Here is a 55,383-nt window from a genome sequence, read left to right on the forward strand (position 1 = left end):
CGGTGCGGATGGGGTGCCGGGGATTCACGTGTCCGATGTCGCGCCGCAGCAGGGCGAGCTCGACACGGCCGAGCCGGCGGCCAAGCACATCGACGGTGCCGGATGTCGGGAACGTCTGCGCGCCGCAGAAGCCGAGGATCGTGCTCTTGCCCGCGCCGTTGGGTCCGAGGAGAGCCCAGTGCTCCCCCGCGCGGACGGTGAGGTCGATGCCGTGCAGGATGGTTCGCCCATCGCGCCGGAACACGATGTCGCGCAGCTCGAGGACGGGTGCGGCGGAATCGGGGACGGTCATGGCAGAACTCCTTCACGGCGGGTGTGGGGTGGACGCTGCGACACCGCGACCCGCGCAGAGGCGTCGCTCACGAGAGGAAGTCCTTCAGCGCGGTGAGGTGGGTGCGGCTGGTGGCGGCTGAGCGCGGCGCGTCACGTTCGATGATGGCCTCCGCCAGCGCGATGTGATCATCGTGATCGGCGTCGGCTCCCCCCGTCGGACGCCGACGGACCATGTCCTGCATCGATTCGCGCAGGCGCGGGGTGAAGCCGTCGAAGAGCTCCAGCAGGATCGGGTTGTGCGCCGCAGCCACCACGGCGCGGTGGAAGGCGAGATCCGCTGCGACGTACTCGTCACGACCGAGACTCTCGTCCGCGCGTGCGGCCAGCGCTTCACGGAGCACACGGATATCCGTGCGGGTGCGGCGTCCTGCGGCGAGTGACGCAGCTTCCGTCTCGATGGCGATGCGGGCCTCGATCACGGCGGCGAGGTCGGAACGCCGCACGACGTCGTCCCATTCCTCGACCACATCCAGCGCCGTGACGAACACGCCCGCCCCCTGGCGGGCGGCGAGCACTCCCCGACCGGCGAGGAGGCGGATCGCCTCGCGGACGGTCGAGCGCCCGACACCCAGCTGCGGGGCGAGCGTGGTCTCCCCCGGCAGTTTCTCGCCGAGCGCCCACTCCTGTGAGCGCACGCGTTCCAAGAGCAGGCGCGCGGCCTGATCGGCCAGCGGCTCTCGTCGCACCTGAGTCATGTCACGCCTCCGCTCTCGTGTCCTCCAGTATCCGGCACCAGGGCGTCCGCGATGCACAGCATGTCTACTTGTCTGAGGAGTAGTGTACAGTCTACGACATGACGCGGCTTCTCCTCCTTCTCCGCCACGACGGGCTCTGACCGACCGGTACCCGTCGTGGCTTGTGTGCACCGGTCGATCACACTCAGAAGCAGAGGAAAGTCATGACCACCACCGCCAGCGCCGCCACCGCTCCGTTCTGGAATCGCCAGCAGCCGTCCCCGATGCCGTCGCACCGGTACGCCGACGTGTTCTCCCGCGTCGAGGTGCCGCTCACCGAGCGCACCTGGCCGGACGCCCGCATTACCCGGGCGCCGCTCTGGGTGCCCGTCGACCTCCGCGACGGCAACCAGGCGCTCGCAGAGCCGATGGACCCCGCCCGAAAGCGCCGTTTCTTCGAGATGATGGTGCGGATCGGCTACACCGAGATCGAGGTCGGCTATCCGTCCGCATCGCAGACCGACTACGACTTCGTGCGACTGATCGCCACTTCGGACATCGCGCCGGAGAGCGTGACGATCGTGGTGTTCACACCGGCCCGGCGCGACCTGATCGAACGCACGGTGCAGTCCATTCGCGGTATCCGCAACCCCGTCGTCATCCACATGTACACCGCGACGGCGCCGATGTGGCGGGACGTGGTCCTGGGCCGGGACCGCTCGGAGCTGCTCGATCTGATCCTGCAGGGCGGGCGGGACGTTCTGGAGTTCGCCGGAGACCTGCCCAACGTACGCTTCGAGTTCTCCCCCGAGGTTTTCAATCTCACCGAACCGGAGTTCGCCCTGGAGGTCTGCGACGCCATGACCGATCTGTGGGAGGCGTCGGAGGATCGGCCGGTGATCCTGAACCTGCCGGCCACCGTGGAGATCGCGACGCCCAACGTGTACGCGGACCAGATCGAGTTCATGCACCGCAATCTGGCACGTCGCGACTCGGTGATCCTGTCCGTGCACCCGCACAACGACCGTGGCACGGGCATCGCATGCGCGGAGCTGGCCGTGCTCGCCGGCGCGCAGCGCGTCGAGGGCTGCATCTTCGGCAACGGCGAACGCACCGGCAACGTCGATCTGGCCACGCTCGCCCTGAACCTGCACGCACAGGGGGTCAACCCCATGGTCGACTTCTCCGACATCGACGAAGTGCGTCGCGTCGTCGAGCACAGCAATCGCATCGAGGTGCACCCGCGGCACCCCTACGTCGGCGATCTCGTGCACACCGCGTTCAGCGGCACCCATCAGGACGCCATCCGCAAGGGCTTCGCCGAGCACCGCGAGCGCGCCGCGGCCGAGGGGGTCGACGAACGCGAGGCAGCGTGGCGCGTACCCTACCTGTCGGTGGACCCCGCGGATCTGGGGCGTTCGTATGACGCCGTGATCCGGGTCAACTCGCAGTCCGGGAAGGGCGGCATCGCCTACCTGCTGGAGACCGAGTACGGCGTCGAGCTGCCCCGTCGCGCACAGGTGGACTTCTCCCGTCATGTGCAGCGCCACACCGACGCGACCGGCGACGAGGTGTCAGCTGCCGAACTGTGGGAGGTGTTCACGCGGGCGTACCTGCGTCCGGCCCGCTACGCGGTGCGCGAGATCGACACCGACGAGCACGGCACGACGGCGCGGATCGTCGGCGGCGATGGAACCGAGGTCCGCGCGAGCGTCGAAGGCGGCCCGGTGGAGGCTGTGCTGGCGGCACTGGGATCCGCGGCTGCCGGGATCGAGGTGCTGAGCCTGCATCAGACCTCCATCGGCCGTGGTGCCGACGCGGACGCCCTGACGCTGCTCGAGTACCGCTCGCCAGCGGGGATCGGCTGGGCCGCCGGGCGTCATCGTTCCACGGTCACGGCCACCGCCCTGGCCGTCCTCACCGCCGCTTCCTGAGCCGGCGCGGCGCCCGCAACGCTGCCGAGCAGGCTGCTCCTGCGCTGCGGGCGCCCCCGGTGCGTGAGCGAGCCTCCCGAGTTGCCGCCACGGCGCGGGAGCTTCAGAGTGGACCCATGAACAACGCGCTCGATCGCGCCCAGGCTGCGCTCACCGGCCTTGCCCTCGGCGACGCGCTGGGCATGCCGACGCAAGACCTGTCACGGGACGTGATCCTCGCGGACTACGGCGAGATCCGCGAGCTGCGCGACGCCGGGCCGCATCAGCTCATCGCGGCCGGTCTGCCTGCCGGAACGATCACCGACGACACCGAACAGGCGATCCTGCTGGCCGACCTCCTGATCGACGCGGCCGGCACGATCGACCCGCACCGCTTCGCTGAGGAGCTTCTCGCCTGGGAGCAGCGGATGATCGCGGCCGGGTCGCTCGATCTGCTCGGCCCGTCCACGAAGCGCGCACTGTCACGGCTGCAGGCGGGCGAAGATCCCGCTGTCACGGGTACGCGCGGTGCGACCAACGGCGCTGCGATGCGCGTCGCGCCCGTCGGCATCGCCTTCTCCGCCGGCCGGCGTGGACGCCTGATCGACGCCGTGCGGGATTCTGCGCTCGTCACGCACAACACCTCGATCGGTCTGGCTTCCGCCGCCGCGGTCGCCGCAGCAGTGAGCGCCGGAATCGACGGCACCGGGGTGCGCGATGCCGTGCTCATCGGCGCGGAGGCCGCCGAGGAGGCGGAACGGCTCGCGCCATGGATCGACGGGGCCCGGGTGGCACCACGCATCCGCTGGGCCGTCGATCTGCTGCAGGGAGCCTCCCCCGGCGAGGCCACGCGGTTGTGCATCGATCTCATCGGCACCTCGGTCGCCGCCCAGGAGTCGGTGGTGGCCGCTCTCGCCCTCGCCGCCAGCGGACTGGAGCCGTGGGCCGCTCTCGGAGTCGCGGCAAGCGTCGGCGGCGATACGGACACGATCGGGGCGATCGCGGGAGCGGTCCTCGGTGCCGGCGGGGGCATGTGCGCTTGGCCGGCGGAGGCGGCTTCCCAGGTCACCCGGGTGAACGATCTGGATCTCGCGTCGCGCGCAACCGGATTGCTCGCTCTGCGCCATGCCGAGCCCGAGCGGTGAGCCTCTTCCGCGCACGCGGTACCCCCGCTCTCGCACCCGATCACATCCGACGGAGGAACCCATGACCGAGACGGCGCAACAGGGTCGGCTGGTGTATGCCGGCAGCGTCATCGTCGACATCGGCGTGGCGGTGCCCGCGCTTCCCCGCGCCGGCACCGAGGTCCTCGCCACGCACTCCGAGATCACCGCCGGCGGCGGCGCCAACACGCTGATCGCAGCCTCCCGCGACGGTGCCGCGATCGCGTATGCGGGACGATACGGCAGCGGTCCGTTCGGGACGATCATCGCCGGCATGCTGCACGACATCGGATGTGAGACGCCGGTCACGCCCGCGGCGGAGCAGGACAGCGGCTACTGCATCGTGATGGTGGACGACACTGCGGAGCGCACCTTCATCACCGTCGATGGCGCGGAGGCGGACGTGTCCGCGAGCGACCTCGCCACCGTCATCGTGGGCGACCGGGATCTGATCGCGGTGACCGGCTATGTGCTGACACCCGGAACCGGTGCCGACACCGTGCCCGACTGGCTCGACTCCATCGCGTCCGCCCGTGTGCTGCTGGATCCTTCTCCGGTGTTCGGTGCGGTGTCGGCTGAGGTGCGCAGGCGCGTGCTCGCCCGCGCCGACGTCCTCACCGCGAACGCCGGTGAGGCCCGCGCACTCGCCAGCGCTGCACCCGATGCCCCGCTCATCGACGTCGCGACGCGCCTGCGCTCCCTGCTCCGACCGGATGCCATCGTGCTCGTCCGCGACGGTGGGGCGGGGTGCTGGATCGCCGACGGCGCCGGCACCCGCAGTGTGGCGGGCTTTCCCCAGCACGCCATCGACACCACAGGGGCCGGAGACACGCACCTCGGCGTTTTGTGCGCGGCGCTCCTGCGCGGCGACGCGATCGATGCCGCGGTACGTCGTGCCAACGCCGCCGCATCGATCTCGGTGACCCGGCGCGGACCGGCGACGTCGCCCGTGGCGCGCGAGACGGACGCTCTTCTCGCGGCGACAACGCGCTCTCGCCCCGGGACACGGCCGGATCCGAACGCACGAAACGACGAACGCCCCGGCGCGGACGGAGCATGATGACGAGGTACCCCGACAGCATCGCGGCGGCCGTGGAGCATGAGATCGTCATCAAGAAGTCGCGATTCATCGCGCATGCGATCCCGGCGCGTTCCGTGCCGGATGCCGACGCTGCAATCGCCGGCATCCGCACGCAGTACTGGGATGCACGCCACAACTGCACCGCGATGATCACGGGAGTACGGGGCAACCAGGCTCGCTCGTCGGACGACGGCGAACCCAGTGGCACCGCGGGTATGCCCATGCTGGAGGTGCTCCGGCGGCGCGGGCTCACCGATCTCGTGGTGGTCGTGACGCGCTACTTCGGCGGCGTCAAGCTCGGGGCGGGCGGGCTCGTCCGTGCGTATTCGTCCGCGGTCTCGGAGGCTCTCGATCGCGCTGCGATCATCCATCGCCGTGAGCTAGTCGCGGTGTCGGTGGAGGTGCCGCATACGGACGCCGGGCGGTATGAGAACCTGATGCGGGACTGGGCCACCCGTCATGACGCGGTGATGGATGAGACAGGCTACGGCGCGAGGGGCGCCCTGCTCGGGGTGCGGGTGAGCCCTGAGCTGCTTGACAGGTTCGATGCCGACCTCGCCGCGGCCTCGGCCGGGCTCGTCGCCGCCCGCCGCGGCGAGGTGTCCGTGATCGATGTCCCGGCCGGCTGAGCGAGCCAATGCGCGCCGACGCCGTCCGTAGACTGGAGGCAGCCGCGAGCGCGGCACGAGACGCAGACGGGGAGGCGCGATGTCGGACGACGTGGCGAGCGTGATGGCGGAACTCGCCGCACTCGAGGATCCCCGCATGCGGGCGGTGAACGAGCGCCACGGCGACGATCACGGAGTCAACCTGACGAAGCTACGCGGGGTGGCCAAGCGCATCGGCGCCCAGCAGCCGCTGGCCGACGACCTGTGGGCGACGGGCGACACCGCCGCACGCCTGCTCGCGCTGCTGCTCACGAAGCCGAAGGATCACACCGCGGACGAGCTGGACACCATGCTCCGGCAGGCGCGGGCGCCGAAGGTGCTGGACTGGCTGGTCAACTACATCGTGAAGAAGTCCCCGCACGCAGAAGTCCTGCGCGAGCGCTGGTTCGTCGACCCGGATCCCCTCGTGCAGGCAGCAGGGTGGGCGCTCACCTCGGAGCGCATCGTGAAGAAGCCGGCGGGACTGGACCTGTCACAGCTGCTGGATCTCATCGATCCGGCGATGCGCGACGCGCCCGATCGCCTGCAGTGGGCGATGAACGACGCGCTCGCACAGATCGGCATCCACCATCCGGAGTACCGCTCACGCGCGCTGGAGATCGGCGAACGGCTCGAGGTGCTGAAGGACTATCCCACCCCGCCGAACTGCACGTCTCCGTTCGCCCCGCTGTGGATCGCGGAGATCGTGCGCCGACGGGAAGGCGCGTGAGCGCGCGTTTCACCGACGTCTGGTTCGACTTCTTCGGCACGCTCGTCGAGTACGAGCCCAGCGTGCGTACCGGAGACGGCACGTCCCTCACCGCCGCACAGGCCTTCGCCCTGCGACACGGATCGGCCGCCGATGCCACCGGCGCCTGGGATCGGGCGTGGGCGGAGCACGAGTCGAAGGCGAGGACGACCGGGCGCGAGTACTCCATGTCCCAGGTAGCGGCGCGGTTCGCGGCCCTCATCGGGGTCGACGCCTCCGCTGACGCTCGCCAGGAGCTCGTCGACGAGTATCTGGAGGCGTGGACGGCGCCGATCCGGCCCCGCGACGGCGCCGCGCAGACCCTCGCCGCGCTCGCGAAGGACCACCGCGTGATCGTCGTGAGCAACACGCACGACGAACGTCTCGTGCCTGATCTGCTCGCACGGTTCGCTCTCGGCGGGCATGTGACCGCGACCGTGCTGTCGGTGTCGGAGGGATGGCGCAAGCCTCATCCGAACCTCTTCGCATCGGCCCTGGCGCGCTACCCCGCCGACCCGGCGCGCGTCGCGTTCGTCGGTGACACCTGGGACGCCGACATCGAGGGACCGCGCCGCGCCGGAATGTCGGCGTTCTACGTGGGGCCACCGGCACCGGCCCGATCGCCACTCACCCTGCATGATCTGCCCGCGCTCCTGCGCGACTGAACCCGAGAAGGACCTATGAACACCTCGTCAGCCCCGGCACAGCACAGCGTCATCCTCGACGTGGACACCGGCATCGATGACGCGATGGCGGTGCTGTACGCGCTGCACCACCCCGGCATCGACGTTCGTGCGATCACGTGCGTGGCCGGCAACGTCGACCTGCCGCAGGTACTGGACAACACGCTGGCGCTGCTGGAGCTGGCAGGGGCGCCGCAGATCCCCGTGGCGGGCGGCGCCGAACAGCCGCTGATCGGCGAAGCGCGCTCCGCTGCCTGGATCCACGGGTCCGACGGTGTCGGCGGCATCGACCTGCCGCGCGGCGTTCGTTCCCCGGAGCCGGTGCGCGCGGTCGAGCTGCTGCGACGCACGCTGATGGAAGCGGAGCAGCCGCTCACCATCATCACCCTCGCCCCGATGACCAACATCGCGCTGCTGCTGCGCGCACACCCCGAGGTGGTGCCGCAGATCGCTCGCATCGTGACGATGGGCGGTTCGGCTTCGGTCGGCAATGCCAGTGCCACGGCGGAGTTCAACGTGTGGCACGACCCTGAGGCCGCGCACATCGTGTTCACCAGCGGAATCCCTCTCACGATGTACGGACTGGACGTCTTCGATCGCATCCGCGCCGACGACGAGCAGGTGGCCGCTCTCCGTGAGGACGACGCCGTCCAGCGGGCCCTCGCCGGTCTCCTCTCCTTCACGGTGACCGTCCCCGGTGGCGACACCATCGTGGACAACCGTCGCATCGGCGATGCCGGTGCCGTGATCGCCCTCACCAACCCGGAGCTGTTCACGTTCGAGTCCTACCCCGTGCACGTCGAGCTCGCGCCGGGAGCCAGTCGCGGGGCCACGATCGTAGACCGCCGCCCGCATGCCGCCGAGGACGCCGTCCACGGTGGACAGGGGGCGTGGCCGGTGCTGGACATCGCGCTCCGGGCAGACATCGACGCCGTCCTCGCCACGTTCTTCGGCGTCTTCCCCCGCTGACACGTCCCTCCGGCACGTAGTGGGCGCCTCACGCCGCGCGCCCGCGGCGTGAGGCTTGTCACGAAACGAGGAGATTCCGCCCGAAGAAGAGCCATAACGCCGATCTGGTCCTCGTTTCGCGACAATGTCCTCGTTTCGCGACAATCTCCCCGTTTCGCGACAATCTCCCCGTTTCGCGACAATCTCCCCGTTTCGCGACAATGTCCTCATTTCACGACAGCGGCGAACCCGGATCGGCCTCGCGGCACACGAGCCCGATCCGGGTCAGGATTCGTCGAGGGCGGCGGCGTGGCGGTCGAGGAACTCGTAGACCGCCACGGTGTCGATGCCGGTGGTGCTGCCGTCCGGCATCGCCGCGAGCAGCGACGAGTTCAGCCGGGCGCTCGGAAACGCCTGACCGCGCCAGTGCTCGGCCGCCTCAGAGCGAGGTTCCCGGCAGCAGGCCGGGTCGGGACACGTTGACGTCATCCGCCGCCGGGTGTCGCGCCCGCGGAACCAGCGGGAGTCGGCGAAGCGTGTACCCACGCTGAGGGAGAACTCCCCGTTGCTGGCGCTCACGATGGCCGACGTGCACCAGTATGTTCCCACCGGCTTGTCGGTGAGCTGGTGGTACGGCGTGAGCCGGTCCTCGACCTCGAACACCTGGCGGGCACTCCACCACCGGCACACCCGTTGCCCCTCGACGGATCCCAGCGCGTCCGTCGGGAACTGCACGTCATCGTTCTCGTAGGCCTTCGAGATCACCCCGCTGGAGTGCACCTTGGTGAAGTGCACCGGGATGCCGAGGTGCCGGGTGGCGAGGTTGGTGAACCGGTGGGCCGCGGTCTCGTAGCTGACGGCGAAGTGGTCACGCAGATCCTCCACCGACAGTTCGCGCGCCGCCTTCGCCTCGGTGAGATACGGCACCGCACTGGACTGCGGCACCATCAGGGCGCCGGCGAGGTAGTTGGTCTCCACACGCTGACGCAGGAGATCGCCGTAATCCTGCGGCTCCGGCTGACCCAGCACGTGTGCGGCGAGCGCCTGGAGCAGCGCAGAGCGCAGGTCGGTGCCGCGCTGGTGGAGCGGGAGGTAGATCCGGCCGTGCCGTCGATCCGTGATGCTGCGGGTGCTGCCGGGGAGATCGCCGACGTAGTGGAGGGAGAAGCCGAGATGGGCGGCCAGTTCCCCGGTCTCGCGCTGCGACAGCGGGCCACCGCGATGACCGATGGCGCCGAGCAGTTCGGCCGCCGATGTCTCCAGCTCTTCGTAATAGTTGTCGCGCCGACGCTGCTGGGCCCGCAGCTCGGTGTTCGCGCGTCGCGCCTGTTCCGGTGTGGCCGCGCGCTGCTCGTGGAGACGCCCCAGTTCATCGTGCAGGCGCAGAATCGTCTCGATCGCCTCGTCGCTGAGCGAGCGGCGGATCGGCAGGGCTTCCAGTCCAAGGGAGCGATACAACGGTCCGCGCTGGGCTCGCTCCAGCGCGATCTCCAACTCGTCACGACGGGAGAGCGGCGCGGGTTCGAGCAGCGCATCCAGCGTGGTGCCGAGGGCCTTGGCCAGCCGCTGCAACTCGGCCAGGCGCAGTTCCCGCTTCCCGTTCTCGATCACCGACACCTGGGAGGCGGCACGATCGATCGCGCGTCCCAGGTCTTCCACCGTCATCGCACGTTCCAGCCGGAGAGCGCGGATGCGCCGGCCGATGGTCAGGGAGTCGAGCATGTCTTCATCGTCGCCGCGGGTGCGTCGTTGCATCGCCATGACGACAGCATGACACGAGCAATCGTTCCGAACCTCAGAAATCTGGCCGTATTTCTCCTCGGAAACCACCGCAGAAGACCGAAAGTGCGGCGCAAGCTCGTCTCAGAACCACTCGCCGCACTCAGCGAAGGAGCCGACATGACCGAGTACGCAGCCCTCCCCGGCCAGCAGAACCAGACCGCCACCGACCTCGAGGCGGAGTGGATCACCGATGCCCGCTGGGCAGACGTTCGTCGCGACTACACCGCGGAGGACGTCGTCCGCCTTCGCGGCCCGGTCCGTGAGGAGGCGACCCTCGCCCGACGCGGTGCCCAGAAGCTGTGGGAGCTGATCCAGCGCAACAACGACGATCCCGGATCCTGGGTCTACGCGCTGGGTGCGCTCACCGGCAATCAGGCCGTACAGCAGGTACGAGCCGGGCTCGAGGCGATCTACCTCTCCGGCTGGCAGGTGGCCGCCGATGCCAACCTCTCCGGGCAGACCTACCCCGATCAGAGCCTCTACCCGGCCAACTCGGTGCCCGCCGTCGTGCGGCGGATCAACAACGCACTGCTGCGTGCCGGCCAGATCGAATTCGCGGAGACCGGGACCACCACCCGCGACTGGCAGGCGCCCATCGTCGCCGACGCGGAGGCCGGCTTCGGCGGACCGCTGAATGCCTACGAGCTCATGCAGGGCATGATCGCCGCCGGGGCTGCGGGCGTGCACTGGGAGGACCAGCTGGCCAGCGAGAAGAAGTGCGGTCACATGGGCGGCAAGGTGCTCGTGCCCACCTCCCAGCACATCCGTACTCTCAATGCGGCACGCCTCGCGGCCGACGTCGCCGCAGTGCCCAGCGTGATCATCGCTCGTACCGACGCACTCGCGGCGACACTGCTCACCAGCGACATCGACGAGCGCGACCGCCCGTTCCTCACCGGGACTCGCACCGCGGAGGGCTTCTACGAGGTCACCGGCGGCATCGAACCGGTCATCGCCCGGGGACTGGCCTACGCTCCCTACGCGGACCTGCTCTGGGTGGAATCCAGCGAGCCCGATCTGGAGCTCGCGCGCCGGTTCGCGGAGGCGATCCACGCCGAGTTCCCGGATCAGAAGCTCGCGTACAACTGCTCCCCCTCCTTCAACTGGCGCCGACACCTGGACGACGACACCATCGCGCGGTTCCAGCGCGAGCTGTCGGCGATGGGGTACGCGTTCCAGTTCATCACGCTCGCCGGGTTCCACTCCCTGAACCACGGCATGTTCGAACTCGCCCTCGACTACAAGCAGCGCCAGATGTCCGCGTACGTCCAGCTGCAGGAGGCGGAGTTCGCCGCAGAGGCTCGCGGCTACACCGCGACCAAGCACCAGGCGGAGGTGGGCACCGGCTACTTCGACCGGATCGCCACCGCGCTGAACCCCGAGAGCGCGACACTCGCCCTCGTCGGCTCGACCGAATCCGCCCAGTTCCACTGATCCGCACGGATGCAGAAAGGCCACGATCATGACCACCAACCCCCGTTTCGAAGTGCTGGGCGAGCTGGAGCCCCGCTTCGATGAGATCCTCACCCCCGAGGCCCTCGCGTTCCTCACGGCGTTGCACGACCAGTTCGCCGCGCGCCGGCAGGACCGGTTGCGCGAGCGCTATGAGCGCCAGAAGGCGATCAACGCCGGGTACACACCGACCTTCCGCGACTCCACGGCGCCCGTACGGGAGGAGCCGAGCTGGCGCGTGGCCGGCCCGGGCCCCGGCCTGCACGATCGGCGGGTCGAGATCACCGGACCCACCGATCGCAAGATGACCGTCAACGCGCTGAACTCGGGTGCGCAGGTCTGGCTCGCCGATCACGAGGATGCGACGAGCCCCACCTGGCACAACATCATCGGCGGTCAGGTCAACCTCTACGACGCCATCCGCCGCCAGATCGATTTCACGAGTGACGAGGGCAAGGAGTACCGCCTCGGCGAGGAGACTCCCACCATCGTCTTCCGCCCGCGCGGGTGGTTCCTCGGCGAGAAGCACTTCCGGTACACCACCACGGCAGGCCAGCAGGGCTCGGTCTCCGGTGCGCTGGTGGATTTCGGCCTCTACTACTTCCACAACGCGAAGGAGCTGATCGCCCGCGGCCGCGGCCCGTACTTCTACCTGCCGAAGCTGGAGAGCCTGGAGGGAGCGCGTCTCTGGGACGACGTCTTCACCTTCAGCGAGAACTGGCTCAACCTGGCACACGGCACCATCCGTGCCACGGTGCTCATCGAGACCATCACGGCTGCGTTCGAGATGGAGGAGATCCTGTATGAACTGCGCGACCACTGCGCGGGTCTCAACGCGGGCCGCTGGGACTACCTCTTCAGCATCATCAAGAACTTCCACTCCCGTGGCCGTTCGTTCCTGCTGCCGGATCGGTCACAGATCACGATGACCGTGCCCTTCATGCGCGCCTACACGGAGCTCCTCGTCCGCACCTGCCACAAGCGCGGCGCATATGCCATCGGCGGAATGAGCGCCTTCATCCCGAACCGGCGCGATCCACTGGTCACCGCGGAGGCCTTCGAGAAGGTCGCCGCCGACAAGCGGCGCGAGGCGGTGGACGGCTTCGATGGCACATGGGTGGCGCACCCGGACCTCATCCCCGTGGCGCGCGCCGAGTTCGACGCCGCGATGGCCGGACGCACCGATCAGACCCACCGCCTCCGTGAGGACGTCTCGGTGCGACCTGAGCAGCTGCTCGATCTGCGCATCGAGGGCGGGCGGGTGACGCGGGAGGGGATCCGCCAGAACGTCTCGGTGGCACTGCGCTACCTGGACTCCTGGCTGCGCGGCACCGGTGCCGCCGCGATCGACAACCTGATGGAGGACGCCGCCACCGCGGAGATCAGCCGCGGCCAGCTGTGGCAGTGGATCCATCAGGGGGCACTCACCGAGGACGGCCTTCCGGTGGTCCGTGAGCGCGTGGAGTACACCATCGATCGCGTTCTCGCCGAGCTCGATCGCTATCCGGACGACCGGCTCGACGACGCCGCCGAGATCCTCCGGGAGCTGGTGCTCGGTGACGAGTTCCCGCTGTTCCTCACGGTCCACGCTTACGACCGTTTCCTCACCGACGCCCCCGAGCGCGAACCCGCCCTCGCCGTCTGACCCCCAGAGGCCCTTCGTCCCGCTCCGGAACATGGAGCGAGACGAAGGGCCTCGTCGCGCACGCACCGCCTAGGCTGGAGGGGATGTCGAACACGACCCCGGGCGGACTGCTGCACCTCGCGGCCGCCGCCGGTGCGCACCTGGAGAACCGCCGGACAGGTCGGTTCCGGCCGAAGCCCACGGCCCGTCCCGCCGCCGTGCTCATCCTGTTCGGTCCGGCTCGCGATGAGGACACGCGGGGGCTGGAAGAGCTGACCGCCGACGACCTCGACGTCGTGCTGGAGGTCCGATCGGGCGCACTGCGCGCACACGCGGGCGAGGTCGCCTTCCCCGGCGGAGGCGCGGAGCCGGAGGACGCCGACATCGTCGCCACGGCGCTGCGCGAGGCGAACGAGGAGATCGGGGTCGACGCCGCCGACGTCGACATCCTGGCACAGCTGCCTGAGGTGGGCACGGTAAGCGACTTCCGCGTCACCCCGGTGATCGGCTGGCGAAAGGCCCCGCAGCACTACGTGAGCGTGGACGAAGGCGAGACCGCCGACGTGCTGCGCGTGAGCGTCGCCTGGCTGCTGGATCCCACGAACCGATTCACCTCGGTCTATCGCCATCCGCTCGGCGCCTTCCACGGCCCGGCGTGGGATCTGAACGGAGTCGTCCTCTGGGGCTTCACGGCCTTCCTGCTGAACGACCTGTTCGACGCGGCCGGGTGGAGCATCCCGTGGGACGAGTCGCGCACGCGCGACCTGTAGGCGTCAGAAGATCAGCAGCTGGAGCGCTCCGACGACGGTGAGCACCAGCACGATCGTGTCGAACGCCTGCTGCTTGATCCGGCCGGTGATCCACCGCCCGAGGAACGCGCCGACGATCACCGCAGGGGCCAGCACGAGATCGGTGAGGGCGACCTGGGGCGTCAACAGGCCGAGACCGAGCATGAACGGCACCTTCACCAGGTTCACGATCGCAAAGAACCACGCCGCGGTGCCGAGGAAGGCCTGCACGGAGAAGCGCGCCGCCAGGAAGTACAGCGACATCACCGGTCCGCCCGCGTTCGCCACCATCGTGGTGAACCCGCCCAGCAGACCGTAGGCCGAGGCGACCGTGCGTCCGGTTCCCGCCTCCGCCGAGGTCGCGCGCCGCCGGAGCAGCGTGATGAGCACGAGCAGGAGGAGAATGGCGCCGATCGCCTTGCGCACCCATCCGTCCGAGGCCCACCACAAAAACAGCGCGCCGACCAGGATCCCGGCGACGACTGCGGGGGCGAGCTTCAGGATGGTGCGCCAGTCCGCGTGTCTGCGGTACATCGCGAGCGCCATCATGTCGCCGACGATGAGCAGGAGCAGGAGCGCCGCGGTGGACGTGCGGGCCGGGAGGACCGTGGCGAACACGGCCACCATGAGGGTGCTGAGCCCCGGGATGCCGGTCTTGGAGACACCGACGATGAGCGCGCCCAGCACGAGCAGTGCCCATGATCCGGCTTCGAGTTCCAGCACTCCCCCATCCTTCCCGATCCGCGGACCCGCCCGCGCACGGCGCCGTCATGAAACAAGGAAGATGACGTCCGTTCGGGCCGAATCACCGGGATTCGTCCTCATCCCGACGAAATCTCCTCGTTTCGAGACACCGCACGACGACGACGACCACGACGACGACGACGACGACCCAACTGTCCGCCGCCACCGCCGCCGCTGCCGTCGTGCCGGCTCAGCCTCGTCCCGCGACGCCCCGACCCGCCACCCCGGTGAAGGCGAAGCGGAACCGGAGCGGAGAATCGGTGGGGATCATGAATTCCGGATGCGTGCGGGCGCCCCAGGAGTCGTCGCCGGCGACGCCACGCCGCATCAGCGCCGGGCGCAGCACGGTGTGGCGGGTGGGTGGCAGCTCGTGGTGGTGATCGGCGTTCTCGATCTCGAACGGCGTCCAGGGCAGCGCCGAGAATTCCATGCCGTATTCACTGTCCACGCGAACACCCCAGCCTCGCCGATCCGTCACCTCAGCCCATCGGACACCGGTGTGGCTTCCCGCTTCCTGCGGACGCAGGTAGGGCGTGAGCTGGGTGGCGACATCCGCGTCGAACACGTCGCGGCGCGCACCGAGCCGACGATCCACGGCGCTCTCCTCCGGGCCATCGCCGTACCACCGGAGGTGGTCGTGCTCCGGTGAGATGAGCAGCATCATCCCGAATTCGGGCAGGTCCGGCAGCTCCTCCGCCACCGTCATCGACAGCGTCACCTCGATGCAGCCGTCGCCCGTGACGCGATAGTCGACATCGCAGGATGAGGCCGGTCGCGTCGGCAGATCGTAGGTGTACGACACGGTGACCGACTCGTCGTCGGTCGTCACGCGCGCCGTGTGCAGCGGGCGGCCCGCGGCGCGGGCGTACCGGCTGGCCAGGAGCCACTGACCGTCCTCGAAAGGCGCGCCCCAGCCACGTTCGTTCGAGGTGGGCGCGTGCCAGAAGCTGGGTTTCGGCATCGCGGCGAGCAACTCCCGCCCGCCGTCCCGGGTGCTGCCATAGCGATACGAAACGAGACCGCCGTACAGCTGGGAGAACAGCGCCTCGAAGTGCTCACCGCGCACGCCGATGTTGTGGATGCCATGGATGAGCTCGGGACGGGCACCGGAAGTCGGTGCCGGCGGCGCGCCGTCGACGATCACGACCCCCTGCCCGCGCGCCACCCGGGCACCCGCCTCCGCCCACGCCGTGGCGCTGCGGTGGAAGAACTCGACGTCGATGGTGTACTCGCCCGGCACGCGCGGCACTTCGAAGTCGAACGGCACGAATCCGCGCTCACCGGCCGCGATGTCCGACTCGATCGTGGCCGTGAGCAGCGTCCGCCCGTCCGTGCGCAGCGTGGCCACTGCCGAGTACGCCGCCGTCGAGGTGAACAGGTTGCGGTTCTCGATGCTGACACCGTCGCGCTCGACAGTCAGCTTCAGCGGCTGATAGAGATACGACACCTCCTGCACGAAGGGCTTCGGTGTGTGATCGGCGAACAGGATGCCGTTTCCGCTGAAGTCCGAGTCGTGCGGCGCCTCCCCGTTGTCGCCGCCGTAACCGAAGTAGGTGTTGCCGTAGCGGTCGGTGAGCTCGATCGCCTGGTCGGAGAAGTCCCAGATGAAGCCGCCCTGGAACAGCTCGTCGCGGTACGCCAGATCGAGGTAGCGATCCACGGCGCCGAAGGAATTGCCCATCGCATGCGCGTACTCGCAGAGGATGAAGGGCTTTTCCCGGTTCGTCGCCAGGAACTCCTCGATCTGGGCGGCCGGCGTGTACATCCGGCTCACGATGTCGGTGGTCTCGGGGTAGCGCGGATCCCAGTCGACGCCCTCGTAGTGCACCGGCCGGTCGTCCGCGCTGCGGAAGTAGTCGGCGACGTCGCGGATGAGCGTGCCACCGAAGGACTCGTTGCCGCACGACCAGATCACCACGCAGGGGTGGTTGCGGTCACGGCGCAGCAGGCTGGTCGCACGATCGAGCAGCGCGTCCCGCCACTCGGCCCGGTCACCCGGCAGCGCGTCCGACACGGGAAGATCACCCGCCCGCACCGCGTCCCAGATGCCGTGCGTCTCCAGGTTCATCTCATCGATCACGAGGAATCCGAACTCGTCGGCGAGGTCGTAGAAGAACGAGTTGTTGGGGTAGTGACTGGTCCGGATCGCGTTGACGCCGATGCTCTTCAGCAGTCGCAGATCCGCGGCGGTCTGCTCTCGCGTCATCACCCTTCCCTGCAGCCCGAACTCATGACGGTTCACGCCGAAGAAGACCACGCGTTCGCCGTTGAGACGAAGCACGCCCCCCTCGATCTCGAAGCGGCGCACGCCCACGCGCTGACGGATCACCTCGGCCACCTCGCCGGTGCCCGTGTGCAGATGCAGAACCAGGTCGTAGAGGTACGGGTCCTCCGGGCTCCACAGCCGCGCGTTCTCGATCCGCACCCGCAGCGTGCCGTCCTCCCCGCGTACGAGGGTGCCGACGCCGTCCAGTTGCGCGGAGAGTTCGCCCTCGCCCTCGATCTCGGCTGCGACGACGACCTCCGCGGAGGCCCCGTCGATGACGGTGCGCACGTGGAGATCGGCGACGTGCGCGACCGGGCGGTGGGTGAGCACCACATCACGGAAGATGCCGGAGAAACGGTAGAAGTCCTGGTCCTCCAGCCACGATCCCCCGCTCCAGGTGAACACCTGCGCGGCGAGCCGGTTGGGTCCGTCGACAAGGGCGTCCGTGATGTCGAACGAGGAGGGCGTGAAGCTGTCCTCCGCGTAACCGACATAGGTGCCGTTCAGCCACAGCGCGATGGCGCTCTCGGCACCGTGGAACGTGATCACCACGCGCTCGCCGGGTCGCGAGGGGCGCTCGAGCACGAAGTCGGTCACGTACGATCCGACCGGATTGAAGCGTGTCGGGATCTCCCCGGGCACGATCTGCTCGTGACCGTCCCACGGGTACTGCACGTTCGCGTACTGGGGCCGGCCGTACCCGTGCAACTGGATGTGCGCGGGGACGGGGATATCGTCCCAGTCCGCCACATCGAACTCCGGCTGCTGGAATCCGGCGATGGCCTGCTCCGGGTTTCGGGCGTAGTGGAATTTCCAGAGCCCGTTGAGATTCTGCTCGTAGGAGCTCGTGCCGGCACGCAGTTCGTCCTCGCTGGCGAACCAGCGGTGATCGGACCAGGCAGGCAGGCGCCCGTCCGCGAAGAAGGAAGGATCGGCGATGCGGGAGAGGTCGAAGGTCACTGGTCACCCGTGGCTTTCTGCGCGAGTCGCGCGGCAGGAATCAGGAGGTACGACGCCGGCGTCATTTGATGGCCCCGGTGATGCCCTGTGCAAAGGCACGCTGCAGGATCAGGAAGATGACCATGGTCGGCAGCGAGGCTAGCAGCACGGCCAGCATGAGCACGCCATAGTCGGTGACGTAGCCCGCACTGAGATTGGAGATGAGCATCGGCATGGTCTGGAACGCGTTGTTGACGAGGATCACCTTGGGCCAGAGGAAGTTGTTCCACGCGGTCATGAAGGTGATGACCGCCGCAGCGGCGTAGGTGGAGCGCATCGTGGGCACGTAGATGCGCGCGAAGATACTGAGCTCGCTCAGTCCGTCGATCCGGGCAGCCTCGATGATCTCGTGCGGAAAACCGCGCGACGCCTGCCGGAACAGCAAGATGAGGAACGGAGTGGAGATCGCCGGGATGATCACGGCCACCAGCGAGTTGACCAGTCCCACGCGGGAGAACAGCTGGAACAAGGGCACCATCGTCGCCGCGAACGGGATCATCATGGCCAGCAGCAGCACCGCCATCAGCCGGTCCTTGCCCGTCGAGTGGAAGACCTCGAAGCCGTATCCGGCGATGGAGCAGATGATCAGCGCCAGCACCGTGATGCCGACGGCCACGATGAAGGACGCCCACATCGCGCCCCACAGATTCTGGGCTCCGGTGAGCTTGGCGAAGTTCGCGAACAGCTCGCCGCCCGGGAGCAGGCGCGAATCCAGCACGTCCTTGCTGGAGTTGGTGGCGGAGACGAGCATGAAATAGAGCGGGAAGATCGAGAAGATCGCGAAGATGCCGAGGAACAGGTACTTCGGTCCCTGGCGCAGCAGCTTAATCACGCTTGTCCCCCACTTTCAGCTGGATGAAGGCGAGCACGGCGACGAGAATCAGGATCACGTAGGAGATCGCCGCCGCGTAGCCGAAGTTCGGGTTCTTCAGGAACGACACCTCGTAGAGGTAGTGGGACATCGACATCGTCATGTAGCCCGGCCCGCCACGGGTGAGAGCCCAGGATTCGTCGAACATCTGGAGGGTGCCGTTGGTCGACATGATCGCCGTGAGCAGGATCATGGGCTTCAGCTGCGGCACGGTCACGCGCCAGAACGTCTGCCAGGCATTGGCGCCGTCGACCTTCGCAGCCTCGATGCTGGAGTAGTCGATGTTCTGGAGCGCCGCGAGGAAGAACACCATGTTGTATCCGGTCCAGCGCCAGAGCAGACCGAGGATGATCACGAATCGCGCGGTGCCCGGATCGCCCAGCCAGTTGACCGGCGCATCGATGATCCCGAGACCGCTCAGCATGTCGTTGACGAACCCGTCGGCTGCGAACAGCGTGCGGAACACCAGGGAGTACGCCACCAGTGACACGGCACAGGGAAGGAAGATGGCCGTTCGCCAGATTCCCTTGAACCGCAGGTTCCGGTCGTTCAGCAGATTCGCCAGCACCAGGGCGAGGATCAGCATCACCGGCACCTGGATGATCAGGTAGATGAACGTGTTCTGCAGGGTGAGCTTGAAAGTCTCGTCCTGCATGAGACGCGCGTAGTTGGTCCAGAGCGGGTCGGCGAACTTCAGCCCGGCCCCGCGTCCGGTCTGCAGCGACAGGAAGAGGGCCTGGATCATCGGGATGAAGCTGAACACGAGGATCAGCAGGGCGGCGGGCAGGAGGAACCCCCACCCGGTGAGGCTGCGGCGGCGCTCACCGGTGAGCCACGGCCGGGGGCCGGTGACGGAGGCGCTGAGCGGTTGCTCCTTCCGGCTCCGGCCGGAGCGGGTGACGGAAAGGGTCACGTCGTTCTCGCTTTCAGTGCGTGGATGCGGAGTGCGCTGCTCACCGGCGGAGGTTCTGGCATCGGCCAGGCCACGGTGCTGCGCACGCTGTTCGGGATCGGCTCTGCCGATCGGGCCGGTCGGCGCCCGCTCGCGCGGAGTGAGCGCCGACCGGCCGGTGATCACTGCATCGCGAACTCGACGTTGGCCTGCGCCTCGGCCAGTGCCGAAGCCGTGTCGGCACCACCGATGACCTGCGTCAGCGCAGCGCTCACCGCGTCGCGGCCCTCGTAGTAGTACGCGCCCGTGTTGTTGGACGGGACGTCGGCGCCGAACGTGACGACGTCGGCGAAGATGGTCTGCCCGCCGAAGAACTCCGACGGCTCGTTGTAGACCTTCGAGTCGCCCGCGGGGATCCAGTTCGCCACCGCGCCCGCCTTCGGGAGGATGGTGTCGTACAGTTCGGTCGACCCCGCGAACGTCGCCGCGAGGAAGTCGGTGGCGAGATCCACGTTGGCGTTCGAGCTGATCGCCCAGGACGAGCCGCCATTCGCGGAGTAGTTGGTCGCACCGGACACGCCGTCCAGCTTCGGCAGGTTGGTGATTCCCCACTTGCCCGACTGGTCTTCCGCCGTCTGGATCGACCCGACGATCCAGACGCCGTTGACGGTGGCGGCGACCGTGCCGTTCACCAGCGTTCCGATGTACTCGTCCCACGAGTTGACCTCGACGAGGATGCCGTCCTTCACGAGCTGGGTGTACACCGTGATCGCGGCCTCGAGGGTGGCGTTGTCCGTGATGGTGGGCTTGCCCTTGTCATCGAACAGGCTGGCTCCGGCGCTCTGGAGCATCATCATGATCAGGTCGGAGGAGCCGGCCTGACCGGACAGCAGCGGCTTGCCGGTCTTCGCCAGCACGTCCTTGCCCTTGGTGATGAAGTCATCCCAGGTGATGTCGGTGAAGTCGGAGAGCTTGTATCCCGCCTCCTCCAGCACGTCCGTGCGGAGGGCGGTGACGGCCGTTCCGGCGTCGAAGGGAACGCCGTAGTTGGTGCCGTCGATCGTGGAGTACGCGGTCACGGCGGACGGGAACTCCGAGAAGTCGACCGCGTCGGTGGAGATCGGGCTGAACAGCTCCGGGTAGTTGATGCCGTTCTTCTGGAAGGCGTTGTTCTGCATCAGGAAGATGTCGGGCAGCTCCCCCGTCTGGCCCGACTGGGCGAGCGTGGTGAGTTTGGTCTGCAGGTCGTCCCAGGGGGTCTCGACGATGTCGAGGGTGAAGTCCGGGTGATCCTTCTGGTAGATCTTCTCGGCCTCCTCCATCGCGTAGATGTTGAAGTTGGGGTCCCAGGTCCAGACGGTCAGCGTGTTGTCGTCGCCACCGCCGGAGCCGGCATCTCCCGTGTTGTCGCCGCCGCCGGAGCAGGCACCGAGGGCGAGGGACAGGGGCAGGAGGACCGCGAGCGTGGCGATCGTCCGCTTCGAAATGGAGCGCATGAGTTTCCTTCCGGTGCTGTGATGCGAACGGTGCCTGAAGCACGATCCGCGGTGTCGTACCTCCCGCGCGGTGGTGGGCCGACGCGGGATCACCGGAGCTCGTTCTCCGGTGAGGACTGCGAGTGTTGCGAGGGATGTGCCTGACGGGTGATCGTGTCCGTCGTCGGTGTTTCCGTGGGGAAGTGCCTACCGTCGTCGTGCGTTCCGGGCGCGACGGATCGGTGCGTTTCTGGCCAGTCTCTCCTTCATTGCAGTCTCTGGTACAGCGCTGTACCAGGAACGATAGCGCACGATTCGCAGGTTCGCACCAGCAAATTTCTGTCGGGCTATGAATCCCCGATCACACGCGAGTCTGGAGCGTGAAATCCGTGACAGGGAGTCCTATCGGGTCGTCGAGCGGACCACGATGTCGGACAGCGCAAGATGCAGTGCGGGGTCCGCTCTGTTGCCATCGATACGCGCGCGCAGCAGGTCGATCGCGGTGGGTGCGATCCACTCGAGCTGGGAGCTCATCGTGGTCAGGGGCGGCACCAGGTAGGCGGACTCGGCGATGTTGTCGAACCCCATCACCTGGACGTCCTCCGGAATGCGAATGCCGCGCTCACGGAGGGCGAACACCGCTCCGATGGCGATGGTGTCGCTCAGGCAGATGAGCCCGTCGAAGGGGATTCCCGAGTCGATGACGGCCGTCGCCGCACGAAACCCGGCGCTGATCGACCAGACGTAGCCGCTCACGCCGACCAGTCGCCCATCGAGCCGGCGACCCGCCGAGGCGAGCGCCTCGGAGATGCCCCGGAGGCGCTGCTCGGCGTTGCCCTCCGTGGCGGTGCTGATCGCGACCGGGTCATACGCGTGGTGCGCGCCGACGACGGCGATCGATGTGCACCCGCGCGACAGCAGGTACTCGGTGGCCGTGCGTGCATCGGCGATGTCGTCGGTCGTGACGTGGTCGGCGAAGCCGAAGGTGTCCCGCGATCCCAGGCACACGAGCGGGTAATCGACGTCGAGGTCGGCCGGTGTCAGTTGCTCATGCTCGGCCATGGAAAGCAGCAGACCGTCGGCGAAGTGCACGTTGAACTGCTCCAGATAAGCGCGCGACGTCATCGGGCCGAAGCCCTCACCGAACGTCGTGACGTACGCGGTCAGCCCGCGTGCGCGTGCCGCCTCGACCACGTTCTCAGCGAGTTCTGCGAGGTAGGGCGCCTTCAGGGTGGGGACGGCGAGAGCGATGGCGTCGGTGCGACCGCGGGTCAGGTTGCGTGCGGCGACGTTGACCTTGTAGCCGAGCTCCTCGACGGCGGCCAGCACCTTCGTGCGGGTGTCGTCCCCCATGCGCCCCGTGCCGTTGACGGCGTTGGACGCGGTCTTCAGGGAGACGCCCGCATGTTCGGCGACGGACTGCAGCGTCACCACACGGTTCGGACGTGGCATGGGCCTCTCTCACATTCGGGTCGAAGATGCCAGGCGCGCCAAGCACGGGGCATCACCGCTCCCGGACGAGCGGGTCTTCGCGTGGAGCTCGGTCTGCACCGGAACAGCAGGCCACGTCAGTGTGACGGCCGAGCGCTTGCGTCCACCATACGCCACCAGTCACGGCACTGCGGGTGGTCTGGTCAGGGCACGCCAGGACGCGAGAAGGACATCGCCCTCGTCGTCGCTCACATCCGCTGCGCCGAGCGCGAGCGCCGCGCAGCGCAGGGCCGTGCTCGCGTGCCGCCACGGCGCGTCGAGCTCCAGCCACGTATCTTCGTCGTCCGGATCCTCGTCGTCCCGGACGTATCGTGCCGCTGCATGTCCTGCCGCAGCATGATTGACGACATCGTTGATCACGAGCAGACCCCGATTGATCGGGGACCCGCCGCGAACGTTCGGATCGAGCAACACGGCACTGCCGACACGGCGCTCGGCGCCAGACCAGCGTCGCCATACCCGCGCACATGCGTCCTCGACCGCCGGCGGCAGGTGATCGGCGAGCACCGACGCCTCTGCCGGCGTCAGAGTCGAGGCTCGTCCGATGACATCGATCACCCGGTCGCCGCGCGCACCGAAGAGCGCGCTGGGCGATACCTCGCGCAGCACACGCACCCGTGTCACGCGCCGGTATCGCCCGCGATGCTGGGCGTTCGTCTCAGCCTCACGCTCTCGGTCCCTCGGCGCGAGGGCGGGCAGAGCCTCCACGTCGAGCAGCCGCCCCGGCCAGGACACGGACACACCCGCAAGCTCGTCGTCGACCACGATCCAGGGTGGCACGTCGACCGCGGCGACGACATCGCCCGGTGCCGCCGCGAGGAGACGCGTCTCCAGTTCGCTGAGCGGCGCGATGGGCTCTGAACGAACAGGACCCCCGATGCCATCCGACACAAGCCTGCGCTCAGGAGCAGTTCTCACCCAGACCCAACCCGTCATCGCAGCATCCTTTCCGTGGCGCCGACGCGGGTCCGGGCACGGTGCGAATCTTCACACCATGCCCGAACCACGGCAGATCAGACCTCAGCGCGACGCGGCAGCACCCAGCCCGGACGGGCGAAGTGGCAGGTGTAGCCGTTCGGGATGCGCTCCAGATAGTCCTGGTGCTCCGGCTCGGCCTCCCAGAACGGACCCGCAGGCTCGATCGTGGTGACGGCCTTGCCCGGCCAGAGGCCGGACGCATCGACATCGGCGATGGTCTCGCGGGCGATCCGCTCCTGATCCGCGTTCAGCGGGAAGATCGCCGAGCGATAGCTGGATCCGATGTCATTGCCCTGACGGTCCAGCGTCGACGGGTCGTGGATCTGGAAGAAGAACGCCAGCAGGTCCCGATACGTCGTCTTCGTGGGGTCGTAGACGATCTCGACCGCCTCGGCGTGCCCGGGGTGGTTGCGGTATGTCGCGTGGTCGTTGCTGCCGCCGGTGTAGCCCACACGCGTATCCAGCACGCCGGGCTGCTTGCGGATGAGATCCTCCATCCCCCAGAAGCACCCGCCCGCAAGCACTGCTGTGTCCGCGCCTTCGCGCATGGTGATGCGGCCGTCGTCAGCGATTCCTTGGACCATGATTCTCTCCTCGCTCCTGCGCTTTCGCAGGTTCCATCATCTCAACGCATCGGATCCTCATTTTGGTCCCGGTGACGCGGATTGTCTGAGCGGGCGTGGAGAGTCGGCCACACGAGTGCGGCGCTACGACGAGACGAGCGCGGCGTCCGCGGCCGCGACAGCGACGGGCGGACGCACCGAGATCAAGGTGTGCGAGGCTCCGGACACGCACTCCACCGCGGGCCCGTTGGCCGAGATGACTCCTTCCAGCACCGGTGCGAGTCCCTCCGGTCCCAGGATCAGGCACACCGGACTGTCGGCCTCGGTGAACAGGCTGACGATCACACGATCCGACGCGTCGCAGAAATCCAGTACGGTCAGCAGCACCTCCCCCGCCATCCGGGCCGTCGCAGGATCGGAACTGTCGACCGTACCGCCACGCACCTCCAGCGGCACCGCGCGTGAACGGGCCTTGACAAGGGCGATCGCGAGCCACGGACTGAGGTGCAGCACATCCGCGTCGATGAGCAGCAGTTGTCGCAGATACCGCTCCTCGTCGGCGCATCGCTGCTGCACGGCGGGCTCTCGCGGATCCGCCTCACCCACCGCGATCTCCTCCAGCAGGGCGACGGAAGTCCGCGTTCCCACGCGGATCCACCTCTCCCTCGCGACGGTCAGAGCGTTCTGCGCGAGGGCTCCGGTCTCGGCTTCGCAGGCCGCTCGCAGTTGCGCCCGATACGCGCCGACGGCACGATCCAGCACGGGAACGAATACGCCCCACCCGGCGAACAGCCCCACCTGGGGAGCGGCTGCGACGATAGCGATCAGAAGCGAAGACGCCGTTCCCGTGACGGTGCCCAGACAGGCCGCCGCGACGCTCGCCGCCAGGCTCACCAGGGCGACGATGAGCGGCACCCGGGAGCGATACGTCATCATCAGCAGCACCAGCGGAACGGTCCCCACCAGGGCGGGGAAGAACAGCAGCGGCTCCCCCGCGTCGGTGATGACGACGAAAGGCACCAGGTACCCGACCGGCACGGAGGCGACCAGCAGCACCGTCATCCACAGCGGAGCCGCTCGGCGACGGCGCGCGAAACGCCGGGCGAAGACGGTCAGGACGGCCAGGGACAGCGAGACCGCGATACTGCTGGCGGCAACGGCGGGCGGCCGGAAGGCCGAGAGCAGGAGATCAGCACCCAGGATGATGCCGGCCCAGATCCAGCACCCGGCTGCCGCGATCACACGTGCATCCAGGTCGGCCTCCGCGCCCGGCTGCGCGGGAAGATCCCGTGCCACGGCATCGATCGCATAGGTGAGGGTGGCCGTCGTGCCCTGGCCGGGGGCGCTTTCGAGCGATACCGACACGTTGACGTCAGCGCACCGTCGGAACACGGACTCCGCCAGGCCGCGGCCCGGCACGGGCTGGACACGAAACCCCACTCCGTCGTCGCTCACCGAGACCACCACGCCCGCCGTCTGCAGTTCCAGCCGCAGCCGGACAGCGCGTGCCCCCGAGTGCTTCGCCGCATTGGTGATGAGCTCGAAGACCGCCCGGACGATGGCGCGCGATGCGTCGACCGGAAGCAGTGACTCGAACCGCTCGAGATCGTGCTCGGATGGACCCGCGTACTCGACCGGGATCCCGGCCTGGTGCGCGACGGCGGTGACCAGGTGCGAGAGACCGCCTTCCTCTTCGGCGAGCCAGCTCCCGCCCCTTCCCGGCGCGCCCTCAGCCCCCTCGGGCGATGTGCCCTCCTGTGTGAGACGGCGGATCACCGCGGCATCGTGCGCGGCGCGACGGCGCGCTGCCGCGACATCCAGGTCTGACCGGGAGCCACGGCAGATCAGACTCAGCGTGTTGATGATCGTGTCGTGGAGGACTCGCGCGTCCTCCGCCATCTCACGACCGGTGTCGCGTGCGATCCGCTCGTTGCGTGCGCTGCGGCGCGCCAGTTCCGCCTGCTCATCGGCGTGGTGGGCCGCCGCGTCGATGGTGCTCCTCATGGCACGGGCGCCGACGAAGAGGATCGCGCCGAGCACGACCACCATCAGGCGCGAATGCATCGGCCAGTCCGGGTGCAGCATGATCTGGAGGGCGAGATGACCGATGAGCGCACCGCCGCCGACGAGCAGCGCCCGACGCGGCCGGAGGATCAGGGTGGGGGTCGCACAGGTGATGCCCGCCGTCCAGACCGCAGCGAACGCCAGCGGCAAACGCCAGTCCGGCACGGCGGCCAGATCGATCGCGATGCCGGCGAAGGTCGCGATCAGACACGGCAGCGCGGGCAGGCGAAGAAGAGCGCACACGAGACAGGCGACCAGCAGGGCCACGTGCACGGCGACCGCGCGCGAAAGAGCTGCGCCATCGGCTGTCACCGTTGCGAGGGCGGCGAGGATGACGAACCCGTGCCAGACCCCCACGCCCCCCAGAACGGCACGCTGCATCGTCGCGTCGACGAGACGAGTCGTCGCGCGCGCGAGCGCCGTGTCAGCCGGGGGGTCCGTCACGCTCGTGAGTCTATGGCGAATACGGCCCCAGGTCCTCCGGACGCCCGTCGATCCGCGCTCGCTCACGGGAACCGGCGCGGTCCGGCGGATCGCATCGGTGCCCGCGGAGGTCACGGCTCCCGTGCGCACGAATCCGCGGAGTCATCTCCCGCCCGAGTGACAGCGGAGGGCATCGTGCAGTAAGAACGGACTCATGAGCGTTGTGATCCGGATGCTGCGCGTGCTCTTCACCCGTCTGCATGTAGAGCGCTCCGAGGCCATCGACACCGACCCGGACATCTGGGCGGCGGGAGCGTTCATGCGCGCGCTGTCCCGTGTCACGCTCATCGGCTGTGCCGCGCTGGCCTTCGCGGTCGCCCCGCTGGTGATTGTGCGTCTGGGCACCGACGGATATGCGTTCGCAGCCGCCGAGGTCGTCCTCGGCGCCGTGATGGTCCTCGCCCTCCTGATGCAGCTGCCCCCGGCCCCGATCGCCCTCGCGGCATTCGGCCTCGGGGCGGTGATCCTCACGCATTCGCCCGAGCTCGCCGTGCTGGCGTCTGCGGCTACGTGGCAGATGAACTTCGCGAGCTTCATGATGGGAGCCCTCGTCCTCGGCGGCGGAGCCGTTCCCCTCATGCTCGCCGCGACCCTCGTGTGCGCCGTGGTGACCTCATCCTCCCCGCACGGTGCCGACCCGCGCTTCACCACCTCCCTCGTTCTCATCCAGGTGCTCATCGTCACGGTCACCCGTCTCGCTCTCGCCTCCCTCCTGCGATACGTCAACAGCACCGACCGCGCCATCGCCCGCAGCGAGATGGCGCGGGAGGAGGCTGCACTGCAGCGCCAGGCCATCACGCAAATGAGCGAACAGATCCGCGTCCTCCACGACACCGCGATCAACACTCTCGGCGCGATCGCGAACGGCAACTCCGGGGTCAGCGACATGGCCCAGGTGCGAACGCAATGCTCCCGGGACGTCGCGCTGCTGCGCCGGCTGCGCGGTGAGCAGCACACCCTGCCGGACGATGACATCCTCGACGTGTTCTGCCAGCCCGGTCTGCGTGTCACGCGTCACGGCGTGGAGGACGACGAGCTTCGCGCTGCCGCACAGCACCTGAGCTCAGACGTGATCCGCGCGGTCATCGGATGTGTTCGGGAGGCACAGACGAACGCGATGAAGCACTCCGGCGCGGATGAGGTCGACATCACCGCGTCCGTCGCCGGCTCCCGCCTCCGCATCGAGCTGCACGACGCGGGACGGGGCTTCGACGTGGCCGACGTGCTTCGCGGTACGTCCGCTCACGGTGCGACTCCGGCGACGCATGCACCCAAGACCACCGGCTTCCTCTCCTCCATTCACGAGCGCGCGCGTGCGCACGGGTTCGCCGCGAGCGTCACGAGCACCGTGGGCGCGGGAACGACCGTGCGTCTCACGATCCCCCTCCGTGACCGGGCGAGCAGCACGGCTCTCGCCGGGGGCTCCGCCAGCCTCGGCTCGACGCAGCGCAGCGTCGCAACGCAGGGTGCCGCCACCACGCTGATCCGTCGCGCCGGCGCATTCTGGGCGACCGGTGCCACCATCGGCAGCACAGTGCTGCTGGGCGCGGGCGGCACGAACCTCCATCTCGCCCTGTTCCCGATGATCGGCTTCATGGTGCTCGCGCTGATGATCTTCTGGCGCACTCCGCCGGGATCGTCCCCCCGCACGATCACCTTCTGGCTCACCCTCTGCACGTGCGCGGTGTATCTGCTCGCCGGTGCCGCCAACGATTTCGGCATGCAGGGCTGGACCCAGTGGAACGCGATCGCGGCGACGGCCCCGTACGTCCTCCTTCTCTCCCACGGCGTCGCCGCACGATACGTGGCGGTGGCGGGCGGGATCTGGACGCTCTGCGTGGCCCTCACCGTGACGACGATGGCGACTGTGTCCGCCGACGCGGCACTGGTCGCGCTCACCGCCGGCGTCATCGCCCTCGCCGTGAGCGCGATGTGGAGCGCCATCCAGGCGCAGATCCTCCGGCTCAACCGCCAGGCCGCCTCGGCACGTGATGCTCTCTTCCAGGCCCGCATGGCCACCGAACTCGCGGCCGGTGCTCAGCGCATCCACCGGCGCTGGGTGGATGCCGGCCTCGACAACGCGGTCCACCTGCTGTCGGCCATCGCGAACGGCGATGTCGCCGCCGATGAGCCGTCCTCCCGCCAGGCGTGCATCGTGGAGGAACGTTACCTTCGCCAGCTGTCCCAGATCGGCCCAGACCTCGTCCATCTCGGCCCGGAGCTCGTGCCCACTCTCCAGTATGCGCGGGCGCGCGGAATCGACTACACCCTGCGCGTCACGGGTGCGGACGCCGAGGATGACGCCGAAGCCCGACGCATCTCCACCGAGATCATCGCCGGCCTGCAGGCCACCTCACCCCGTCAGCGCTTCACCGCCTCGGTCTTCCCCGCCCACGACGGCCTGCAGCTCACGATGGTGCATGCGACCAAGCAGAAGCACCGTCCGCTGGATGTGATGGAACTGGTCTATGCCGGATCCGAGAGTGGGCCCCTCGTCCGCTGACTCCGCACCCGTGCGTGCGCCCGCGAGCGCGTCAGGCGGCGAAGGAGCGGCGCAGCAGCCAGACGTTTCCGGTCCCGGCCGACTCGTGGCGCAGTTCGTCCAGCACCGCAAGGGCGATCGCGAGGCCACGGCCCGACTCGGCTTGCTCCGACGGCAGCGCCACACGGTCCCAGTCGATGAGGGCGGGAGGGGCCGTGTCATCGATACGTGCACGCACTTCCCGCGGCAGGATCTCGACGGCCGCTGTCACCCGGACACCCGGCCCGCCGTGGGCGATGACGTTGCTGACCACCTCGCTCACCGCAAGCAGGAACAGGGCGCGGTCCTCGTCTGCGACGGCGGCGGAGTCCATCAGGAAGGCGTCCAGGTCATCGAGCAGACGATCGAGGAACGCGGCAGCGGCCTCACCGGAACGGTGCAGCGTGTGAGGTGACGCCCCCTCACGATCCAACGAAGGCGGCTTCCACTGACGGGTGATTCAGCAGCACCCGGTCGAGGTTGGTGAGGCGCAGCACGGTCAGCACGGCGTCGGGGGCACCGGCGATACGCAGATCGCCTCCGGCCACGCGTGCGCTCTTCAGACCGCCGATGAGGGCCCCGAGCCCCGAGGAGTCGATGAAGGTGGCGTCGGACAGATCCACCACGATCCGCGGGGATTCCGCCTGGATCGCATCCGTGACGGCGTTTCGCAGCAGCGGCGCCCCGGACGCCGTGAAGCGGCCCTCGATGCGGATCACCGCGATGCCGCCCTCAGTCGTGCTCGTGAGATTCATGGGCGTCCTTCCGGATCGGGGATGTGGGTGGCATCGGAGACCGCCGCCACAGTGGCTTGCGGTCCGCGATACCGCGCCGCCTGGATAATCACGCTGAGCACGACGAGGTCGTACAGCACCCAGGCGGTGTTCACGAGGGTACCGGTGCCATCGGCACTTCCCACGGCAAGTCGAGCGAGACCGATGACCGCAGCGATCACCAGCACGACGATCGCGGTCAGCTGCGGCCAGATCCGCCCCCACGGGACGCCCCGCTCGTCGCGTCCGTCCTTCTTCGTGACGGCGAACGTGAGCGGACGGGAGAACCACACGTTCATCGCGGCGCTCCAGCAGGCCTGGATCCAGACCGGGAACAGCGCCAGTGAGTACTGCTGGCCGCGCCAGGTGCGCATGCCGCGGCCCACCACGAGGAACAGGAGCTGATTGACCACGAAGTACGGCAGGAAGCGCGCGAAGAAGTCGACGCTCCACGCGGACACGGGCATCACTCCCATGAGCAGATAGAGCACCGGCGCGATCAGGTAGATGACCGCGGCGAAGCCGGAGAGGTAGCTCCACATGGTCGCGAAGTACATGATGCGCTGGCCGAACGAGAGCCCGCGCTTGATCAGCGGATTGTCTCGCAGCATCACCTGCAGGGTGCCCTGCGCCCACCGCAGACGTTGCGTGAGCATCGTACGCAGGTCTTCGGGGGCGAGGCCGCGGGCGAGGAGCTCATGGTGATACACGCTGCTCCATCCGAGCGAATGCAGCTGCATGGCGGTTGCCATGTCCTCCGTCACGGAGATCGTGGCGATGGGCTGAACGGGTTGCGCTTCGTCGGCACGGTCGATATTGAGCGTGGACAGCAGTGCCGACACCGCCTCGATCGCCCCGAGGGGCGACAAATCGGCTGCGGCGAGCCGGTCCAGACCCTCGTCGTCCACGACCAGGACGCCCAGTTCCGAGTCGCGCTGCAGTGGAAGGTCGGCGATGGCATCGAGATCCGCCTGGATCGCCGCGAGATCGCGCGCCACGACGGATCGGGACGCGCTGTCCACGGCCTCGCGGACCCGGTAGGTGGCATCCGCGATGGGGTGGCCCGCGGCGATCTCCCGGCGCGCGTCGCGTATGTGCCCCAGAAGTTCGGTGAGCTCGCCCCGCAGTGTGGCGTCCTGAGTGGCGGTGCTCTCGCGCGCGATCAGCTGCTCGGCGGTGCGCAGCGCCCGCCGGGTCGAGTCGGTGATCTCCCGCACGTAGCCGATGATGCCGAGCTGCATCAGGGCCTCGCGGCGCAGCACCGCGTTCGACCCGCAGAAGAACGCCGCATTCCAGCCGTCTTTGCCCTGCTGGATCGGCCCGTAGAACAGCGGCGCCTGGGCGCCGAGCGGATCGGCCTCGTCCACGTTGGTGAAGAACTGCGGCGTCTGCACGAGCGCCACCGTCGGATCGTCGGCGAAGTAGCCGAGCGTGCGGTGCAGGATCAGCGGATCGGGAACCTGATCGGCGTCCAGGATCAGCAGGAACTCGCCGTCCGTCTCGAAGAGGGCGCTGTTGAGGTTGCCGGCCTTCGCATGGCGGGGCTTTCCCACCCAGTCATCGGAGCGCGTGATGTAGCCGATGCCGGCGGCGGCAGCCGCCTCCTGCAGCCCCGGGCGCGCGCCGTCGTCCAGGATCCAGGTCTGATGGGGGTAGGCGATGCGCTGCGCTGCGCGCGCCGTGGTCATGACGAGGTCGATGGGCTCGTCGTAGGTGGTGATGAAGACATCCGCGGTCCCTTGCGGAGCGGATACCGGCAGGGGGCGCTCGCGCGCCCGCCACATCGTGAGGCAGAACAAGAACGTGTCGATGAGGCTGTAGGTCTCGGCCAGCACGAGCGGGACGGCTATCCACCAGGCGTCCCAGTTGATCGATGCCAGCCATCGCCACACGATGTAGTTGGTGCCCAGGATCACGGACAGGACAGCCAGCACGCGGATGATGGCGAACCGGATGCTCGGACGTGGCCGAGGCGGTGTGGGCGACGGCTCGGTCATGGGTTCCTCCGCACCACGAGCGCGGTGATGTCGTCAGTCGCGCGCGGATCTCGCGCGCGACGCACCGCTTCACGAACCGCACCGTCGGGTCCGAGTTCGCGAAGAATGCGCGTCACCTCGGCCACCGGATCTTCCGCGTCGATGACATCCAGCAGTCCATCGCTGCAGCAGATGAGGCAGTCGCCCGGTTCCAGGATCGTCCTCTCCGGTTCCCGCTCTGCCGCATCGCCGCTGCCCATACCCAGCGGCAGTCCCAGCGAGCGCAGACGCTGCCAGGTTCCGTCTGCACGCACCACGAACGCCAGGCCGTGTCCGGCGTCCACCAGCTGGAGGCACCCGTCTGGCGAGAGCTCGGCGTGCACCGCGGTCACGAACATGCCCGTGTCGCCGTGGTCCGCCTCGATGAGCCGGTCAGCCTCCGCCATCGCCTCAGCGAGCGAGCGCCCGGGTGCCGTTCGCAGCGAGGCACGCAGGCCCGCAGCCACGAGCGCCGGTCCGGTTCCCTTTCCCATGGCATCGGCCAGGGTGAGGCGCAGGCGAGAGTCGTGCAGCGAGAGGTCGAAGAAGTCGCCGGAGAGCTGCCCGCGGGCTGTTCCCGCCGCGGCGATGGTGAAACCGGGAAACTCGGGCAGCACGCGGGGGCGCATCGCCCGCTGCACCACTTCGGCGTGATCGAGTTCCTGGTCCTTGGCGAGTTCGGTCTGCACCCAGAACGCCAGATCCTTCAGCAGGGCCGCCTGACCGTCGGAGAACGGATGGGGCTGGGTATCCACGATGCAGAGTGTTCCCACCGGCTCCCCTCCCGGGGCGTACAGCGGGTGGGCGGCGTAGAACCGCAGATGGGGGTCGCCCACGACGAACGGATTACCGGCGAACTCCGGCATCACCGCTGCGTCCTCGATCACCACTGCACGGTTCTCCCGCACGGTGTAGTCGCAGAAGGAGTCCGCGCGTGGGGCCTCCGGGCCGTCCAGCCCGATCTGGGACTTGCGCCACTGCCGGTCGCGGTCCAGGAGCGAGACGCTCACCATCGGCACCCCGAACATCTCCTGGGCGAGCCTGGTCACCCGATCGACGCGCTCGTCCGGTGCGGTGTCGAGGATCCCCATCGCGTCGAGCGCGGCCTGCCGTCGAGCCTCATCGATCACGGCGTCGTCCTCGACCCACGGGTGCGCGGGGCTCGGTGAAGCCTGTCATCGGTCACGGAGTCCTCCTCGGTGGATCGCTTCGGAGCAGTCACCAGGATCCTATGCGTATATGTGCATGAGACATACCCCGGACGGCGCCCGTCATCGACGAATGCTCACCGCTGCAGCAGCTCCAGCATGGCGTAGCTCGCGAGGCGGGCGCCCAGGGGAACCGCGTCGAGGTCCACGACGAAGTCCGGGCTGTGCGCCGAATACGGGAACAGCTCGCCGCGGGCGCGCGCCGCGGCGCACGCCGCGGGGTCGGCGACACCCACGATGAGGTAGGTGAAGTCGATGTCCTCATGCGGCCCCGCGAGCAGGTGCACGTCCTCGGAACCGGTGACCGGCGGGAAGTCGCGGATCACGGCGTGCTCCCCCAGCACGGAGGCGAACGTATCGGCGAGACGTCCGGCGAGCCCGGCGTCGTTCACCAGAGGTGTCGATCCGCCCTTCAGCGTGTACTGCGGCCGGAGCGCGTCGGGGACCTCGTACGCGGCGGCGATGGCGTCGGTGATGGCACGGATCCCGTGCAGCAGCTTCTCGCGGACGGACTCGTCGAACCAGCGGATGTTGGCCTTGATGAGCGCGGATGCCGGGATGACGTTGTTGTCTGCCCCCGCCTGCACCGACCCCACCGTCAGCACCGCCGTCTCCTGCGGCGTGATCGTGCGCGAGACGATCGACTGGTACTGCGTGATCGCCAGCGCCGCCATCAGCACGGGGTCCTTGGTCAGTTGCGGCATGGATCCGTGCCCGCCCACACCGTGGATGGTGACGTCGATCTGATCGGTGCCGGCCATCAGCACCCCGGGTGCCGAAACCACCGTCCCCACGGGAAGCGGTGCGGTGTGGATGCCGATGAAGTGATCAGGCTTCGGGATCACGTCGTAGAGCCCGTCGGCCGCCATGGCCTTCGCACCGGTGATGGGCTCCTCAGCGGGCTGGCCGATGAGCACGGCGGTACCGGCCCACAGCTCGCGATGCCCGGCCAGGAACCGCGCCGTACCCAGCATCCACACCACGTGCGCGTCGTGACCACACATATGCGCCACCGGAGACTCCGTGCCGTCCTCACGCACGACGCGCACGGTGCTGGCGTAGTCGAAGCCGGAGGCCTCTGCCACCGCGTTCGCGTCCATGTCGGCGCGATACATCACCGTGGGGCCATCGCCGTTGCGCATCACCGCCGCCACACCGGTCCGGCCGATGCCGGTGGTCACCTCGAATCCGAGCTCGCGCAGCGCATCCGCGACGATGGCGGCCGTTCGCACCTCCATGAAGCCCAGCTCGGGGTGCTGGTGGATGTCCTTGTACAGCGCCACGAGCTGATCGGCCTGCGCGGCGATCGAGACGTCCACGGCTTGGACGGATGCAGCGGGTACGGTCATCGTGCTCCCTTTCGTCGGCCCTCCGGGGCTGGTCCAGCTTGCCAGACGGCGACCCGGGATCGCAGCCGGGGCCGCTGTCCGGCGCGACGGGAGCACGGGCCGCGCCGAACAGCGGTGATCATGGTCCTCAGAGGTCCTGGACCCTTCCCCGCCACGCGCCGGTGGCCTGGCCGCGCTGCTCGATGAACGCCTTAAAACGTTCGAGGTCTTTCTCCGCGGCGCGGTCGTCCAGATTCAGCAGGGCGCCGGCGGACTCCACGAATCCTTCCGGCTCCCACTCCATCGACAACGACACCTTCGTGCCCTCGCCGGTGGCCATGAACGAGACCTCGCCGCTGTGCATCTTGTCACCTTCGCTCTCCCACCGGACGAGCCTGTCGGGTTCCTGCTGCGTGATGGTCGCGTAGAAGGAGCGCTCCACGCCGCCGACTTCCACGTCCCAGTGCGTGCGGACGTCGTCGATCTGCTCCACCCGCTTCACCGAGGACATGAACCGGGGAAAGTCCTCGAACTGGGTCCACTGGTCGTACACCTCGTCGATGGGCACGTCCACCACGGTCGACGCCGACACCTGAGTTGTCATGATGATTCCTCTCGTCGTTCTTCGGACTTCGACGATAGGCACCGCTCACGGATCCTCGTCTGGGGGTTTCCGCGACCCCGCGCAGAAGCTATGCTCGCCTGTCGCCCTCATGGTCGCGGTGATGCGGCAGCGCGCCACGGTCGAACACACGGCTGTAGAGGGCATCCGCCTCCGCCACGAGTGATTGCGTGATGCGGGCCAACGGCACCACGTCCACCACCAGGGGCTCGCAGTCCGGGCCCCGGCCGACCTCGCGTCCCGTCAGCACCCAGCCGAACGCGCCCTCCCGTTCGCCGAGATGCTGGTACTGCATGAGCTGGCGGGCGAGCCAATGAGCCAGCGGGCGTGACCACCAGGCTTCCGGGGTGAGCGGGTTCACCGAGAGCCCGGGCAGCTCCAGGCCGCTCTCGCCGTCGATGCTCAGTTCGTCGGCGTCATGACGCGGTCCGGCACTGTAACGGACGTACACGCCCGGGTACTCGCTGACGAGCTTTCCGAGCTCGTCCAGCGTGCGACAACGAGTCAACTGCTCCATGACGACACGATGGAGCACCACGGGTGCGACGAGAACCCGCTTGACAGGCAGCGAACGCATCGGATCATGACAGGATCGACAGGTGACTGAGGCCCTTCCGGTATCCGAATACGCGTTCCCCGGCCCGTTGCGCGACGCGCTCGTCGCATCGATCCTCCGCGGCGAGAAGACGACCACGACCTCGCTGCGGCTCGAATACGAACTCGAGGACGAGCCCCTTCCGCGGGTGGGCGACCGGGCGCGAGTGATCGACTCACACGGACGCACCGTGTGCATCGAGGAGATCACGGATGTCCGTGAGGTGCGGCTGGGCGATGTCGAGCTCCGTCACGCCATGGACGAGGGAGAGGGCTACCGGAGCGTGGCCGAGTGGCGCCGCCGGCACGAGGCCTTCTGGCACGGCGACGAGTACCGCGATTCGATCGGCGACCCGGACTTCACGGTCGACGATGACACCGTGGTGGTGCTGGTCCGGTTCCGCGTTCAGCCCCGGAGCTGATCTCGCTCAGTCCGCGTGCGCACCCTCCTGCGCCCACTCTTCGTCGCGCAGGGTGATCTCGTCGGTCATGTCGCGCAGGAAGCGGATCACCACTTCCCGTTCGGCAGGCGTCAGCCGCGCGGCCGCATAGAAGCGCTTCGACTGCTGCCGTCCCACGGTCTCCATCGCCGCGCGATGCGTCTCCGGGGTGATCGAGACGGTGAGTGCGCGCCGGTCCGTGGGGTGGGGCGCCCGGACGATGTGGCCGCCGCGCTCCAGTCGGTCCAGCAGCTTCGTGGTGGAGGCGGAGGAGATCCGCAGGTGCTGGGCGATGGCGCCCGGCGTCGCCGGTGTGTCGGTGTGTGAGCAGACGATCAGATAGTGCAGCGCCCGCATGTCCGTCTCGTTGAGCTGCATATAGCGTCGCGACACGTGGGAGAGGTGCTGCTCCGCCTCGCGAAGCGCGCCGAGCGCCTTCATCAGCTCCGTGATCTGGCGGGTGTCCTCCGCCGACACGCCGGTGCGGTCGACCAGCGTCTGACGCGGATCGCTGGACTCGATGTTATAGATGCCGCCGTCGTCGGGGCCGTTGGCTACGCCCACAGCGGGTCGTCCCGACGAGGACAGCCCGAAACTATACAGGCTCCCGCCCGGCTCAGTCACCATGCCAGCATGTTACACCCGACATGTTTCACACCAGCTTTATTTCTTCCCTGGCTAGCAATATGCTTTGTTTAATGACAGCCGGGATGGAGATTCGATGGAACTCGTAACCCTCCTCAGGGAGGACGGCACCGAGCTCGGCTCGGCCCCCAAACAGGACGTGCACACCACCAGCACGCCGTTGCACCTCGCCTTCTCCTGCTACCTGGTGAACGATCACGGACAGCTGCTGCTGACACGTCGCGCGCTCACCAAACGCACCTGGCCAGGGGTCTGGACCAACAGCTTCTGCGGTCATCCTGCTCCCGGAGAGGACACAGAGGACGCCATCCGGCGCCGCGCCGAGCAAGAGCTCGGCACACGCGTCGCAGCGCTGCGGGTGGTGCTGCCCGACTACCGCTACCGCGCAGTGGACGCCAGCGGCATTGTCGAGAACGAGATCTGTCCCGTCTTCGTCGCGCGCATCGACGCGGTGCTGCGCCCCGAACCCGCGGAGGTCGCAGAGCACGCGTGGGTCGACGTCGAGGACGCGGCACACGCCGTCCGTTCCGCACCTTTCGCTTTCAGTCCCTGGCTGCGGGAGCAGCTCCCCCTCCTCGTGCAAGCGAACGGATTCCCGCCATGCCCCTCCTGAGCGTCGACGAAGATCTGCGGGCACGTATCGAGGCACGACTGAGCGCGCAGTTCGCCGCACGCACCGCCGCTGCACAGCGCTACGGCGCCGAGTTCAGCGGGCTCTGGCACACGGCCGCACAGCACATCCTCGGCGGCAAGCTTCTGCGTCCACGGCTCCTGCTCGCCCTTCACGAGGCGCTCACCGACCCCACGGCAGACGTGACCGACTCCACGACGGTGCTCGACCTCGCGGCGGCGGTGGAGACACTGCACTACGCGTTCCTGCTGCATGATGACGTGATCGACGCGGACGTCCAGCGCCGCCACCGCCCCAACCTCATCGCGTCGTTGCGCGACGAGCACCCGCACCCGCTCCTGGCGCCCCGGGAGGCGCTGCACTGGGGACAGAGCGGCGCGATCCTGCTCGGCGACCTGCTCCTGTCCGCGGTCCACCAGAGCTTCGCCCGGGCGGACTTGCCGCACAGCCGGCGGCTGCGTGCGCTGGATCTGCTCGAGCACACCGTGACGGAGACCGTCGCCGGGGAACAGACGGACGTCGCCCTCACTGATCAGGTCGTGCCCGCCGATCTCACCACGATCCTCGCGATGTCGGCAGACAAGACGGCGACCTACACGTTCGAGCTGCCCCTCCGTCTCGCCGCGATCCTCGCCGGACGCTCACCTGCCACGGAGGCCCACCTCGCCGTGATCGCGCGCCACCTCGGGCTCGCCTTCCAGCTGCAGGATGATCTGCTGTCGGTCTTCGGCGATGCCGCCCGTCACGGCAAGGACCCCTACTCGGACCTGCGCGAAGGCAAGCGCACCGCGCTCATCGCCTATGCGCGCATGACGAGCGCCTGGCGCGGGATCGAACCGCGACTGGGCAGATCCGATCTCACGGAGGACGACGCCCGCCGGATCCGCACCCTGCTGGAGGACTGTGGTGCCCGTGCCTTCGTGGCCAACCTGGTGGATGAGCACGCCTTCGCGGCCCGCAGCCTCATCACGGGAACCGAGAGCGCAGGTCTTCTCCCGCCGACGGCGCAACAGGTGCTCCTCGCCGTCGCGGACCTGCTGGAGGGACGAGAGTCATGAACGAGACAAGAACACCGCCCACGGATCGCGCGGCCCTGGACCAGTTCACCGCCATCGCCGAGAGGGCGGCTTCCGGTGTCATCCGCAGCTACTCCACGTCTTTCGGGCTCGCCTCGCGTCTGCTCGGTGCGCGCCACCGCCAGCACGTGCGGAACGTTTACGCCATGGTGCGCATCGCGGATGAGATCGTCGATGGCGTCGCGGCGCAGGCAGGACTCACCCCCGCCGACCAGCACGCCGCTCTCACCGAGTACGCCGAGCAGACCCATCGCGCCATGCGCAGCGGGTACAGCAGCAACATCGTGCTGCACGCGTTTGCGCGCACAGCACGAGCGAGCGGCATCGACACCGACCTCACCCAGCCGTTCTTCTCGTCGATGCAGGATGACCTCGACGGGAGCGATGCCTCCCCCACACAGCTGCGCACCCACGACGCAGCGTCTCACGCTCGCTACGTCCACGGCTCGGCCGAGGTCGTGGGCCTGATGTGCCTGCGCATCTTCCTGCGGAACACTCCCGTTTCGGCGACGGAGGACGCCGCGCTGGTGCACGGAGCCCAGCAGCTCGGCGCAGCTTTCCAGAACGTCAACTTCCTGCGAGATCTCGCCGACGACACCGATCGCCTGCGCCGCGGCTACTTGTCCGGAGACGGCTGCCTCACCGCGGCGCAGCGCGACGAGTGGGTCCGCATCATCCGCCAGCAGCTCGACGACGCGGACCAGAGCATTCCGCTCCTGCCTCGAGACGCACGAGCCGCCGTCCGCAGCGCGCACGGCTTATTCGCAGCACTGACGGATCGCGTCGCCCACACCCCGGTCGAGGTGCTCTACCGGCAACGCGTCCGTGTCCCCGATGCGCAGAAGGCCGCCATCGCCGCCCGCGCGCTGATCACCACCACCCGGGAGCGAGCATGAACCGCCACGAACAGGCGATCCCCGCAACGAGCGGGAACGAAGGCGGTTCACGATGAGCCGAATCACGATCATCGGTGCCGGAGTCGCCGGACTCGCCACCGCCGGGCTTCTCGCACGCGAAGGCCACGAGGTCACGGTGCTGGAGAAGAACGACGTGGTCGGCGGCCGCGCGGGCTGCCTGGAACGAGACGGATTCCGTTTCGACACCGGGCCCTCGTGGTATCTGATGCCGGGCGTCTTCGACCACTTCTTCGAGCTGATGGGAACCTCCACCGCACACGAGCTCAACCTGGAGCGTCTCCGCCCTGCCTATCGGGTGTTCCGTGAGCCGTCATCTCCCGGTGCCCGGGCAGAGGAGATCACCGTCCCCGCCGACAGCGCAGGCATCGCCGCGCTGTTCGACGGTCTCGAGCCCGGCTCCGCCGCACGCCTGGAGGAGTACCTCGCCTCGGCCCGGCACGCGAACGACATGGCGGTGAAGCACTTCCTCTACAACCCGTTCACCTCGGTGCGCTCGCTGCTGCGCCCGGAGATCCTTCGGGCGCTCCCCCGGCTCGCGAGTCTTCTGCTGAACCGGCTCGACCGGTTCGCGGCGCGCCGCTTCCGCGACCCCGCACTGCGGCAGATCCTCGGCTACCCCGCCGTGTTCCTCGGCACCGACCCGCGACGGGCCCCGGCGATGTATCACCTGATGAGCGCTCTCGATCTGGATGAGGGCGTGCGCTACCCGCAAGGAGGATTCGCGAACCTGGTGACCAGGATCGCGGCGCTCGCCGAGTCGGCGGGCGCGCGGATCGTCACCGGTGCGTCCGTGGAGCAGATCCTCACCACCGCGAGCGCGAGCCCCACCGCCCGCCGGGCGCAGGTCACCGGCGTGCGATGGGTGGACGATGCCGGCATCCGCCATGAGCTGGATTCCGACATCGTCGTATCCGCGGCCGACCTGCACCACACGGAGACGCGTCTGCTGCCCGAGGCCCTTCGCACGTACCCGGAGCGCTGGTGGCGCCGGCGTACGAGCGGACCGGGCGCGGTGCTGGTGATGCTCGGCGTTCGGGGTGAGCTCCCCCAGCTTCCGCACCACTCGTTGTTCTTCACGGAGGACTGGGACGCCAACTTCGACGCCGTGTTCGGCCAGCACGGTGCGATGCCGGATCCGGCATCGCTCTATGTGTGCCGTCCGTCCGCCACCGATCCGGAGGTCGCGCCGCCAGAACATGAGAACCTCTTCGTGCTCGTGCCGGTTCCGGCCGATGTGCGGCTGGGGCGCGGCGGCCCCGACGGCACCGGTGACCCGCAGATCGAGGCGGCAGCCGACAGGGCTATCGATCTGATCGCCCGGTGGGCTGATGTCCCCGACCTGCGCGAGCGCATCGTCGTGCGGGAGACGACGGGGCCCGCTGACTTCGCCGACGACTTCCACTCGTGGCGCGGCGGCATGCTCGGCCCCGCGCACATCCTCTCCCAGAGCGCGATGTTCCGCGCGCAGAACGCGTCGCGACGCGTCGAGGGCCTGTACTACGCCGGTGGCACGGTAGCCCCGGGGGTGGGCGTGCCGATGTGCCTCATCAGTGCGGAGATCGTGCTCAAGCGCATCCGTGGCGACCACTCCGGCGGCCCGCTTCCGACGCCTGCTCCCGCGAGCGTCGCGGAGGCGGTGCGGTGATGGGCCTGCTCTATCTCATCGCACTGCTGGTCTCCCTGGGCTGCATGCTGCTCATCGACCGTCGGTTCCGGCTCTTCTTCTGGCACGACGCGTTCGCCGCGACGATCGTCACGGTCACCGGAACCCTGTTCTTCCTGCTCTGGGACATCGCCGGCATCGCGTCGGGGATCTTTCTGCGCGGGGACAGCGGCTTCGCATCCGGAATCGTGCTGGCTCCGCAGCTGCCGCTCGAGGAGCCCGTCTTCCTGATCTTCCTCGTGGTGTGCACCATGATCGTCTACACCGGCGCCGTGCGGCTGATCCGTGCGCGCAGGAGCGGACGACCGGCTCCGGGGCCGAGGGAGCGGACTCGATGAGCTACGCCACGCTGGCCGGGCTGTTCCTGCTGGCGGCCGTCGTCGTGGCCGTCGTGCTGCGCGTGGCAGCTCGCCGCAGCCTCACGCCACTCGCCCTGATCACGACGATCGTCGTGCTGGCCGCGCTCACCGCCGTGTTCGACTCCGTCATGATCGCGGCGAGCTTCTTCCACTACGACCCGTCCCAGCTCCTCGGGATCACCATCGGGCTCGCCCCGATCGAGGACTTCGCCTATCCCCTCGCGGGGGCGATTCTGCTTCCCGCGCTGTGGGGGCTGCTGACCACGCGCGGACACCGCACCGAGCTCACCGGTCCGGACGGCTCAGGAGAGAGCCGATGACCCGCACACCCGGCATACTGAGCCAGACTCTCCTGGCATCGCGCCCCGTCAGCTGGATCAACACCGCGTTCCCGTTCGCTGCGGCGTACCTGCTCACCACACGCGAGATCGACGTGATCTTCGTGGTCGGAACGCTCTACTTCCTGATCCCCTACAACGTGGCGATGTACGGCATCAACGACGTCTTCGACTACGCGTCCGACCTCGCCAATCCCCGCAAGGGCGGCATCGAGGGCGCCCTACTCCCGCCACGTCTGCACCGCGGCGTCCTGTGGACCGCGGCCGTGTCCAATGCGCCGTTCCTGGTCTTCCTGGTCATCGTGGGCACGCCGATGTCCTGGCTGTGGCTCGCCGTGAGCGTCTTCGCGGTGATCGCATACTCCGCGCCCGGGTTGCGGTTCAAGGAACGCCCCTTCCTGGACTCGATCACCTCGAGCACGCATTTCGTGAGCCCGGCCATTGTGGGGTTCTCCCTCGCCCACGCCGACGTCACGGCCGGGATCGCCATCACGCTGTGCGCGTTCTTCCTCTGGGGGATGGCGGCGCATGCGTTCGGCGCGGTGCAGGACGTGGTTCCCGATCGGGCAGCCGGTATCGGGTCCGTCGCAACGGTGATCGGAGCTCGGGCGACGGTGCGTTTCGCCATCCTGCTGTGGCTGCTGGCGGGGCTCCTCATGATCTTCACTCCCTGGCCCGGCCCGCTCGCCGCGATCCTGGCCGCGCCCTACATCGTCAACGCCCTCCCCTGGTGGAACGTCACGGATGAGACCTCCCCCGCGACGAACCGCTCCTGGCGCCGGTTCATCGCCCTCAACTTCCTGGCGGGGTTCCTCGCCACTCTGCTCCTCATCGGCGTCTGGCTGCGCTGAATCCGGCGCCACCCATCGCCTCACCGACCGCCCGAGAAAGGTCACCATGTCCGCACCCGCACCCGCCGCTCATCGCGCACCGGACAGGCGCCGCCGCTCCTGGCTGCGCGTCCTCCTCCCCGCAGCGATCATCCTCGCGTGGCTCGTCGCTGCAGGCCTCGGGGGGCCGCTGTTCGGAAAGGTGAGCGAGGTCTCCTCCAACGATCAGACCACGTATCTTCCGGCCTCGGCCGAGGCCACCGAGGTGCAGGCGCTGCTCGGCGACTTCAACGACAGCGAGGCAATTCCGGCCATCGCGGTCTTCGTCGGCGATGCCGAGCTCTCGGCTGACCAGAGGGCCGCCATCACGGACGCCGTCGCCTCCGCCCCTGATACCGATGGTGTCTCCACCGACGTATCACCGGCCCTGCCCTCCGAGGATGGCCGTGCGATGCAGGCGTTCATCCCGATCTCCAGCGGCGCCGACCTCGGGGACACCGTGGACGCGCTGGGTGCACAGCTACGCGAGGCCACGCCCGACGGCGTGACCGTCTACATCACGGGTCCCGCCGGATTCAGCGCTGACCTCGTTGCCGGCTTCGCCGGGATCGACGGCCTGCTGCTGGGCGTGGCGCTGCTGGCGGTGCTCGTCATCCTGGTGCTCGTGTACCGCTCTCTCCTCCTGCCGGTCGTCGTGCTCTCCACCAGCCTGTTCGCCCTATGCGTCGCTCTGCTGACCGTCTGGTGGCTGGCGAAGGCAGGCGTGCTGCTGCTCAGCGGGCAGACGCAGGGCATCCTGTTCATCCTCGTCATCGGCGCCGCAACCGACTACTCGCTGCTGTTCGTCTCGCGTTTCCGTGAGGAACTGCGTGTCACCCATGACAAGGGCGCAGCGGTGATGACCGCATGGAAGGGATCGTTCGAGCCGATCGTCGCATCCGGCGGTACCGTCATCGCCGGCCTTCTCTGCCTCCTGCTCAGCGACCTGAAGTCCAACAGCACACTGGGACCGGTGGCCTCGATCGGCATCGTGTTCGCGATGCTCGCGGCGCTCACGCTGCTACCCGCCCTCCTGCTGCTCTTCGGCCGCGCTGCCTTCTGGCCGCGCCGCCCGAAGTTCGAGCCCGAGATCGTGGCCGCCGAAGACGGCATGCCCTCGCGTGGAGTGTGGGCGAAGCTGGCTCAGCTCATCCGCCGCCGGCCCCGTGTGATCTGGGTACTGACGACCGTGGTGCTCCTGGCGGGAACCGTCGGTGTCACACAGCTGAACGCCTCGGGCGTTCCCCAGTCCGACCTCGTCATCGGAACGTCGCAGGCGCGTGACGGTCAGGTTGCCCTGGGCGAGCACTTCCCCGGTGGCTCCGGAAGTCCGGCCTACGTCGTGGCGGCGGAGGGCTCGCTGCAGGAGGTCGCCGATGTGCTGCTCGCCAGCGATGGCGTGGAGTCGGTGAGCGTGACGGCGAAGAACTCCCCCAGCGGTTCAGCCCCGGTCACCACGGACGGCATTCAGCCGGTCGGAGCACCCGGTACTCCGGCCCCATCCCCCACCGTCGTGGACGGCGACGTCCTGCTGCAGGCCACGCTCACCGATGCCGCGGACTCCGATGCGGCAGCCGCCACGGTGCGGGACCTGCGCGCCCAGCTCGATGGGCGAGGCGCGCTCGTGGGTGGCGTCACCGCCACCGCCATAGATACGAACGACGCCTCGATCCACGATCGCAACCTGATCATCCCGCTGATCCTGGTCGTGATCATGCTCATCCTCATGCTGCTGTTGCGGTCGGTGCTGGCTCCCGTGCTGCTCATCGTGACGACGGTGCTCTCCTTCGGCACGGCGCTCGGCGTGTCCGCGCTGGTGTTCAATGGGATCTTCCAGTTCCCCGGAGCCGATCCCGCGGTGCCGCTGTACGGCTTCGTGTTCCTCGTGGCCCTCGGTATCGACTACAACATCTTCCTGATGACCCGCGTACGCGAGGAGTCGCTGAAGCACGGAACGCGCGACGGAGCGATGCGCGGGCTGGCCATCACGGGAGGCGTGATCACCTCGGCGGGACTCGTTCTGGCCGCCACGTTCGCAGCTCTGTCCGTCATTCCGATCCTGTTCCTCGTGCAACTCGCCTTCATCGTCGCCTTCGGCGTGCTCCTGGACACCTTCGTGGTTCGCTCCCTTCTGGTTCCCGCCCTCACGTACGATCTCGGTCGCGTGATCTGGTGGCCGTCCCGGCTGGCGCGACAGCACGAGGACGCCTCCCGCTGACGACATCGGCGAGAACGTCGAGAGGGCACCGTGCGATCACGGTGCCCTCTCGACGGCGCGCGGGTGTCAGCCGCCGGCGCAGGTGGTCTTGTCCGCGGTCTGACCGCGCACGTCCGGCCCGAGGGTGACGGCGGTGTCCTCGGGGGGTGCGCTGCCTTCGTCCGGTGCCGCGGACGTGTCGCCGCCCTCGGGCGCATCCTGCTGCTCGTCGCTCGCCGGGGCGGCATCCGAGCCACCGAGACGCACGGGCTGGTCCGCGCGCAGGGCGGCCCACAGGGTCTCCGCCTCGAACGACGGCTGCACGCGGTTGGTGTCATACGGGTAGTCCTCGGCGGGCATCTGCAGAAGCGTCATATTGCCGAGGTCCACGGTGGCCAGCGTGCTGGCGAGCCCGACCAGCGTGCCCGTGTCGCTCAGCGCGGAATCGACCTGCACGGAGCGCGTCGCGGCGTCGGCGAGGCTGAACAGGGCAACCGGGTTCGCCAGCGTCCCCGCACTCTTCACCTTGCGTGCGAGCGCCGACAGGTAGGTCTGCTGCGTGTGGATGCGGCCGAGATCGGACCCGTCGCCGATGCCGTAGCGAGTGCGGACGAACGCGAGTGCCTCCGTGCCCTGCACCGTGTGCGGGCCGGCGTCGAGGAACAGTCCCGAATCGGGATCCGACACCGGTTCGGCCAGACACACATCCACACCGCCCACCGCGTTGGTGATGTCGATGAAACCGTCGAAGTTCACCACGACGAAGTGGTCGACGTCGATGCCGGTCATCTCACGCACCGTGTCCAGGGTGCAGAACGGACTCACATCGAACGCGCCGTTGATCTGCGCCACGTCCTCGGCCGGGGACGTCGACCCGTCCGGATACGTGCACTCCGGACGCGCGGTCATCGTGTCCCGGGGGATGCTCACCAGGGTGGCATCGGTGTGCGCGGCGTTCACGTGCAGCAGCATGAGCGTGTCCGATCGCGACCCCTCGACGTCATCGTCGCCGTACGTGCCACTGGTGAGACCGGCACGGGTGTCGGAGCCCATGATGAGCAGGTTGACCGGCCCCTTCCAGTCCGGTACCTCGACGGTCCCACCCTCCGGGCGCTCCACGCTGTTCGCTGCGATATTGTCCGAGACCCGCGCGAACAGGGTCGCGACATAGATCCCTCCCGCCGCGATCACGAGCACGGCGACCACTGCGAACGCCACGGCCATGCGCCGGCGACGATACATCCGCCTCCTCGCCGCCTCCGACCGCGCCGCGGCGCGTGACCCTTCGGCCAGATCCACCGGCTCATCGGAGTGTGGGCTGCGTATCGGGTGCTGGGGACGCCGCATGTTTCCTGCTTCCATCGGGTCGTCGGCACGGGCATCTCACGCATCCGGACCGACGTTCGGCTCCGGCGAGCACGCGCGGTGCCCGCCGGTCGGGGGAACCGTCAGTGTCCGCCACCGGCGCGCAGCGAAGCGAACCCGCCACACCACTCGGACGAAACGCTCAGGTGATCCCCACCGGACCCAGACCGGTGACCGGCGCCGGAAGGCCCGCGACCGAGCTTGTACTCAGCGCACGCGCAGGGCGCCCGGCTGGACGCTGATCTCCACCCGAGTCGCCTCTCCGACCGTGTCACCGTCGACTTCGAACATCCGCGGCTCGCCGAGGTCGACCGCGAGGGACGCGATCCGCTTGCGCACAGTGCTGGCGCTGCTCGCGTCGTCCTCCGGCACCGCATCCCGGCTGAAGAAGCGCTTGATGCCGTGGTCCCACATCATGTTGCGCATCGTGTCCATCCAGCCCGCGACGCCGTCCGCTTGCAGGACGAGGAGATCCAGCGCCCCGTCCGAGGGGTCGGCGTCGGGCAGCAGCGCGATGCCGCCCTGCAGCATGCCGCAGTTGCCGACCAGAAGCGTGTGCGCCTTGTCCTGCGCGGCGTCCTCGCCGTCCACGCTCAGGCGGATGTCGATGACGCCGCTCGCGGAGAGGGCGCGGCCGAGCGATTCGACGTATGCGAGCCAGCCGGCGCGATCCTTCAGGTCGTCGTTCGTCTCGGTGATCATGTGAGCGTCGATGCCGAACCCGGCCATGACGGCGAACGCCCGCCGCTGCACGTCGTCGGCCACGTGAACGTCCGCCCAGCCGATGTCGATCGTGGTCGCCTCGTTCTCGAAGGCGCGCGACACCGCCGCGGACACGTCGTTCAGCGGCACGCCGAGGTTGCGGGCCAGGAGGTTGCCCGTACCCAGCGGCACGATCCCGAGATCGGCCGCGGCCCCGGTCTCGGCCAGGTGCTCGGCCACAGCGCGGATGGTTCCGTCTCCCCCGGCCGCGAGGATGAGCGAGGCACCGGCTGCCAGAGCGCTCTGCGTCGCGCCGCGGCCCGGATCATCCTCCGTGGTCTCGAACCAGGAGACGTCGACGCCGTCGGGCAGCGCTGCTTCGAGCTCCTCACGCGTGGTCTTGGACGGGTTCCAGACGATCGCCGTGTTGTCAGTCATGGGCATTCCGATCTCCTGCAGGCGTAGACGGCTTCGGTGCAGCGGGCGCGGCGTCGTCGATGTGCACGACCGTCACCCGCACGTTCGCGCGCCCGTCTCCATCGTGCCGGAACTGCGTCGCGATGGCATCATGCACGCGGCGAACGGTCTCGCGTGCACCGAACCCGGCAGACACCCCGATGGAGACGTCGATGCTCACTGCGTCATCATCGCGGTCGAGAACGACCAGGCTCTCGTTCCCCTCGCGCAGGCCGAGAGCGCGAGCGGCGGTGTCGGCAACGCGTCCGAACGCGGAGCCGGAGCGGAAGAACCCGCTCACGCCGGGTGTCGCCGAGACGATCGACTCGATGCGGACGACGAGCTCATCATCACGAACCGCGCTCATCGGGTCTCCTCGGTCGGGCTGCTCGGGCGGCGAAGGTCCTGCACGAGGACGTCGATGCCGACGACGTTCAACTCAGTATGCGCTCGCAAGCGGGTACTGATGGCACCGCGCAACCGCGACACGAGATCGGGAATCGGTGCACCGTAAGCCACGCTGACCTCCACCTTCACGGTGATCGGCGCACCCGGCGACGCCACGTCGCCCTCCAGCACGCACCGCCCGACCAGTGCGCCCGGGACGTCCCGCTCGGCAGCGCGCACGACCCCCCGCACTGCGCCCTCGGTCACGCCGAGATCACCGCTCGCATCGCCGGTGATCGGGATACGCCGTCCCGCGCGGGCATCGAGGGCGATCCCGGAGAGCACGCGGTGCACCCAGCTCTCCTCCACGGGCGCTGCCGCGGCGGCATCAGCCTCTAGCAGCTGCGCGCTGATGCCGCGAAGCCGCTCCAGCGCATCGAGCGCGATCCGGCAACCGGGAGACTCCTCGATGGCGGCATCGCGCGGGGTGCGATTCGCGTCGAGGTAGTCGGAGAGCTCCTCGATGGAATGCCCGTCCAGGTCCTGCGGCTCCAGCCCCAGTGCCGGGAGCGGAGGAATATCGTGTTCGTTCATCGCCACTGCTCCATCTCAACGAGGATGTGTTTGCGCGCCCGGGCCAATAGTCCGCGCACGGTGGAGACGGACAGCTCCAGCTCGTGCGCGATGTCGTCGTACGAGTAGCCGCCGAGCTCGCGCAGCACCCAGCATTCCCGTTGCTGCGCGGGAAGGCGCCCGAGCGCCTCACCCAGCGCCACGACGCCGGCACGCGCTTCCGCGCGACGCGACGGCGACTCGTACGCCGGAGCGGGTGCCTCGATCTCCGTCACGTCCGCGTGGGGACGTGACGCGCGCAGGCGATCGATGGCCTTTCGGCTGGTGATCCGCAGCAGCCAGCCACGCACCCGGCCCGGATCGTCCAGTTCCGGCAGCTGAGCCCAGGCGGTGATGAACGCATCCTGCACGACGTCATCGACCTCCAGCGTCCCCGGCAGGATCCTCGCCGCGTACGCGCGCATCGTCGGTGCGAACCGCCGCACCAGCGTGCCAAAAGCCGCCGTGTCCCCATCTGCTGCGCGTCCGGCGACGATCCTGTCGTCCGCGCCCGCAAGCGGATCCGATGATCGCTCCGTCCGATTCATCTCTCCCCCTCCGATCCGTTACTCCCCCACGGCACGAGGTGTGCTCCCGCGGCGGCGTGCACCGCGGGAGCAGACGTCACGCTTTGCGGCCCCGACCGACGATCAGTCCGTAGATCAACAGCACGAGGATCGAGCCGCCGATCGCGAGCAGCCACGTGGTCAGCGAGAAGAAGCCCTGCAGATCGACGTTGAACAGCACGCCGCCCAGCCATCCGCCGAGCATCGCCCCGACGACGCCGAGAAGCAGTGTGACGAACCAGCCGCCGCCCTGCTTGCCCGGCAGGATCAGTTTGGCGATAGCCCCGGCGATGAGCCCGAGGATGAGGAAGCTGAAGAATCCCATGGTCGTGTGTCCTTTCGATGTTCTCGGCGAGCAGTGGCTGCGCGGCACCGGGCCGCGCAGCCACTGTCTCGTCACTTCTTGAACGTGTCCTTAACGTCCTCGACGGCGTCCTTGAGGTGGCCCTTGGCCTGGTCGGCCTTGCCCTCGGCGACCATCTCGTCGTTACCGGTGACCTTGCCGACGGCCTCCTTCACCTCACCGGTGACCTTGTCGGCTGCGGCCTTGATCTTGTCTCCAGCACTCATGACTTTCCCCTTCTCTCCGTTCCGGGATATCCGGACTTGGCAACCGCTGACGGTCGCGCCTACGCGCGGCCGAGCTTGCGGCCGGTCTTCTTCATCGCCTTGCGCGCCTTCTTCGCGGCGCGCTGACGTGACTTCCGTGCTTCCGGACTCGTCCACAGCCGCTCCAGCTGATGGCGCAGGTCCTCATAGTTCTTGCCGCGCGACTTCGCCGATTCCACGCCTACGAAGTAGGCCGCCACAGCGATCACCGCCACGAGCAGGATGTTCTTTCCCATTGCGTTCTCCCTTCTGACCCGTCACCTGACCCGCGGCTGGTCCGCCGCCAGTCGTGCCCGCACGCTGGTGCGGATCGAGATGTAGACGGGAAGGTCCCGTCCGGTCATCACCGCCAGCGCATCCGTTGCCCGGGTGACCAGGTCGGCTACCGCCGCCGGTGATGTCCTCTTCCGCGGTATCACGTCCACGTGCAGGATGTCCTGACCCTTGACACGAGCGGTGCTGATGCGACTATGGACGATCTCCTCCCGTCCGGACAGGGCGTGACCGATGACGTCCGAGGCGAACGCGGGACGCACCACGACCCCGCCGAGATCATCTTCCGCGGCTGTCACGCGCAGCACCGGCGTGCTGGTGGTCCGTCCGAGATGGGCGATGATCACCACCGAGACGACGACGACGGCCACCGCCACAGCGACGGCTGCGATCGCGAGCCAGCTCACCGCGCTGTCGCCCGGCAGCCGTGTCGCCGCGTCCGCGTCGGACAGCCAGTCCCGGGCTGCGCCGAGCAGGTCCCCCCAGACCCGCCCGGCGTCGCCCCAGGTGCTGGCCGCGACGGCAGCGCCCCCGGCACCCAGGAGGATCATCCCGACAACGAACAGCACCACACGATTGACCGCACGATTCGTCTCGTTCATGACTCACTCCTGTCCTCTCTGATCGGCCACCACGCGTGCGTGCACGCGCAGCGGCGGAATGCGACAAGCAGCCAGCGCCGCTTGCGCAGCCGATCCCACCTCGGCGGCGGTGACGCGCCGCCCGGCGCTGGTGCGCGCGGTGACGTCGAGGGCGCGGTGTCCCACTCCCACCACCACGTCGCCGGCGCTCATGTCCAGGCTCCGCCGCACCTCTTCGGCCACAGCCGACGCGATGACGCTGTTGTCGGCGACCGCCACACCCGTGACGTCGAGACGGTGTCGCGCCCGGCGCCCCGGAGCAACCGAGAGCACGACCAGCGCCGCCCCGATGACGGCGACTGCCGCCGCTCCCGCGACCACGGCCGCTCGGGGAACGAGGTCGGGAACGCTGACGAGCCACTGCATGATCGCCCCCGGCGTTGCGAGCAGCGCCGGGCCTCCGGCCATGTGCAGGATGAGCTCGGTCGCAACCCACAGTGCGACGACCGAGACGATGATCAGTACCAGGACCACCGCCGCGGACCGAGGCGAGTGCGTCTCGCGACGCACGATGCGCTCCATGATCGTTGCCACCTCTACCTCACCCTTCGCCGTTGCTGCACGCGTGCGCCGGTGATCACCACGGTGATGCGCCGGATGTCGCGTCCGGTGAGCACTCCGAGTCGCTCCGCCAGCTCGCGCTGGATCGATCGCACTCGCTCCCCCACCGGCACCAGCGAGCGCAGCGCTTCCTCGTCCAGGGGGTCGGCAACCGGCAGTTTCGTCGCGAGCCGGACCGTGATCCCGTCCGCGGCGTCGGAGAACTCCACCTGCACCTGCGTGCGCTGTACACCGACCACCGCCGCCGAAGCCTCGCGAACCACCTTCTCGATGGCACGCTCGTGCACCCGTACGACGCCGCGTACCGGTGTGACCGGTGTGGTCGTCGCGGATTCAGCGGTGGCGATGCTCATGACGAGGATCGCCGCCCGGTGAACACCCGCAGGAGTTCACGCACGTCCAGCTCGCCACTGGCGATACGGGCGACGATCGCACCGGCCGCCATGAGCACGAGCACCAGGAGGAATCCCCAGAACCCGAAGGCGAGCCCCGCGAAAGCCAGCACCGCGCCCAGCAGGGCACCCGTCATCGTGGCGCTCATGACACGCGCGGCTCGGACTCCTCGGCGGAGTCATCTGCGGGAAGGTGGACGTCGTTCACGTCGATGTTGACCTCGACGACCTCGAGTCCGACGAGCTGTGTGATCGCGGCGGTCACGGCGGAGCGCACGTTCTCGGCGACCTGCTGGATGGGCGACGGGTATTCCACCACGATCGTGATGTCGGCCGCGACCTGCGTCTCCCCGACCTCGACCTTGATGCCCTGCGTGAGGTCGGTCGCGTTGACAGCGTCACGGATCGCGCCGAGAGCGCGGGCACCACCACCGCCGAGGGCGTGCACACCGCTCACCTCACGCGCCGCGATGCCGACGATCTTGGCGACCACCGCATCGGCGATCGTGGTCTGACCAGCGGTCGTCTCGGCGACGGAGGTCGAAGCCCCTCCGGTGCCCCGGTCCACTCGCGGCGACCCTGCTGCCGCGCGTGCCGCGGTCGAGGCCTCCGTACCAGCGTTCGTCTTCGACTGTTCTGCAACCATCGTCCTTCTCCTTCGTGCTGGGCGCATCGTTCCTGCGCCGAACCGACGAGCGAATCGATCGCTCTACTGGTATGACGAGGGTCGCCGCCCGGATGTCACAAAAAAGTTCTCCGGAGATCTCGATGAGCGGGCGACGGGCCACCGGCTTGACATCTGTACCGTGCACATGAGTGCATACGAACATGACCGAGCGCGTGGGATGGCGACGGATTCGCCGGGGACGCGGCTTCGAGTACCGGGACGAGAGCGGGCACCGGATCACGGACGAGGTGGACCTCAGCCGGATCCGGGCCCTGGCCATCCCGCCGATGTGGCGCGATGTCTGGATCAGCCCCGATCCTGACGCCGATCTGCAAGTGACGGGAGTGGATGCGGCGGGACGGACCCAGTACCGCTATCACGAGTCATGGACGCAGCAGGCTGCCGAGGAGAAGTTCAACCGGGCGCTCGAGCTCGCCGACGCGCTCCCCGCGCTGCGCCGTTCGGTGACGCGCGACCTCCGTGCTCCCGGCCTGGAGCGCGCCACGGTTCTCGCAGCGGGAATCCGGATGCTCGACACCGGATATCTGCGGATCGGATCGGAGGCGTATGCGCGCGAGCACGGCAGCATCGGGCTCGCCACGCTGCGCTGCCGCCACGTCCGTGTGGAGCAGGGCATCGTGACCCTGGCTTTTCGCGGCAAGAGCGGGGTCCCCTGGGAGTCGCGCATCTCGGACGCCGACCTGGCGCCGGTCCTGGAGCGGCTGCTGTCACGCGGGCCCCGAGCGCGGCTCCTCGCCTGGAGTGCCGGCCGGGGTTATCGGCTCGTGCGTGCTGCGGACATCAACGACGACCTGCGAGCGCGCACCGGCGGTGATTTCACCGCCAAGGACTTCCGCACCATTCACGGCACCGCCATCGCGGCGGCTGCGCTGGCACGGGCGGGAGTGCAGAAGGAGGAGCGCGCACGAAAGCAGGCCGTGGTGGAGGCGGTGCGCGAGACGGCCGCCGCTCTCGGCAACACCCCGGCCGTGGCGCGATCCAGCTACATCGATCCGCGTGTGCTGGAACTGTTCGACCAGGGGCGCGTCGTCGAGCTGAACGGGCGCGGCGTGGAGTCGCAGCTGCGGGAGATCTTGCGCGACGCCGAGTGGCCCGAGCACACCTGATCCCGGTTCGCGGCGGACCACCGCTGGCCGCACGGTGCGAGCCCCCTCCCGCCGGACCTGTGAGACATGCTTACGGGTGTCATGCCACGCACCGGTGTCGAGACACCGATGCCAGATCACCTGAGCGCACGCGCTCCTAGCGTTCCGATCCGCCGCCGTCAATGGCGTGCGCGGTTTCGCCGCCCCCGCTTACGGTCACCTGAAAGCTGCATCGCAGCCGACAGGAGGAGACGACATGGAAGATCAGACCAACCCCGTGTTCCCGGTCGATGGAGAGCCCGGCGAGACGGATCCCCTCATGGCCGACGCACTCGACGGAGCGACGACGGACGGGAGTGACAACGGCGAGACAGCGGTCGACGGCGGCTCGACCGACACCTCTGCCGAGGACGACACGCTGAGCACCGGTCTCGACAACGGCTCGGGAGATCCCGGCGATGACCGCGCGTTCCTGATGGATCAGGTGCCGGCCGACCTGTCGGGTGCGCCGTCGGACAATGCCGATACACCGGAGTCGGACGTGATCGCCGGGGCGACCGGCGGGAACGCTGCCGAGGTGGCGGACGGCAGCGGACCGGATGAGGACGACGCCGAATCGTGGGGTGCCGAAGACGGTGGGAGCGAACGCGACGAGGCCAGCCGGGCCGACGCTGCCGAAGCTCTCGGGCTGGGCGTCGAGGACGGAGACGACCCGCTCGACGACGGCGCAACGCGCTGAATGAGCAGGGCGGGGGTGTGCGAGACTCCTCGCACACCCCCGCCCTGTGTCGGCGTTTCCCCGGCCACGATGACGCCCGAACCGGCGTCGTAGCTCAGAAGTGCGTACCCCCGTCGATGCGCACCTCGGTGCCGGTGATGAACGTGCCGTCGTCGCTCGCGAGCATGGCGACCACGCCGGCCACCGTCTCCGGGCCCGCGAATCCGGCACCCAGTGCGGGCTGCAGCTTCATGAAGAGCATCATGTCCGCATCTTCCGGCAGGCCCGGGCCCTGGCTCTGCTTGCTGGCACCCGAGCCGTCCGTCATGCCGGACGAGATCGAGCCCGGCTGGACCGCGGTGAAGCGGATGCCCTGCTTGGCGTACTCGGCGGCGAGGGCGTGGGTCATCGACTGCACGCCGCCCTTGCTCGCGGCGTACGCGGACATGTACGGGTGGGCGAACATCGCCGAGGTGGAGCTGAAGTTCACCACGGCGGCGCCGTCACCCTCGAGCAGCGCGGGGATGCACTCGCGAATCATCAGGAACGTGCCGACCAGGTTGATGCGCAGCACCTGCTCGAACGATTCGAGGGTGGTCTCGTGCGTGTGCGACGAGCGGAGGATGCCGGCGGCGTTCACGAGCGCGTCCAGGCCGCCCAGCCACGCGACCGCATCCGCCACTCCGGCGCGCACCGAAGCCTCGTCGGCGATGTTCACCACCACCGTATGCAGGCGCACGGCGGCGTCGCCGGCCTTGGCCACGGTGTCGGCGAGCCCGGCCTCCGAGACATCGGCCGCGACGACGCGACCTCCCTCAGACAGCATGCGCAGCACGGTGGCCTGTCCGATGCCGGACCCTCCGCCGGTGACCAGCGCGCGACGACCTTCATAGCGGTTCATGATTCAACCCTTCGATGATGAGAAGACTGCACGACATGTCAGGTTGGCAGATCGTGCCATATAGTCCAACCCTGACACTACTCCCCCTATTCCTCGTAGGCTGAACGTCATGGATGCCGCGCCCACGTTGACCGAGAGGCGTCGACTCGCCACCCAGTTGGAGATCGCGGAGGCGGCCGCGCGTCTGTTCGGGCAGCGCGATGCCAGGACGGTCACCGTCGAGGAGATCGCCGCCGCCGCAGGGGTGTCTCCCCGAACCTTCTACCGCTACTTCCCCACGAAGGAGGATGCGGTTGCCCCGCTGCTCAGCGTGGGCGCCGCCACGTGGCGGGCCGCCATCGAAGAGGCCGACGACCTCGACGTCCGCGACTCGATCGCACGAGCCATTGAACGCGTGCTCACCCCGCTGGATGAACCGGATGAGGCTGCGCTTGCGCTCACCCGGGGCCTCCTGCGCTCCACGCTGCAGGATCCTGCGCTCTGGGCGGTGTGGCAGCGTGTCAACGCCGATTCCGAAAGGCTGCTCGCCGCCGTCATCGCAGCCCGGCTGGGCGCTGCCGGTCACTCCT

57 protein-coding genes (2 of these 57 only partly in view) are annotated in these 55,383 nt (G+C 68.5%); 23 read left to right on the forward strand and 34 right to left on the reverse strand.

Annotation, left to right across the window (positions count from 1 at the left end; genetic code table 11):
* Together ACIQJ5_RS09595 and ACIQJ5_RS09600 are read right to left on the reverse strand one after the other, a co-directional pair.
* On the reverse strand, positions 1-292 hold the beginning of the coding sequence (locus ACIQJ5_RS09595; RefSeq protein WP_231092011.1) for an ABC transporter ATP-binding protein. 530 nt of this gene lie to the left of the window's left edge; the window shows 292 of its 822 coding nt (coding positions 1-292); it begins with the start codon at positions 290-292; its stop codon lies off the left edge, out of view.
* Between the two features lie 67 nt (positions 293-359).
* Positions 360-1,028, reverse strand: a complete 669-nt coding sequence (locus ACIQJ5_RS09600) for a FadR/GntR family transcriptional regulator (protein ID WP_402843178.1) — start codon at positions 1,026-1,028, stop codon at positions 360-362.
* 203 nt (positions 1,029-1,231) lie between these two features.
* Here ACIQJ5_RS09600 and ACIQJ5_RS09605 point away from each other — a divergent pair, with 203 nt between their 5' ends.
* The 7 genes from ACIQJ5_RS09605 to ACIQJ5_RS09635 all read left to right on the forward strand — a co-directional run bounded on the left by ACIQJ5_RS09605 (position 1,232) and on the right by ACIQJ5_RS09635 (position 8,211).
* On the forward strand, positions 1,232-2,941 hold the full coding sequence (locus ACIQJ5_RS09605; RefSeq protein ID WP_402843181.1) for a 2-isopropylmalate synthase: 1,710 nt from the start codon (positions 1,232-1,234) through the stop codon (positions 2,939-2,941).
* Positions 2,942-3,057: 116 nt separating this feature from the next.
* Entirely contained in the window at positions 3,058-4,065 is a 1,008-nt protein-coding gene (locus tag ACIQJ5_RS09610) for an ADP-ribosylglycohydrolase family protein (RefSeq protein WP_402843184.1), read from the forward strand.
* Between the two features lie 61 nt (positions 4,066-4,126).
* On the forward strand, positions 4,127-5,143 hold the full coding sequence (locus ACIQJ5_RS09615) for a PfkB family carbohydrate kinase (protein WP_402843187.1): 1,017 nt from the start codon (positions 4,127-4,129) through the stop codon (positions 5,141-5,143).
* On the forward strand, positions 5,143-5,793 hold the full coding sequence (locus ACIQJ5_RS09620) for an IMPACT family protein (protein ID WP_402843190.1): 651 nt from the start codon (positions 5,143-5,145) through the stop codon (positions 5,791-5,793). The genes ACIQJ5_RS09615 and ACIQJ5_RS09620 overlap by 1 nt, the downstream gene beginning before the upstream one ends.
* Positions 5,794-5,872: 79 nt before the next feature.
* Positions 5,873-6,541, forward strand: a complete 669-nt coding sequence (locus tag ACIQJ5_RS09625; RefSeq protein ID WP_402843193.1) for a DNA alkylation repair protein — start codon at positions 5,873-5,875, stop codon at positions 6,539-6,541.
* Positions 6,538-7,224, forward strand: a complete 687-nt coding sequence (locus tag ACIQJ5_RS09630) for an HAD family hydrolase (RefSeq protein WP_402843195.1) — start codon at positions 6,538-6,540, stop codon at positions 7,222-7,224. Before ACIQJ5_RS09625 ends, ACIQJ5_RS09630 begins: the two co-directional genes overlap by 4 nt.
* A gap of 15 nt (positions 7,225-7,239) precedes the next feature.
* The gene (locus ACIQJ5_RS09635; RefSeq protein ID WP_231092003.1) at positions 7,240-8,211 is read left to right on the forward strand and encodes a nucleoside hydrolase; all 972 of its coding nucleotides are present in this window, start codon (positions 7,240-7,242) and stop codon (positions 8,209-8,211) included.
* Positions 8,212-8,475: 264 nt separating this feature from the next.
* Here ACIQJ5_RS09635 and ACIQJ5_RS09640 read toward each other — a convergent pair whose 3' ends face one another.
* Positions 8,476-9,951 carry a helix-turn-helix domain-containing protein gene (locus ACIQJ5_RS09640; RefSeq protein ID WP_402843198.1) on the reverse strand — a complete coding sequence of 492 codons (1,476 nt, stop codon included), beginning with the start codon at positions 9,949-9,951 and terminating at the stop codon, positions 8,476-8,478.
* A 138-nt stretch (positions 9,952-10,089) separates the two neighbouring features.
* Here ACIQJ5_RS09640 and aceA point away from each other — a divergent pair, with 138 nt between their 5' ends.
* The 3 genes from aceA to ACIQJ5_RS09655 all read left to right on the forward strand — a co-directional run bounded on the left by aceA (position 10,090) and on the right by ACIQJ5_RS09655 (position 13,818).
* The gene (gene aceA / locus ACIQJ5_RS09645; RefSeq protein WP_231092001.1) at positions 10,090-11,406 is read left to right on the forward strand and encodes an isocitrate lyase; all 1,317 of its coding nucleotides are present in this window, start codon (positions 10,090-10,092) and stop codon (positions 11,404-11,406) included.
* A gap of 28 nt (positions 11,407-11,434) precedes the next feature.
* Entirely contained in the window at positions 11,435-13,069 is a 1,635-nt protein-coding gene (gene aceB / locus ACIQJ5_RS09650) for a malate synthase A (RefSeq protein WP_402843202.1), read from the forward strand.
* A gap of 83 nt (positions 13,070-13,152) precedes the next feature.
* The gene (locus tag ACIQJ5_RS09655; protein ID WP_402843205.1) at positions 13,153-13,818 is read left to right on the forward strand and encodes an NUDIX hydrolase; all 666 of its coding nucleotides are present in this window, start codon (positions 13,153-13,155) and stop codon (positions 13,816-13,818) included.
* Positions 13,819-13,821: 3 nt separating this feature from the next.
* On the opposite strand, the gene ACIQJ5_RS09660 is transcribed toward ACIQJ5_RS09655, so the two are convergent.
* The 9 genes from ACIQJ5_RS09660 to ACIQJ5_RS09700 form a co-directional block, all read right to left on the reverse strand.
* Positions 13,822-14,559 carry a sulfite exporter TauE/SafE family protein gene (locus ACIQJ5_RS09660; RefSeq protein WP_402843208.1) on the reverse strand — a complete coding sequence of 246 codons (738 nt, stop codon included), beginning with the start codon at positions 14,557-14,559 and terminating at the stop codon, positions 13,822-13,824.
* Positions 14,560-14,770: 211 nt separating this feature from the next.
* A complete protein-coding gene (locus tag ACIQJ5_RS09665; RefSeq protein WP_402843211.1) occupies positions 14,771-17,806 on the reverse strand; it encodes a glycoside hydrolase family 2 TIM barrel-domain containing protein in 3,036 nt (1,011 codons plus the stop codon).
* A gap of 61 nt (positions 17,807-17,867) precedes the next feature.
* A complete protein-coding gene (locus tag ACIQJ5_RS09670; RefSeq protein ID WP_231091995.1) occupies positions 17,868-18,677 on the reverse strand; it encodes a carbohydrate ABC transporter permease in 810 nt (269 codons plus the stop codon).
* Complete coding sequence (locus ACIQJ5_RS09675; RefSeq protein ID WP_231091994.1) at positions 18,670-19,629, reverse strand: carbohydrate ABC transporter permease; 960 nt, start codon at positions 19,627-19,629, stop codon at positions 18,670-18,672. Before ACIQJ5_RS09675 ends, ACIQJ5_RS09670 begins: the two co-directional genes overlap by 8 nt.
* A 161-nt stretch (positions 19,630-19,790) precedes the next feature.
* Positions 19,791-21,104, reverse strand: a complete 1,314-nt coding sequence (locus ACIQJ5_RS09680) for an ABC transporter substrate-binding protein (RefSeq protein ID WP_402843216.1) — start codon at positions 21,102-21,104, stop codon at positions 19,791-19,793.
* Between the two features lie 381 nt (positions 21,105-21,485).
* Positions 21,486-22,535, reverse strand: coding sequence for a LacI family DNA-binding transcriptional regulator (locus ACIQJ5_RS09685; RefSeq protein ID WP_402843219.1), 1,050 nt, complete (start codon positions 22,533-22,535; stop codon positions 21,486-21,488).
* Positions 22,536-22,694: 159 nt separating this feature from the next.
* A complete protein-coding gene (locus ACIQJ5_RS09690) occupies positions 22,695-23,510 on the reverse strand; it encodes a hypothetical protein (protein ID WP_402843222.1) in 816 nt (271 codons plus the stop codon).
* A 77-nt stretch (positions 23,511-23,587) separates the two neighbouring features.
* A complete protein-coding gene (msrA, locus tag ACIQJ5_RS09695; RefSeq protein WP_402843225.1) occupies positions 23,588-24,136 on the reverse strand; it encodes a peptide-methionine (S)-S-oxide reductase MsrA in 549 nt (182 codons plus the stop codon).
* A 123-nt stretch (positions 24,137-24,259) separates the two neighbouring features.
* Complete coding sequence (locus ACIQJ5_RS09700) at positions 24,260-26,623, reverse strand: ATP-binding protein (RefSeq protein ID WP_402843229.1); 2,364 nt, start codon at positions 26,621-26,623, stop codon at positions 24,260-24,262.
* A gap of 193 nt (positions 26,624-26,816) precedes the next feature.
* Here ACIQJ5_RS09700 and ACIQJ5_RS09705 point away from each other — a divergent pair, with 193 nt between their 5' ends.
* On the forward strand, positions 26,817-29,165 hold the full coding sequence (locus tag ACIQJ5_RS09705; protein WP_402843232.1) for a sensor histidine kinase: 2,349 nt from the start codon (positions 26,817-26,819) through the stop codon (positions 29,163-29,165).
* A gap of 31 nt (positions 29,166-29,196) precedes the next feature.
* Here the strand turns inward: ACIQJ5_RS09705 and ACIQJ5_RS09710 are convergent, their stop codons facing one another.
* From ACIQJ5_RS09710 to ACIQJ5_RS09740, 7 genes are all read right to left on the reverse strand, one after another.
* Entirely contained in the window at positions 29,197-29,616 is a 420-nt protein-coding gene (locus ACIQJ5_RS09710; RefSeq protein ID WP_231091987.1) for an ATP-binding protein, read from the reverse strand.
* On the reverse strand, positions 29,606-29,938 hold the full coding sequence (locus ACIQJ5_RS09715; protein WP_231091986.1) for an STAS domain-containing protein: 333 nt from the start codon (positions 29,936-29,938) through the stop codon (positions 29,606-29,608). Before ACIQJ5_RS09715 ends, ACIQJ5_RS09710 begins: the two co-directional genes overlap by 11 nt.
* A complete protein-coding gene (locus ACIQJ5_RS09720; RefSeq protein WP_402843237.1) occupies positions 29,935-31,953 on the reverse strand; it encodes a glycosyltransferase family 2 protein in 2,019 nt (672 codons plus the stop codon). The genes ACIQJ5_RS09715 and ACIQJ5_RS09720 overlap by 4 nt, the downstream gene beginning before the upstream one ends.
* Positions 31,950-33,101, reverse strand: a complete 1,152-nt coding sequence (locus ACIQJ5_RS09725) for a PP2C family protein-serine/threonine phosphatase (protein WP_231091984.1) — start codon at positions 33,099-33,101, stop codon at positions 31,950-31,952. Before ACIQJ5_RS09725 ends, ACIQJ5_RS09720 begins: the two co-directional genes overlap by 4 nt.
* 155 nt (positions 33,102-33,256) lie before the next feature.
* Positions 33,257-34,528, reverse strand: a complete 1,272-nt coding sequence (locus tag ACIQJ5_RS09730; protein WP_402843240.1) for an amidohydrolase — start codon at positions 34,526-34,528, stop codon at positions 33,257-33,259.
* Positions 34,529-34,655: 127 nt separating this feature from the next.
* Complete coding sequence (locus tag ACIQJ5_RS09735) at positions 34,656-35,111, reverse strand: SRPBCC family protein (RefSeq protein ID WP_231091982.1); 456 nt, start codon at positions 35,109-35,111, stop codon at positions 34,656-34,658.
* 88 nt (positions 35,112-35,199) lie between these two features.
* A complete protein-coding gene (locus ACIQJ5_RS09740; protein ID WP_402843245.1) occupies positions 35,200-35,706 on the reverse strand; it encodes a DUF6098 family protein in 507 nt (168 codons plus the stop codon).
* A 22-nt stretch (positions 35,707-35,728) separates the two neighbouring features.
* Here ACIQJ5_RS09740 and ACIQJ5_RS09745 point away from each other — a divergent pair, with 22 nt between their 5' ends.
* Positions 35,729-36,145 (forward strand): ASCH domain-containing protein, encoded by a 417-nt coding sequence (locus ACIQJ5_RS09745; RefSeq protein ID WP_231091980.1) that lies wholly within the window; start codon positions 35,729-35,731, stop codon positions 36,143-36,145.
* Positions 36,146-36,151: 6 nt separating this feature from the next.
* Here ACIQJ5_RS09745 and ACIQJ5_RS09750 read toward each other — a convergent pair whose 3' ends face one another.
* A complete protein-coding gene (locus ACIQJ5_RS09750) occupies positions 36,152-36,790 on the reverse strand; it encodes a MarR family winged helix-turn-helix transcriptional regulator (protein WP_402843248.1) in 639 nt (212 codons plus the stop codon).
* A 94-nt stretch (positions 36,791-36,884) separates the two neighbouring features.
* Here ACIQJ5_RS09750 and idi point away from each other — a divergent pair, with 94 nt between their 5' ends.
* Genes idi through ACIQJ5_RS09790 form a run of 8 tightly spaced genes read left to right on the forward strand, consistent with a single transcriptional unit; the run spans position 36,885 to position 44,879 of the window.
* Positions 36,885-37,421, forward strand: a complete 537-nt coding sequence (gene idi / locus ACIQJ5_RS09755) for an isopentenyl-diphosphate Delta-isomerase (RefSeq protein WP_402843251.1) — start codon at positions 36,885-36,887, stop codon at positions 37,419-37,421.
* Positions 37,409-38,497, forward strand: a complete 1,089-nt coding sequence (locus ACIQJ5_RS09760; protein WP_402843253.1) for a polyprenyl synthetase family protein — start codon at positions 37,409-37,411, stop codon at positions 38,495-38,497. Before idi ends, ACIQJ5_RS09760 begins: the two co-directional genes overlap by 13 nt.
* A complete protein-coding gene (locus tag ACIQJ5_RS09765; RefSeq protein WP_402843256.1) occupies positions 38,494-39,411 on the forward strand; it encodes a phytoene/squalene synthase family protein in 918 nt (305 codons plus the stop codon). The genes ACIQJ5_RS09760 and ACIQJ5_RS09765 overlap by 4 nt, the downstream gene beginning before the upstream one ends.
* 52 nt (positions 39,412-39,463) lie before the next feature.
* Positions 39,464-41,077, forward strand: coding sequence for a phytoene desaturase family protein (gene crtI, locus ACIQJ5_RS09770; protein WP_402843259.1), 1,614 nt, complete (start codon positions 39,464-39,466; stop codon positions 41,075-41,077).
* Positions 41,077-41,433, forward strand: a complete 357-nt coding sequence (locus tag ACIQJ5_RS09775) for a lycopene cyclase domain-containing protein (protein ID WP_231092136.1) — start codon at positions 41,077-41,079, stop codon at positions 41,431-41,433. The genes crtI and ACIQJ5_RS09775 overlap by 1 nt, the downstream gene beginning before the upstream one ends.
* On the forward strand, positions 41,430-41,774 hold the full coding sequence (locus tag ACIQJ5_RS09780) for a lycopene cyclase domain-containing protein (protein WP_402843262.1): 345 nt from the start codon (positions 41,430-41,432) through the stop codon (positions 41,772-41,774). Before ACIQJ5_RS09775 ends, ACIQJ5_RS09780 begins: the two co-directional genes overlap by 4 nt.
* Positions 41,771-42,643: a prenyltransferase gene (locus tag ACIQJ5_RS09785; protein ID WP_231091973.1), complete on the forward strand. Its 873-nt coding sequence runs from the start codon at positions 41,771-41,773 to the stop codon at positions 42,641-42,643. The genes ACIQJ5_RS09780 and ACIQJ5_RS09785 overlap by 4 nt, the downstream gene beginning before the upstream one ends.
* Before the next feature lie 46 nt (positions 42,644-42,689).
* Positions 42,690-44,879, forward strand: coding sequence for an MMPL family transporter (locus tag ACIQJ5_RS09790; protein WP_231091972.1), 2,190 nt, complete (start codon positions 42,690-42,692; stop codon positions 44,877-44,879).
* Positions 44,880-44,945: 66 nt separating this feature from the next.
* On the opposite strand, the gene ACIQJ5_RS09795 is transcribed toward ACIQJ5_RS09790, so the two are convergent.
* From ACIQJ5_RS09795 to ACIQJ5_RS09855, 13 genes are all read right to left on the reverse strand, one after another.
* Positions 44,946-46,082 (reverse strand): LCP family protein, encoded by a 1,137-nt coding sequence (locus tag ACIQJ5_RS09795; RefSeq protein ID WP_402843267.1) that lies wholly within the window; start codon positions 46,080-46,082, stop codon positions 44,946-44,948.
* A gap of 348 nt (positions 46,083-46,430) precedes the next feature.
* Positions 46,431-47,363: a diacylglycerol kinase family protein gene (locus ACIQJ5_RS09800; RefSeq protein WP_231091970.1), complete on the reverse strand. Its 933-nt coding sequence runs from the start codon at positions 47,361-47,363 to the stop codon at positions 46,431-46,433.
* Positions 47,356-47,748: a hypothetical protein gene (locus ACIQJ5_RS09805; RefSeq protein WP_402843270.1), complete on the reverse strand. Its 393-nt coding sequence runs from the start codon at positions 47,746-47,748 to the stop codon at positions 47,356-47,358. The genes ACIQJ5_RS09800 and ACIQJ5_RS09805 overlap by 8 nt, the downstream gene beginning before the upstream one ends.
* Positions 47,745-48,362 carry an Asp23/Gls24 family envelope stress response protein gene (locus tag ACIQJ5_RS09810; protein WP_231091968.1) on the reverse strand — a complete coding sequence of 206 codons (618 nt, stop codon included), beginning with the start codon at positions 48,360-48,362 and terminating at the stop codon, positions 47,745-47,747. Before ACIQJ5_RS09810 ends, ACIQJ5_RS09805 begins: the two co-directional genes overlap by 4 nt.
* The gene (locus tag ACIQJ5_RS09815) at positions 48,359-48,928 is read right to left on the reverse strand and encodes an RNA polymerase sigma factor (protein ID WP_231091967.1); all 570 of its coding nucleotides are present in this window, start codon (positions 48,926-48,928) and stop codon (positions 48,359-48,361) included. The genes ACIQJ5_RS09810 and ACIQJ5_RS09815 overlap by 4 nt, the downstream gene beginning before the upstream one ends.
* 76 nt (positions 48,929-49,004) lie before the next feature.
* Positions 49,005-49,271, reverse strand: a complete 267-nt coding sequence (locus ACIQJ5_RS09820; protein ID WP_231091966.1) for a GlsB/YeaQ/YmgE family stress response membrane protein — start codon at positions 49,269-49,271, stop codon at positions 49,005-49,007.
* A gap of 71 nt (positions 49,272-49,342) precedes the next feature.
* Positions 49,343-49,516: a CsbD family protein gene (locus ACIQJ5_RS09825; RefSeq protein ID WP_231091965.1), complete on the reverse strand. Its 174-nt coding sequence runs from the start codon at positions 49,514-49,516 to the stop codon at positions 49,343-49,345.
* A 59-nt stretch (positions 49,517-49,575) separates the two neighbouring features.
* Positions 49,576-49,791, reverse strand: a complete 216-nt coding sequence (locus tag ACIQJ5_RS09830) for a hypothetical protein (protein WP_231091964.1) — start codon at positions 49,789-49,791, stop codon at positions 49,576-49,578.
* A 21-nt stretch (positions 49,792-49,812) separates the two neighbouring features.
* Positions 49,813-50,430 carry a hypothetical protein gene (locus ACIQJ5_RS09835; protein WP_402843277.1) on the reverse strand — a complete coding sequence of 206 codons (618 nt, stop codon included), beginning with the start codon at positions 50,428-50,430 and terminating at the stop codon, positions 49,813-49,815.
* A 3-nt stretch (positions 50,431-50,433) separates the two neighbouring features.
* The gene (locus ACIQJ5_RS09840; protein ID WP_402843280.1) at positions 50,434-51,003 is read right to left on the reverse strand and encodes a DNA/RNA endonuclease G; all 570 of its coding nucleotides are present in this window, start codon (positions 51,001-51,003) and stop codon (positions 50,434-50,436) included.
* Positions 51,004-51,005: 2 nt separating this feature from the next.
* The gene (locus tag ACIQJ5_RS09845) at positions 51,006-51,383 is read right to left on the reverse strand and encodes an NTP pyrophosphohydrolase (protein ID WP_402843283.1); all 378 of its coding nucleotides are present in this window, start codon (positions 51,381-51,383) and stop codon (positions 51,006-51,008) included.
* Positions 51,380-51,571: a DUF2273 domain-containing protein gene (locus ACIQJ5_RS09850; protein ID WP_402843286.1), complete on the reverse strand. Its 192-nt coding sequence runs from the start codon at positions 51,569-51,571 to the stop codon at positions 51,380-51,382. Before ACIQJ5_RS09850 ends, ACIQJ5_RS09845 begins: the two co-directional genes overlap by 4 nt.
* The gene (locus ACIQJ5_RS09855) at positions 51,568-52,068 is read right to left on the reverse strand and encodes an Asp23/Gls24 family envelope stress response protein (RefSeq protein WP_231091959.1); all 501 of its coding nucleotides are present in this window, start codon (positions 52,066-52,068) and stop codon (positions 51,568-51,570) included. Before ACIQJ5_RS09855 ends, ACIQJ5_RS09850 begins: the two co-directional genes overlap by 4 nt.
* A 182-nt stretch (positions 52,069-52,250) precedes the next feature.
* Here ACIQJ5_RS09855 and ACIQJ5_RS09860 point away from each other — a divergent pair, with 182 nt between their 5' ends.
* Both ACIQJ5_RS09860 and ACIQJ5_RS09865 read left to right on the forward strand, forming a co-directional pair.
* Positions 52,251-53,216: a DNA topoisomerase IB gene (locus ACIQJ5_RS09860; protein WP_231091958.1), complete on the forward strand. Its 966-nt coding sequence runs from the start codon at positions 52,251-52,253 to the stop codon at positions 53,214-53,216.
* Between the two features lie 235 nt (positions 53,217-53,451).
* A complete protein-coding gene (locus ACIQJ5_RS09865; protein WP_402843291.1) occupies positions 53,452-53,934 on the forward strand; it encodes a hypothetical protein in 483 nt (160 codons plus the stop codon).
* A 94-nt stretch (positions 53,935-54,028) separates the two neighbouring features.
* Here ACIQJ5_RS09865 and ACIQJ5_RS09870 read toward each other — a convergent pair whose 3' ends face one another.
* Positions 54,029-54,814 (reverse strand): SDR family NAD(P)-dependent oxidoreductase, encoded by a 786-nt coding sequence (locus tag ACIQJ5_RS09870; protein WP_402843293.1) that lies wholly within the window; start codon positions 54,812-54,814, stop codon positions 54,029-54,031.
* Between the two features lie 109 nt (positions 54,815-54,923).
* On the opposite strand from ACIQJ5_RS09870, the gene ACIQJ5_RS09875 reads away from it, so the two are divergent.
* Positions 54,924-55,383, forward strand: partial view of a TetR family transcriptional regulator gene (locus tag ACIQJ5_RS09875; protein ID WP_402843296.1) — the 5' portion only. 176 nt of this gene lie beyond the right edge of the window; the window shows 460 of its 636 coding nt (coding positions 1-460); its start codon is at positions 54,924-54,926; the stop codon falls past the right edge of the window.

Source organism: Microbacterium sp. GXS0129 (assembly GCF_044769785.1).
GTDB lineage: Bacteria > Actinomycetota > Actinomycetes > Actinomycetales > Microbacteriaceae > Microbacterium > Microbacterium nymphoidis.

What these genes read in the sequence shown, in the direction of transcription:
- ACIQJ5_RS09600 (WP_402843178.1), bottom strand. Translation starts at nt 1,028, where the DNA reads ATGACTCAGGTGCGACGAGAGCCGCTGGCCGATCAGGCCGCGCGCCTG.
- ACIQJ5_RS09605 (WP_402843181.1), top strand. Translation starts at nt 1,232, where the DNA reads ATGACCACCACCGCCAGCGCCGCCACCGCTCCGTTCTGGAATCGCCAG.
- ACIQJ5_RS09610 (WP_402843184.1), top strand. Translation starts at nt 3,058, where the DNA reads ATGAACAACGCGCTCGATCGCGCCCAGGCTGCGCTCACCGGCCTTGCC.
- ACIQJ5_RS09615 (WP_402843187.1), top strand. Translation starts at nt 4,127, where the DNA reads ATGACCGAGACGGCGCAACAGGGTCGGCTGGTGTATGCCGGCAGCGTC.
- ACIQJ5_RS09620 (WP_402843190.1), top strand. Translation starts at nt 5,143, where the DNA reads ATGACGAGGTACCCCGACAGCATCGCGGCGGCCGTGGAGCATGAGATC.
- ACIQJ5_RS09625 (WP_402843193.1), top strand. Translation starts at nt 5,873, where the DNA reads ATGTCGGACGACGTGGCGAGCGTGATGGCGGAACTCGCCGCACTCGAG.
- ACIQJ5_RS09635 (WP_231092003.1), top strand. Translation starts at nt 7,240, where the DNA reads ATGAACACCTCGTCAGCCCCGGCACAGCACAGCGTCATCCTCGACGTG.
- ACIQJ5_RS09640 (WP_402843198.1), bottom strand. Translation starts at nt 9,951, where the DNA reads ATGGCGATGCAACGACGCACCCGCGGCGACGATGAAGACATGCTCGAC.
- aceA (WP_231092001.1), top strand. Translation starts at nt 10,090, where the DNA reads ATGACCGAGTACGCAGCCCTCCCCGGCCAGCAGAACCAGACCGCCACC.
- aceB (WP_402843202.1), top strand. Translation starts at nt 11,435, where the DNA reads ATGACCACCAACCCCCGTTTCGAAGTGCTGGGCGAGCTGGAGCCCCGC.
- ACIQJ5_RS09655 (WP_402843205.1), top strand. Translation starts at nt 13,153, where the DNA reads ATGTCGAACACGACCCCGGGCGGACTGCTGCACCTCGCGGCCGCCGCC.
- ACIQJ5_RS09680 (WP_402843216.1), bottom strand. Translation starts at nt 21,104, where the DNA reads ATGCGCTCCATTTCGAAGCGGACGATCGCCACGCTCGCGGTCCTCCTG.
- ACIQJ5_RS09685 (WP_402843219.1), bottom strand. Translation starts at nt 22,535, where the DNA reads ATGCCACGTCCGAACCGTGTGGTGACGCTGCAGTCCGTCGCCGAACAT.
- ACIQJ5_RS09690 (WP_402843222.1), bottom strand. Translation starts at nt 23,510, where the DNA reads ATGACGGGTTGGGTCTGGGTGAGAACTGCTCCTGAGCGCAGGCTTGTG.
- msrA (WP_402843225.1), bottom strand. Translation starts at nt 24,136, where the DNA reads ATGGTCCAAGGAATCGCTGACGACGGCCGCATCACCATGCGCGAAGGC.
- ACIQJ5_RS09705 (WP_402843232.1), top strand. Translation starts at nt 26,817, where the DNA reads ATGAGCGTTGTGATCCGGATGCTGCGCGTGCTCTTCACCCGTCTGCAT.
- ACIQJ5_RS09715 (WP_231091986.1), bottom strand. Translation starts at nt 29,938, where the DNA reads ATGAATCTCACGAGCACGACTGAGGGCGGCATCGCGGTGATCCGCATC.
- ACIQJ5_RS09720 (WP_402843237.1), bottom strand. Translation starts at nt 31,953, where the DNA reads ATGACCGAGCCGTCGCCCACACCGCCTCGGCCACGTCCGAGCATCCGG.
- ACIQJ5_RS09730 (WP_402843240.1), bottom strand. Translation starts at nt 34,528, where the DNA reads ATGACCGTACCCGCTGCATCCGTCCAAGCCGTGGACGTCTCGATCGCC.
- ACIQJ5_RS09735 (WP_231091982.1), bottom strand. Translation starts at nt 35,111, where the DNA reads ATGACAACTCAGGTGTCGGCGTCGACCGTGGTGGACGTGCCCATCGAC.
- ACIQJ5_RS09740 (WP_402843245.1), bottom strand. Translation starts at nt 35,706, where the DNA reads ATGCGTTCGCTGCCTGTCAAGCGGGTTCTCGTCGCACCCGTGGTGCTC.
- ACIQJ5_RS09750 (WP_402843248.1), bottom strand. Translation starts at nt 36,790, where the DNA reads ATGGTGACTGAGCCGGGCGGGAGCCTGTATAGTTTCGGGCTGTCCTCG.
- idi (WP_402843251.1), top strand. Translation starts at nt 36,885, where the DNA reads ATGGAACTCGTAACCCTCCTCAGGGAGGACGGCACCGAGCTCGGCTCG.
- ACIQJ5_RS09760 (WP_402843253.1), top strand. Translation starts at nt 37,409, where the DNA reads ATGCCCCTCCTGAGCGTCGACGAAGATCTGCGGGCACGTATCGAGGCA.
- ACIQJ5_RS09765 (WP_402843256.1), top strand. Translation starts at nt 38,494, where the DNA reads ATGAACGAGACAAGAACACCGCCCACGGATCGCGCGGCCCTGGACCAG.
- crtI (WP_402843259.1), top strand. Translation starts at nt 39,464, where the DNA reads ATGAGCCGAATCACGATCATCGGTGCCGGAGTCGCCGGACTCGCCACC.
- ACIQJ5_RS09775 (WP_231092136.1), top strand. Translation starts at nt 41,077, where the DNA reads ATGGGCCTGCTCTATCTCATCGCACTGCTGGTCTCCCTGGGCTGCATG.
- ACIQJ5_RS09780 (WP_402843262.1), top strand. Translation starts at nt 41,430, where the DNA reads ATGAGCTACGCCACGCTGGCCGGGCTGTTCCTGCTGGCGGCCGTCGTC.
- ACIQJ5_RS09785 (WP_231091973.1), top strand. Translation starts at nt 41,771, where the DNA reads ATGACCCGCACACCCGGCATACTGAGCCAGACTCTCCTGGCATCGCGC.
- ACIQJ5_RS09790 (WP_231091972.1), top strand. Translation starts at nt 42,690, where the DNA reads ATGTCCGCACCCGCACCCGCCGCTCATCGCGCACCGGACAGGCGCCGC.
- ACIQJ5_RS09795 (WP_402843267.1), bottom strand. Translation starts at nt 46,082, where the DNA reads ATGGCCGTGGCGTTCGCAGTGGTCGCCGTGCTCGTGATCGCGGCGGGA.
- ACIQJ5_RS09800 (WP_231091970.1), bottom strand. Translation starts at nt 47,363, where the DNA reads ATGACTGACAACACGGCGATCGTCTGGAACCCGTCCAAGACCACGCGT.
- ACIQJ5_RS09805 (WP_402843270.1), bottom strand. Translation starts at nt 47,748, where the DNA reads ATGAGCGCGGTTCGTGATGATGAGCTCGTCGTCCGCATCGAGTCGATC.
- ACIQJ5_RS09810 (WP_231091968.1), bottom strand. Translation starts at nt 48,362, where the DNA reads ATGAACGAACACGATATTCCTCCGCTCCCGGCACTGGGGCTGGAGCCG.
- ACIQJ5_RS09815 (WP_231091967.1), bottom strand. Translation starts at nt 48,928, where the DNA reads ATGAATCGGACGGAGCGATCATCGGATCCGCTTGCGGGCGCGGACGAC.
- ACIQJ5_RS09820 (WP_231091966.1), bottom strand. Translation starts at nt 49,271, where the DNA reads ATGGGATTCTTCAGCTTCCTCATCCTCGGGCTCATCGCCGGGGCTATC.
- ACIQJ5_RS09825 (WP_231091965.1), bottom strand. Translation starts at nt 49,516, where the DNA reads ATGAGTGCTGGAGACAAGATCAAGGCCGCAGCCGACAAGGTCACCGGT.
- ACIQJ5_RS09830 (WP_231091964.1), bottom strand. Translation starts at nt 49,791, where the DNA reads ATGGGAAAGAACATCCTGCTCGTGGCGGTGATCGCTGTGGCGGCCTAC.
- ACIQJ5_RS09835 (WP_402843277.1), bottom strand. Translation starts at nt 50,430, where the DNA reads ATGAACGAGACGAATCGTGCGGTCAATCGTGTGGTGCTGTTCGTTGTC.
- ACIQJ5_RS09845 (WP_402843283.1), bottom strand. Translation starts at nt 51,383, where the DNA reads ATGAGCATCGCCACCGCTGAATCCGCGACGACCACACCGGTCACACCG.
- ACIQJ5_RS09850 (WP_402843286.1), bottom strand. Translation starts at nt 51,571, where the DNA reads ATGAGCGCCACGATGACGGGTGCCCTGCTGGGCGCGGTGCTGGCTTTC.
- ACIQJ5_RS09855 (WP_231091959.1), bottom strand. Translation starts at nt 52,068, where the DNA reads ATGGTTGCAGAACAGTCGAAGACGAACGCTGGTACGGAGGCCTCGACC.
- ACIQJ5_RS09860 (WP_231091958.1), top strand. Translation starts at nt 52,251, where the DNA reads ATGACCGAGCGCGTGGGATGGCGACGGATTCGCCGGGGACGCGGCTTC.
- ACIQJ5_RS09865 (WP_402843291.1), top strand. Translation starts at nt 53,452, where the DNA reads ATGGAAGATCAGACCAACCCCGTGTTCCCGGTCGATGGAGAGCCCGGC.
- ACIQJ5_RS09870 (WP_402843293.1), bottom strand. Translation starts at nt 54,814, where the DNA reads ATGAACCGCTATGAAGGTCGTCGCGCGCTGGTCACCGGCGGAGGGTCC.